73 protein-coding genes and 1 other annotated feature (2 of these 74 cut by a window edge) are annotated in these 56,672 nt (G+C 35.7%); of the genes, 72 read left to right on the top strand and 1 reads right to left on the bottom strand.

Features of this window, described 5'->3' with window-relative positions:
* The 64 genes from LJ207_RS07195 to amrS form a co-directional block, all read left to right on the top strand.
* Positions 1-402 carry the 3' portion of a CarD family transcriptional regulator gene (locus LJ207_RS07195; protein ID WP_229345602.1) on the top strand. 99 nt of this gene lie to the left of the window's left edge, so 402 of the gene's 501 nt are visible here — the last part of the coding sequence; the start codon falls outside the window, past its left edge; the stop codon is at positions 400-402.
* Between the two features lie 37 nt (positions 403-439).
* Positions 440-1,525, top strand: coding sequence for a PIN/TRAM domain-containing protein (locus tag LJ207_RS07190; protein ID WP_229345600.1), 1,086 nt, complete (start codon positions 440-442; stop codon positions 1,523-1,525).
* Positions 1,526-1,541: 16 nt separating this feature from the next.
* Positions 1,542-2,231: a 2-C-methyl-D-erythritol 4-phosphate cytidylyltransferase gene (gene ispD, locus LJ207_RS07185; RefSeq protein ID WP_229345598.1), complete on the top strand. Its 690-nt coding sequence runs from the start codon at positions 1,542-1,544 to the stop codon at positions 2,229-2,231.
* On the top strand, positions 2,232-2,747 hold the full coding sequence (gene ispF, locus LJ207_RS07180) for a 2-C-methyl-D-erythritol 2,4-cyclodiphosphate synthase (RefSeq protein WP_229345596.1): 516 nt from the start codon (positions 2,232-2,234) through the stop codon (positions 2,745-2,747).
* A gap of 4 nt (positions 2,748-2,751) precedes the next feature.
* Positions 2,752-3,543 carry a HutP family protein gene (locus LJ207_RS07175; RefSeq protein ID WP_229345594.1) on the top strand — a complete coding sequence of 264 codons (792 nt, stop codon included), beginning with the start codon at positions 2,752-2,754 and terminating at the stop codon, positions 3,541-3,543.
* A 26-nt stretch (positions 3,544-3,569) separates the two neighbouring features.
* Positions 3,570-5,036, top strand: a complete 1,467-nt coding sequence (gltX, locus tag LJ207_RS07170; protein WP_229345587.1) for a glutamate--tRNA ligase — start codon at positions 3,570-3,572, stop codon at positions 5,034-5,036.
* Between the two features lie 90 nt (positions 5,037-5,126).
* On the top strand, positions 5,127-6,581 hold the full coding sequence (cysS, locus tag LJ207_RS07165; protein WP_229345585.1) for a cysteine--tRNA ligase: 1,455 nt from the start codon (positions 5,127-5,129) through the stop codon (positions 6,579-6,581).
* 1 nt (position 6,582) lies between these two features.
* Entirely contained in the window at positions 6,583-7,278 is a 696-nt protein-coding gene (thyX, locus tag LJ207_RS07160) for an FAD-dependent thymidylate synthase (protein ID WP_229345584.1), read from the top strand.
* Positions 7,278-8,018 (top strand): 23S rRNA (guanosine(2251)-2'-O)-methyltransferase RlmB, encoded by a 741-nt coding sequence (rlmB, locus tag LJ207_RS07155; RefSeq protein WP_229345582.1) that lies wholly within the window; start codon positions 7,278-7,280, stop codon positions 8,016-8,018. Before thyX ends, rlmB begins: the two co-directional genes overlap by 1 nt.
* 57 nt (positions 8,019-8,075) lie before the next feature.
* Entirely contained in the window at positions 8,076-8,735 is a 660-nt protein-coding gene (gene sigH, locus LJ207_RS07150) for an RNA polymerase sporulation sigma factor SigH (protein WP_229345581.1), read from the top strand.
* Positions 8,736-8,877: 142 nt separating this feature from the next.
* Entirely contained in the window at positions 8,878-10,071 is a 1,194-nt protein-coding gene (gene tuf / locus LJ207_RS07145) for an elongation factor Tu (protein WP_229345560.1), read from the top strand.
* Positions 10,072-10,328: 257 nt separating this feature from the next.
* Positions 10,329-10,478 (top strand): 50S ribosomal protein L33, encoded by a 150-nt coding sequence (gene rpmG, locus LJ207_RS07140; protein WP_013406424.1) that lies wholly within the window; start codon positions 10,329-10,331, stop codon positions 10,476-10,478.
* Positions 10,479-10,515: 37 nt separating this feature from the next.
* Positions 10,516-10,719: a preprotein translocase subunit SecE gene (secE, locus tag LJ207_RS07135; RefSeq protein ID WP_229345579.1), complete on the top strand. Its 204-nt coding sequence runs from the start codon at positions 10,516-10,518 to the stop codon at positions 10,717-10,719.
* A gap of 36 nt (positions 10,720-10,755) precedes the next feature.
* Positions 10,756-11,286 carry a transcription termination/antitermination protein NusG gene (gene nusG / locus LJ207_RS07130; protein ID WP_229345577.1) on the top strand — a complete coding sequence of 177 codons (531 nt, stop codon included), beginning with the start codon at positions 10,756-10,758 and terminating at the stop codon, positions 11,284-11,286.
* A 49-nt stretch (positions 11,287-11,335) separates the two neighbouring features.
* The gene (gene rplK, locus LJ207_RS07125; protein ID WP_041595823.1) at positions 11,336-11,758 is read left to right on the top strand and encodes a 50S ribosomal protein L11; all 423 of its coding nucleotides are present in this window, start codon (positions 11,336-11,338) and stop codon (positions 11,756-11,758) included.
* A gap of 82 nt (positions 11,759-11,840) precedes the next feature.
* Positions 11,841-12,545 (top strand): 50S ribosomal protein L1, encoded by a 705-nt coding sequence (rplA, locus tag LJ207_RS07120; RefSeq protein ID WP_229345576.1) that lies wholly within the window; start codon positions 11,841-11,843, stop codon positions 12,543-12,545.
* Between the two features lie 41 nt (positions 12,546-12,586).
* Positions 12,587-12,717, top strand: a sequence feature (ribosomal protein L10 leader region).
* Between the two features lie 42 nt (positions 12,718-12,759).
* Complete coding sequence (gene rplJ / locus LJ207_RS07115) at positions 12,760-13,275, top strand: 50S ribosomal protein L10 (protein ID WP_229345574.1); 516 nt, start codon at positions 12,760-12,762, stop codon at positions 13,273-13,275.
* Positions 13,276-13,299: 24 nt separating this feature from the next.
* Positions 13,300-13,668, top strand: a complete 369-nt coding sequence (gene rplL / locus LJ207_RS07110) for a 50S ribosomal protein L7/L12 (protein WP_229345573.1) — start codon at positions 13,300-13,302, stop codon at positions 13,666-13,668.
* 208 nt (positions 13,669-13,876) lie between these two features.
* A complete protein-coding gene (gene rpoB, locus LJ207_RS07105) occupies positions 13,877-17,131 on the top strand; it encodes a DNA-directed RNA polymerase subunit beta (protein WP_229345571.1) in 3,255 nt (1,084 codons plus the stop codon).
* A 53-nt stretch (positions 17,132-17,184) separates the two neighbouring features.
* Positions 17,185-20,637 carry a DNA-directed RNA polymerase subunit beta' gene (gene rpoC, locus LJ207_RS07100; RefSeq protein ID WP_439649681.1) on the top strand — a complete coding sequence of 1,151 codons (3,453 nt, stop codon included), beginning with the start codon at positions 17,185-17,187 and terminating at the stop codon, positions 20,635-20,637.
* A gap of 166 nt (positions 20,638-20,803) precedes the next feature.
* Positions 20,804-21,046, top strand: a complete 243-nt coding sequence (locus tag LJ207_RS07095) for a ribosomal L7Ae/L30e/S12e/Gadd45 family protein (RefSeq protein WP_229345568.1) — start codon at positions 20,804-20,806, stop codon at positions 21,044-21,046.
* A gap of 20 nt (positions 21,047-21,066) precedes the next feature.
* On the top strand, positions 21,067-21,438 hold the full coding sequence (gene rpsL, locus LJ207_RS07090) for a 30S ribosomal protein S12 (protein ID WP_229345566.1): 372 nt from the start codon (positions 21,067-21,069) through the stop codon (positions 21,436-21,438).
* Positions 21,439-21,453: 15 nt separating this feature from the next.
* Complete coding sequence (rpsG, locus tag LJ207_RS07085) at positions 21,454-21,921, top strand: 30S ribosomal protein S7 (protein ID WP_229345564.1); 468 nt, start codon at positions 21,454-21,456, stop codon at positions 21,919-21,921.
* Between the two features lie 45 nt (positions 21,922-21,966).
* Positions 21,967-24,033 carry an elongation factor G gene (gene fusA / locus LJ207_RS07080; protein ID WP_229345562.1) on the top strand — a complete coding sequence of 689 codons (2,067 nt, stop codon included), beginning with the start codon at positions 21,967-21,969 and terminating at the stop codon, positions 24,031-24,033.
* 40 nt (positions 24,034-24,073) lie between these two features.
* Positions 24,074-25,267, top strand: coding sequence for an elongation factor Tu (gene tuf, locus LJ207_RS07075; protein ID WP_229345560.1), 1,194 nt, complete (start codon positions 24,074-24,076; stop codon positions 25,265-25,267).
* Positions 25,268-25,354: 87 nt separating this feature from the next.
* Positions 25,355-25,666: a 30S ribosomal protein S10 gene (gene rpsJ / locus LJ207_RS07070; protein WP_013406411.1), complete on the top strand. Its 312-nt coding sequence runs from the start codon at positions 25,355-25,357 to the stop codon at positions 25,664-25,666.
* 21 nt (positions 25,667-25,687) lie between these two features.
* Positions 25,688-26,308 (top strand): 50S ribosomal protein L3, encoded by a 621-nt coding sequence (gene rplC / locus LJ207_RS07065; RefSeq protein WP_229345558.1) that lies wholly within the window; start codon positions 25,688-25,690, stop codon positions 26,306-26,308.
* Positions 26,309-26,334: 26 nt separating this feature from the next.
* Positions 26,335-26,964: a 50S ribosomal protein L4 gene (gene rplD, locus LJ207_RS07060; protein WP_229345557.1), complete on the top strand. Its 630-nt coding sequence runs from the start codon at positions 26,335-26,337 to the stop codon at positions 26,962-26,964.
* On the top strand, positions 26,961-27,251 hold the full coding sequence (gene rplW, locus LJ207_RS07055) for a 50S ribosomal protein L23 (RefSeq protein WP_229345555.1): 291 nt from the start codon (positions 26,961-26,963) through the stop codon (positions 27,249-27,251). Before rplD ends, rplW begins: the two co-directional genes overlap by 4 nt.
* Before the next feature lie 28 nt (positions 27,252-27,279).
* Entirely contained in the window at positions 27,280-28,116 is an 837-nt protein-coding gene (rplB, locus tag LJ207_RS07050) for a 50S ribosomal protein L2 (RefSeq protein ID WP_229345553.1), read from the top strand.
* Positions 28,117-28,134: 18 nt separating this feature from the next.
* Complete coding sequence (gene rpsS, locus LJ207_RS07045) at positions 28,135-28,419, top strand: 30S ribosomal protein S19 (RefSeq protein ID WP_229345551.1); 285 nt, start codon at positions 28,135-28,137, stop codon at positions 28,417-28,419.
* A gap of 31 nt (positions 28,420-28,450) precedes the next feature.
* Entirely contained in the window at positions 28,451-28,792 is a 342-nt protein-coding gene (gene rplV / locus LJ207_RS07040) for a 50S ribosomal protein L22 (RefSeq protein WP_229345550.1), read from the top strand.
* A gap of 3 nt (positions 28,793-28,795) precedes the next feature.
* Positions 28,796-29,437 (top strand): 30S ribosomal protein S3, encoded by a 642-nt coding sequence (rpsC, locus tag LJ207_RS07035; protein WP_229345548.1) that lies wholly within the window; start codon positions 28,796-28,798, stop codon positions 29,435-29,437.
* Between the two features lie 29 nt (positions 29,438-29,466).
* The gene (rplP, locus tag LJ207_RS07030; RefSeq protein ID WP_229345546.1) at positions 29,467-29,901 is read left to right on the top strand and encodes a 50S ribosomal protein L16; all 435 of its coding nucleotides are present in this window, start codon (positions 29,467-29,469) and stop codon (positions 29,899-29,901) included.
* Complete coding sequence (gene rpmC, locus LJ207_RS07025; RefSeq protein ID WP_041595821.1) at positions 29,891-30,094, top strand: 50S ribosomal protein L29; 204 nt, start codon at positions 29,891-29,893, stop codon at positions 30,092-30,094. Before rplP ends, rpmC begins: the two co-directional genes overlap by 11 nt.
* Positions 30,095-30,118: 24 nt before the next feature.
* Positions 30,119-30,373: a 30S ribosomal protein S17 gene (rpsQ, locus tag LJ207_RS07020; protein ID WP_229345544.1), complete on the top strand. Its 255-nt coding sequence runs from the start codon at positions 30,119-30,121 to the stop codon at positions 30,371-30,373.
* Positions 30,374-30,402: 29 nt separating this feature from the next.
* Positions 30,403-30,771: a 50S ribosomal protein L14 gene (rplN, locus tag LJ207_RS07015; RefSeq protein WP_229345542.1), complete on the top strand. Its 369-nt coding sequence runs from the start codon at positions 30,403-30,405 to the stop codon at positions 30,769-30,771.
* A gap of 14 nt (positions 30,772-30,785) precedes the next feature.
* Positions 30,786-31,100 (top strand): 50S ribosomal protein L24, encoded by a 315-nt coding sequence (rplX, locus tag LJ207_RS07010; RefSeq protein ID WP_229345541.1) that lies wholly within the window; start codon positions 30,786-30,788, stop codon positions 31,098-31,100.
* Between the two features lie 21 nt (positions 31,101-31,121).
* Positions 31,122-31,661: a 50S ribosomal protein L5 gene (gene rplE / locus LJ207_RS07005; protein WP_229345539.1), complete on the top strand. Its 540-nt coding sequence runs from the start codon at positions 31,122-31,124 to the stop codon at positions 31,659-31,661.
* A 29-nt stretch (positions 31,662-31,690) separates the two neighbouring features.
* A complete protein-coding gene (locus tag LJ207_RS07000) occupies positions 31,691-31,876 on the top strand; it encodes a type Z 30S ribosomal protein S14 (RefSeq protein WP_229345537.1) in 186 nt (61 codons plus the stop codon).
* A gap of 20 nt (positions 31,877-31,896) precedes the next feature.
* Complete coding sequence (gene rpsH / locus LJ207_RS06995; RefSeq protein ID WP_229345535.1) at positions 31,897-32,295, top strand: 30S ribosomal protein S8; 399 nt, start codon at positions 31,897-31,899, stop codon at positions 32,293-32,295.
* 39 nt (positions 32,296-32,334) lie between these two features.
* Entirely contained in the window at positions 32,335-32,868 is a 534-nt protein-coding gene (gene rplF / locus LJ207_RS06990) for a 50S ribosomal protein L6 (protein WP_229345533.1), read from the top strand.
* Between the two features lie 18 nt (positions 32,869-32,886).
* Positions 32,887-33,243 (top strand): 50S ribosomal protein L18, encoded by a 357-nt coding sequence (rplR, locus tag LJ207_RS06985; RefSeq protein ID WP_229345531.1) that lies wholly within the window; start codon positions 32,887-32,889, stop codon positions 33,241-33,243.
* A gap of 16 nt (positions 33,244-33,259) precedes the next feature.
* Positions 33,260-33,760: a 30S ribosomal protein S5 gene (gene rpsE / locus LJ207_RS06980; RefSeq protein WP_013406393.1), complete on the top strand. Its 501-nt coding sequence runs from the start codon at positions 33,260-33,262 to the stop codon at positions 33,758-33,760.
* Positions 33,761-33,779: 19 nt separating this feature from the next.
* The gene (gene rplO, locus LJ207_RS06975; RefSeq protein ID WP_229345529.1) at positions 33,780-34,223 is read left to right on the top strand and encodes a 50S ribosomal protein L15; all 444 of its coding nucleotides are present in this window, start codon (positions 33,780-33,782) and stop codon (positions 34,221-34,223) included.
* Position 34,224: 1 nt separating this feature from the next.
* The gene (gene secY, locus LJ207_RS06970; protein ID WP_229345527.1) at positions 34,225-35,493 is read left to right on the top strand and encodes a preprotein translocase subunit SecY; all 1,269 of its coding nucleotides are present in this window, start codon (positions 34,225-34,227) and stop codon (positions 35,491-35,493) included.
* A 15-nt stretch (positions 35,494-35,508) separates the two neighbouring features.
* Entirely contained in the window at positions 35,509-36,159 is a 651-nt protein-coding gene (locus LJ207_RS06965) for an adenylate kinase (protein ID WP_229345525.1), read from the top strand.
* A complete protein-coding gene (map, locus tag LJ207_RS06960) occupies positions 36,159-36,908 on the top strand; it encodes a type I methionyl aminopeptidase (protein WP_229345523.1) in 750 nt (249 codons plus the stop codon). Before LJ207_RS06965 ends, map begins: the two co-directional genes overlap by 1 nt.
* A gap of 131 nt (positions 36,909-37,039) precedes the next feature.
* Entirely contained in the window at positions 37,040-37,264 is a 225-nt protein-coding gene (gene infA, locus LJ207_RS06955; protein ID WP_229345521.1) for a translation initiation factor IF-1, read from the top strand.
* Positions 37,265-37,287: 23 nt separating this feature from the next.
* On the top strand, positions 37,288-37,401 hold the full coding sequence (rpmJ, locus tag LJ207_RS06950) for a 50S ribosomal protein L36 (protein WP_229345519.1): 114 nt from the start codon (positions 37,288-37,290) through the stop codon (positions 37,399-37,401).
* Between the two features lie 18 nt (positions 37,402-37,419).
* The gene (gene rpsM / locus LJ207_RS06945; protein ID WP_229345517.1) at positions 37,420-37,806 is read left to right on the top strand and encodes a 30S ribosomal protein S13; all 387 of its coding nucleotides are present in this window, start codon (positions 37,420-37,422) and stop codon (positions 37,804-37,806) included.
* A gap of 23 nt (positions 37,807-37,829) precedes the next feature.
* Complete coding sequence (gene rpsK, locus LJ207_RS06940; protein ID WP_229345516.1) at positions 37,830-38,228, top strand: 30S ribosomal protein S11; 399 nt, start codon at positions 37,830-37,832, stop codon at positions 38,226-38,228.
* A gap of 27 nt (positions 38,229-38,255) precedes the next feature.
* Entirely contained in the window at positions 38,256-38,882 is a 627-nt protein-coding gene (rpsD, locus tag LJ207_RS06935; RefSeq protein WP_229345514.1) for a 30S ribosomal protein S4, read from the top strand.
* A gap of 52 nt (positions 38,883-38,934) precedes the next feature.
* Positions 38,935-39,879 (top strand): DNA-directed RNA polymerase subunit alpha, encoded by a 945-nt coding sequence (locus LJ207_RS06930; protein ID WP_229345506.1) that lies wholly within the window; start codon positions 38,935-38,937, stop codon positions 39,877-39,879.
* Positions 39,880-39,892: 13 nt separating this feature from the next.
* Positions 39,893-40,234 carry a 50S ribosomal protein L17 gene (rplQ, locus tag LJ207_RS06925; RefSeq protein ID WP_229345505.1) on the top strand — a complete coding sequence of 114 codons (342 nt, stop codon included), beginning with the start codon at positions 39,893-39,895 and terminating at the stop codon, positions 40,232-40,234.
* 20 nt (positions 40,235-40,254) lie between these two features.
* On the top strand, positions 40,255-41,076 hold the full coding sequence (locus tag LJ207_RS06920) for an energy-coupling factor transporter ATPase (protein ID WP_229345503.1): 822 nt from the start codon (positions 40,255-40,257) through the stop codon (positions 41,074-41,076).
* Positions 41,070-41,918 (top strand): energy-coupling factor transporter ATPase, encoded by an 849-nt coding sequence (locus LJ207_RS06915; protein WP_229345501.1) that lies wholly within the window; start codon positions 41,070-41,072, stop codon positions 41,916-41,918. Before LJ207_RS06920 ends, LJ207_RS06915 begins: the two co-directional genes overlap by 7 nt.
* A 1-nt stretch (position 41,919) precedes the next feature.
* Positions 41,920-42,711 carry an energy-coupling factor transporter transmembrane component T family protein gene (locus LJ207_RS06910; RefSeq protein ID WP_229345499.1) on the top strand — a complete coding sequence of 264 codons (792 nt, stop codon included), beginning with the start codon at positions 41,920-41,922 and terminating at the stop codon, positions 42,709-42,711.
* 9 nt (positions 42,712-42,720) lie between these two features.
* A complete protein-coding gene (gene truA, locus LJ207_RS06905) occupies positions 42,721-43,467 on the top strand; it encodes a tRNA pseudouridine(38-40) synthase TruA (RefSeq protein ID WP_229345497.1) in 747 nt (248 codons plus the stop codon).
* 139 nt (positions 43,468-43,606) lie between these two features.
* Positions 43,607-44,035 (top strand): 50S ribosomal protein L13, encoded by a 429-nt coding sequence (gene rplM / locus LJ207_RS06900; RefSeq protein ID WP_229345495.1) that lies wholly within the window; start codon positions 43,607-43,609, stop codon positions 44,033-44,035.
* A 34-nt stretch (positions 44,036-44,069) separates the two neighbouring features.
* Positions 44,070-44,465, top strand: a complete 396-nt coding sequence (gene rpsI, locus LJ207_RS06895) for a 30S ribosomal protein S9 (RefSeq protein WP_229345493.1) — start codon at positions 44,070-44,072, stop codon at positions 44,463-44,465.
* Positions 44,466-44,552: 87 nt separating this feature from the next.
* Positions 44,553-45,371, top strand: coding sequence for an AmmeMemoRadiSam system protein B (amrB, locus tag LJ207_RS06890; RefSeq protein ID WP_229345491.1), 819 nt, complete (start codon positions 44,553-44,555; stop codon positions 45,369-45,371).
* Positions 45,372-45,397: 26 nt separating this feature from the next.
* Positions 45,398-45,925 carry an AmmeMemoRadiSam system protein A gene (amrA, locus tag LJ207_RS06885; protein WP_229345489.1) on the top strand — a complete coding sequence of 176 codons (528 nt, stop codon included), beginning with the start codon at positions 45,398-45,400 and terminating at the stop codon, positions 45,923-45,925.
* Entirely contained in the window at positions 45,918-46,910 is a 993-nt protein-coding gene (amrS, locus tag LJ207_RS06880) for an AmmeMemoRadiSam system radical SAM enzyme (protein ID WP_229345487.1), read from the top strand. The genes amrA and amrS overlap by 8 nt, the downstream gene beginning before the upstream one ends.
* A gap of 103 nt (positions 46,911-47,013) precedes the next feature.
* Here amrS and LJ207_RS06875 read toward each other — a convergent pair whose 3' ends face one another.
* Positions 47,014-47,736, bottom strand: coding sequence for a hypothetical protein (locus tag LJ207_RS06875; RefSeq protein WP_229345485.1), 723 nt, complete (start codon positions 47,734-47,736; stop codon positions 47,014-47,016).
* A 138-nt stretch (positions 47,737-47,874) separates the two neighbouring features.
* Here LJ207_RS06875 and cdaA point away from each other — a divergent pair, with 138 nt between their 5' ends.
* The 8 genes from cdaA to LJ207_RS06835 form a co-directional block, all read left to right on the top strand.
* Positions 47,875-48,660, top strand: a complete 786-nt coding sequence (gene cdaA / locus LJ207_RS06870) for a diadenylate cyclase CdaA (RefSeq protein WP_439649680.1) — start codon at positions 47,875-47,877, stop codon at positions 48,658-48,660.
* Positions 48,661-49,053, top strand: coding sequence for a YbbR-like domain-containing protein (locus LJ207_RS06865; protein ID WP_229345482.1), 393 nt, complete (start codon positions 48,661-48,663; stop codon positions 49,051-49,053).
* Between the two features lie 38 nt (positions 49,054-49,091).
* Positions 49,092-50,444, top strand: a complete 1,353-nt coding sequence (gene glmM / locus LJ207_RS06860) for a phosphoglucosamine mutase (RefSeq protein ID WP_229345480.1) — start codon at positions 49,092-49,094, stop codon at positions 50,442-50,444.
* A gap of 388 nt (positions 50,445-50,832) precedes the next feature.
* Positions 50,833-52,662, top strand: coding sequence for a glutamine--fructose-6-phosphate transaminase (isomerizing) (gene glmS, locus LJ207_RS06855; protein ID WP_229345479.1), 1,830 nt, complete (start codon positions 50,833-50,835; stop codon positions 52,660-52,662).
* Positions 52,663-52,819: 157 nt separating this feature from the next.
* Positions 52,820-53,197, top strand: a complete 378-nt coding sequence (gene acpS, locus LJ207_RS06850; RefSeq protein WP_229345477.1) for a holo-ACP synthase — start codon at positions 52,820-52,822, stop codon at positions 53,195-53,197.
* Positions 53,198-53,199: 2 nt separating this feature from the next.
* On the top strand, positions 53,200-54,789 hold the full coding sequence (locus LJ207_RS06845) for an NAD(P)H-hydrate dehydratase (RefSeq protein WP_229345476.1): 1,590 nt from the start codon (positions 53,200-53,202) through the stop codon (positions 54,787-54,789).
* A gap of 24 nt (positions 54,790-54,813) precedes the next feature.
* Positions 54,814-55,356 carry a dCTP deaminase gene (dcd, locus tag LJ207_RS06840; protein WP_229345474.1) on the top strand — a complete coding sequence of 181 codons (543 nt, stop codon included), beginning with the start codon at positions 54,814-54,816 and terminating at the stop codon, positions 55,354-55,356.
* 15 nt (positions 55,357-55,371) lie between these two features.
* On the top strand, positions 55,372-56,672 hold the 5' portion of the coding sequence (locus LJ207_RS06835; RefSeq protein ID WP_229345472.1) for an IGHMBP2 family helicase. 949 nt of this gene lie beyond the right edge of the window; only the first 1,301 of its 2,250 coding nucleotides appear in the window; the start codon lies at positions 55,372-55,374; the stop codon falls past the right edge of the window.

Below are 56,672 nucleotides of genomic sequence, written 5' to 3'. Positions count from 1 at the left end.
TATATAATGAAATTACCTATAGGAGAAATGAAGGTAATGATTCCTGTCGATAAAATTGACAAAATAGGGATTAGGGATGTTATTTCTGAACAAAAGGCTGATGATGTATTTAAACTTTTAAATGGTGAGAAAAGCAAGATGTCACAAAACTGGAACAGACGTTATAGGGCTAATCAAGAAAAACTAAAGACTGGCGATATTTTTGAAGTTGCTGAAGTTGTAAGAAACCTAAGTATTAGAGATAGAGAAAAAGGTTTATCAACTGGTGAAAAAAAGATGCTCAGCAATGCAAGAAAAATATTGATTAGTGAATTAGTTCTGGCTAAAGATATGGATGAAGAAGAAATTGCTGAAAAAATGGATGATCTCTTTATTCTAGACGAAGAAGATCTTGAGTCATAAATCAAAAACACTCTTGTCTGGAAGGGGGTGAGAGATCATGTTGAAAAAGATAATGCGCTATATATTCGCTATTTTTGGAGGTATTATAGCTTATCATCTGGTTGATATTTTTGGCCTGGCCACAGAATATCAATTTAGCTGGCAGAATATAGGTGATTTTTTCTTAACAACGCAGTTTTTTGCTGTGTTGCTGGGTTTTTTGCTGGGTTATTTTATTATATTTTATGCTTTAAATCAACTGCTTAATTTTATTATGGATTTTGAAGTCAAAGTTAAAGATATAACCTGGAAAAAAATTGTTATTGCAATTATTGGACTAATTATTGGTCTTATTATTGGTGCTATTATAAATTTTGTATTTTCTATTCCTAATATTCCACGTATAGGTATGCCTTTACAGATACTAATTAACATCACCTTTACCTATATGGGTTTTGCTCTTGCAATTCATAAAGAAAAAGAAATAAGCTCTTTTCTATTTCAGAGTAATAAAGAAAATCTTGATTTTACTAAAGCTAAAAAAACTGGAAGTGACAAGATTCTAGATACAAGTGTAATTATAGATGGAAGAATTTTTGATATTTGTAAAACTGGTTTTATTGAAGGTAATTTTATTATTCCTGAATTTGTTTTAGAAGAGCTGCAGCATATTGCTGATTCTTCTGATGATTTAAAAAGAAATCGCGGCAGAAGAGGGCTTGATATTTTAAGACAAATGCAAAATGATGTTAAAATAAAGGTTAAAATTATTGATGCCGACTTTGATGAAATATCTGAAGTTGACAGTAAACTTGTTAGATTAGCTAAAAATTTGGATGCTAAAGTACTGACAAATGACTATAATTTAAATAAAGTTGCAGAACTGCAGGGAGTTAATGTGCTAAATATTAACGAGCTTGCCAATGCGGTTAAACCTGTTGTGCTGCCTGGAGAACAGATGGATGTAAAAGTTATCAAAGAAGGAAAAGAAAATGGTCAGGGAGTTGCTTATCTTGACGATGGAACAATGATTGTTATTGAAGATGGGGTTAAATATATCGGAGATGATGTTTCGGTTCTTGTAACCAGTATTCTCCAAACAGCAGCTGGACGAATGATTTTTGCTCGTCCAAAAACAAATTAAAGAGGATGGTCTTAATATGAACAAAGTAGGAGTTGTTATTGCTGCTGCTGGTCAGGGAAAAAGAATGGGTCATAATATAAACAAACAATTTTTACCTCTGCTTGGCAAACCCATTTTATATTATACTATTAAAGCTTTTGCAGATTGGGGTAAAGCAGCAGAAATTGTAATTGTGCTTAACAATAAAGAAATAGATTATTTTAAAAAGAAAATTAAAGCACTGTTTTCTTATTCTGCCCAAAAGAATTTGTCTTTAGTATCAGGAGGTAAGAGCAGAAAAGAATCGGTTTATAATGGTATTAGCTCTTTAAATGACAATATTTCTTATGTATTAATTCATGATGGGGCAAGACCTTTGATTAAAAAATTTTTAATTGAATCTACCTATCAGGCTGTAAAAAAGCATAAAGCAGTTAGCTGTGGGGTAAAAGTTAAAGACACAATTACACTTGTTGAAGACTCAATTTCTCAGCAAACTCTAAATCGAGATAAACTTCGTGCAATTCAGACCCCACAAGCATTTGAGCTGGATTTAATAAAAAAAGCACATCATAGTTATGATAAAGATAAAGCCCTTGATGATGCTTCTTTAGTAGAATTACTTGGGGAAAAAGTCTATATAGTTGATGGAGATTATAATAATCTCAAAATTACCACTGCAGAGGACTTAAAACCTGCCGAGGTAATTTTAAAGGAGAGAAGGTAATTGTTAAAAGTTGGATTTGGTTATGATAGTCATCGTTTGGTAAAGGGGAGAAAGCTGCTTTTAGGAGGGGTTGAAATCCCTTCTCAATTTGGCTTAAAAGGACACTCTGATGCAGATCTATTAATTCATGCATTAATTGATGCTCTGCTTGGAGCATTGGGTAAAGGAGATATTGGTACTCATTTTCCTGATGATGATCCTGAATATAAAGATATCAGCAGTTCAAAACTGCTTAAAAAGATTGTTTTAGAAGTTAAGGCTGAAAAATATTTGATAAATAATTGTGATCTACAAATTGTTGCAGAAAAACCTAAACTACAAAGTTATAGAGAAAAGATAGTAAATTCTCTGGCTGAAGATTTAGAGATTTCTAAAGCTAAAATTAACTTTAAGGCAACAACTAATGAAAAAATGGGTTTTGTTGGACGTGAAGAAGGAATGGCAGCTTATGCTGTTGTTAGTTTAATTGAGAAGAAATTATGGGATTTCTATAATTCCATAGAAGGAGGAGAGTAGACTGATGATGTTAGTTAAAGATATAATGACTGCTAATCCATTTACAATTAATCCAGATGCAACTATCATGGAAGCAGAGAAAATTTTATCAATAAATAAAATCGGAAGACTTTTAGTAGTAGATAATGGGGATTTAGTGGGTATGCTTACAGATGGTGATATAATTTCTGAAAAAGATCTTCAAGCACCAGTTGAAGATTTTATGTCCGAAGATTTAATTATTATCAATGAAAAAAAGACCGTTCAGGATGCAGCTAAAAAAATCTCTGATAATCATATAGGAGGTCTGCCTGTTTTTAATGATAAACAGGAGCTGGTTGGAATTGTAACCTCTGAAGATATTGTTTATGGATACTTAAAAGATGAGGAAGCAGAGATGGAGATAGAAAAGAAAACTATTACTCCAGAAAGTTCTGCGATTTATCTATCTATGACTAGAAGCAGAGATTATGAAGAATATTGGTTAAAAAAAATCCAGGGTTATGGATACAGGGGTGCAATAACCCAAACAGGAGCAAGTGCAGAAAAGCTGCCTATAAAACTGCGTGAAAGCACAACTGTTGCTGCAATTGCCAGAGGAGTTATTAATGAAAATGCCAGAGAAAAAATGGCTATTTCTAATGCAGTTAAAGATGCCTACAGTCAGTTAGCACTTGTCAATCCGGGCCTTGGTGGTGGTTTTAAAATTGCCGTTGTAAGAGGTGAAGGCCATGTTTCTGTAGCTATTTTTGGCAAATTTGGCCATGCTCTGGTTGATGGACCTGAACATCTGACTGTTGGAACAAGTGTTATTTAATATTTCTTAGGGAGGAATTTATTATAATGGATAATATAAGGTTGCGTTTTCCACCCAGTCCAACTGGGAAAATACATATTGGAAATATGAGGACTGCTCTGTTTAATTGGTTGGTTGCAGAGCAAAAAGGTGGAGAATTAGTTTTAAGAATAGAAGATACTGATCAAGCTAGATCTAGCAAAGAATTTGAAGAAATAATAATCCGTGAAATGCAGTGGTTAGGTCTTGATGCTGATGAAGGGGTTGGACTTGGTGGTGAATATGGTCCCTATCGTCAGACCGAAAGACTTGATATCTATCAAAAATACGGAGAAAAATTGTTAGAATCTGGTAGTGCATATAAATGCTACTGCACTCAAGCTGAACTAGAGGAAATGCGAAAAAAAGCAGCGGAAAATGATAAAATGCCACGCTATGATGGCAGCTGCCGCAATCTTAGCCAAAAAGAAAAAGAAGCGTATGAAGCTGAAGGTAGAGATTATGTATTAAGATTTAAGATGCCTGAAGAAGAAAGAACTATTGTTGTTGATGATATTATTCGAGGTAAAGTTGAATTTAAAAGTTCAGTTTTAGATGATTTTATAATTTTTAAATCAGATGGGATGGCAACTTATAATTTTGCAGTAGTTATTGATGATGCTTTAATGAAGATCTCCCATGTGATTAGAGGAGAAGATCATTTATCTAATACTCCTAAACAAATCATGCTTTATGAGGCGCTTAGTTTTGAGCTGCCTGAATTTGCACATTTACCATTAATTTTAGATGAGAATAAAGCAAAGCTTAAAAAGCGAAGTAAAGACTCTGTTTATGTAGGTGAGTTTAGAGAACAGGGGTATTTACCAGAAGCTTTATTTAACTTTATGGCCCTTTTAGGTTGGTCAAGTGGTGATGAAGAAGAAATTTTATCAAAAGAAGAAATTGTTGCTCGCTTTGCACTTGAAGATGTAAATAAAAGTGGAGCGGTTTTTGATAGAGAAAAATTAAATTGGATGAATGCTAAATATATTAGAGCTGCAGAGCTGCCGAGAATAGTTGAGCTTTCAATACCCTTTTTGATTGAAAGTGATTTGATTGATAAAGATTATGCTGAAGAAAATAGAGATTGGTTAGCTAAAGTAATTGATGAAGCAAGAACAGGTGTTGATTATCTTGCTCAAATACCAACCGAAGCAGAACTATTTTTAACAGATATTCAATTCGAAGATCAAGCAGCAGCAGCAGAAGAATTTAGTGGTGAAGATGTTAAATTGGTTTTTGAGTCTTTAAAAGAAAAATTATATGCAAAAAAAGAATTAACTCCTGAGAGGGTAGCAGAGATTTTCAAAGAACTAAAAAATGAATTAGATGTAGGTGGTCGAACAATTTATCATCCAACTAGACTAGCAATTACCGGTAAAGGATCTGGCCCAGAAATGACAAGTGTAATTTCAATTTTTGGAGCAGATGAAGTTGCCAAGCGGCTTGATAGTGCTCTTCAATTGGCCGAATAAAAGAATAATTAAAGAGTCTTTTCTTGAAAATAGAGAAGGCTCTTTTTAGAATATTGAGAAGAATATTTTAGCCAGAAAGGAGTGAAGTAAATGTTAAAGGTTTATAATACCTTAAATAATAAAAAAGAAAAATTTGAAACAGTAGAACCTGGTCTGGTGAGGATGTATGTCTGTGGTTTAACAGTACAAAATTACTCACACATAGGCCACATTAGAAGTGCAATCAATTATGATGTCATTCGCCGTTATTTAGAATATCAAGGTTATGAAGTAGAATACATTTCTAATTTTACTGATATTAACGAAAAAATTGTTAAAAGAGCCGAAGAAGAGGGGATGACTGCAGCAGAGCTTGCAGATAAATATGCCAATGCTTTTTTAGAAGATATTAGATCTTTTAATATTAAAGCAGCAGATCAGTATTTGCGGGTGAGCGAAAATATTGATGAAATCATAGAGATGGTATCTACCCTAATCGAAAAAAATTATGCTTATGCAATTAATGGAGATGTTTACTTTAGTGTAGATAGCTTTGAAGATTATGGTAAACTTTCCGGTAGGTCACTTGAGGATATGCAGGCAGGGGCCAGGATTGCAGTTAACGAAGATAAGAGAAATCCCTTAGATTTTGCTCTCTGGAAAAAGGTAGAGGAAGGAGAAGGTTGGGATAGCCCTTGGGGTGAAGGTTGGCCGGGCTGGCATATTGAATGCTCAGCAATGTCTATGAAAAGATTAGGGGCAACTTTTGATATTCATGGTGGAGGAGTAGATCTAATCTTCCCTCATCATGAAAATGAAATAGCTCAATCTGAAGCTTACAGCGGTCAGAAATTTGTTAAATATTGGCTGCATAATGGAACTGTTAATCTGAGTGGAGAAAAAATGTCTAAATCACAGGGCAACTTTTTTACCAGTCGAGAAGTTTTAAAAGAATTTCCAGCTCAGGTAATTAGATATTTCTTATTAACAAGACATTACAGAAGTCCTATCGATTTTTCATATGAGAAATTAGAAGAAGCAGAAACTTCACTGAATAGATTAGCAAATACCCGCCAGGAGCTTGCCAAAGTTTTAAGTGGTGATATAGAATCATCTTCTGGTGATCAGTTAGACAAAGAATTTTTAGAAAAAACTAAAGAAAAAAGAAGTGAATTCAAAAAAGCACTTGATGATGATTTTAATACTGCAGAAGCAATAGGTGTTTTACATGATTTTGTGGGAGAAATTAATTCTTATATAAATCGTTCTGATTTCAGCCTCAATGAGAAAAACTTTTCTATTTTAGAAGAAAGTGAAGAATTGTTTTTAGAATTAGCTGCTGTTTTAGGTCTTAAATTTTCAGTAGAAAAGGGCAAAACTAAAGATGATGGTTTAGTTGAACCTTTAATTGAACTATTACTTGAGTTAAGGCAAAAAGCTAGAGATAACAATAACTGGGAAGAGGCCGACTTAATCAGAGATCAACTTAAAGAAATCGGGATTGAGGTAACTGATACTCAAAGAGGAACCGAATGGGAAATTGTTCAAACAGAAGAGGAGAATTAAGATGCAGGTAAAGCCAAAGGCTAAACTGATCGATTATAGTGAAAATCCGGAAAGAAATGTAGCAATTGCTGCTAGACTATGTTATTCCAAAGCTGGGGCAGAAGAACTGGAAGAGAAGATGTCACAGGAAGAAATGAACAATCTGGTTAGAAAAGTCGTTTCACTGGGTCATCATTCCACTTTAGAACATAGCTACTTTTATTTTCATATTGTCTGCAGTCGGGTGGCAAGTCATCAGCTTGTCAGACAGAGAGTAGGAACATCATACAGTCAGCGCTCTCAACGTTATGTTAAAGAAGATGATTTTGATTATATTACACCTCCCAAAATAGCTAAAAACGAAAAAGCAGCTGCAGAATATGAAGAGTGGATGGAAAAAGGCCGCAAAATCTATAATAAAATGCTGGAGCAAGATATTCCAGCTGAAGATGCCCGCTTTGTTTTGCCAACAGTTAAAACAAATCTGATGGTATCATATAATGCCCGCTCTCTTTATCATTTTTTTAGTTTGCGCTGCTGTACCAGAGCTCAATGGGAAATTAGAACTCTGGCCAATCAAATGTTAAAACAGGTTAAAGAAGTATCACCTGTTCTTTTTGAAAAAGCAGGAGCTCCCTGTATTGCAGAAGCTTATTGCCCAGAAGGGGAAATGTCCTGTGGGCGGATTGAAAGAATAAAAAAAAGGAATGATAATTAATGCCAAGAATTGAAGGAAGAAATGCTGTTTATGAAGCACTTCGGGCCGGCAGGAAAATACACCGGATTTATATTAAAGAAAAGAGTTCTGCTGAGATCATAGATGAAATTTTAGAAATGGCTCAAAAAAACAATATACCAATTACCAGAATTTCGAATAAAAAATTATCTGAAACTGCTCGTTCACATGCTCATCAGGGTATAATTGCAGAAGCCGATCATTTAAAAGAATATGATATCAATGATATAATAAAGATCAAAGCAGAAAAAGATGGTGATTCCCTGATTATCATCTTGGATGAAATAAAAGATCCTCATAACTTTGGAGCCATAATTAGAACTGCTTATGCTGCTGGAGCAGATGCAGTTGTTTATCAGGATAGAAGGGCAGTTGATATTACTCCGGTTGTTTTAAAAGCTGCGGCAGGTGCAGCAGAACATTTACCACTGGTCAAAGTTTCTAATATCAATTATGCTATTAAAGCACTTAAAGATGCCCATTATTGGGTTGTAGGTGCAGATGCAGCAGCAGAAAAAAGTCATTTTGCTGCAGATTTTTCTGGCTCAACAGCACTTGTGATTGGTAGTGAAGGTAGTGGCTTAAGAAGACTTGTTAGAGAGAATTGTGATTTTTTAGTTAAGATTCCAATGAAGGGTCAGCTAGGCTCTCTAAATGCTTCAGTTGCAGCTGCAGTTATAATTTATGAAATTTTCCGTCAGGAAGAAAAAGATAATTCTTGACGAAAGTTTTTTAAACAAGTATAATAGATTATGTAATGGATAAGGGAGGGATTCTGCTTGAAAATGAATGCTCATGAACTTAACTTTGATGATATTACTATGGAAGAGTATAAACAGATGAGCGATGATGAGCTTGTCGAACTGGTTCACCAGGGAGATATGGAAGCTCAAGAAACCCTAATTAGAAGATATAAAAACTTTGTCTTAGCTAAATCAAGATCATATTTCTTAGTTGGGGCAGATAGGGAAGACATTGTTCAGGAAGGTATGATTGGTCTTTACAAAGCTGTGCGAGATTATAAGATTGAAAGACTTGCTTCATTTAGAGCTTTTGCTGAACTCTGTATTACAAGGCAGATAATTACTGCTATTAAGGCTGCAACTCGCCAAAAACATCAGCCGCTTAATACCTATATATCTTTAAACAAACCTATTTATGATGAAGAATCTGATAGAACCCTGCTTGATGTACTTAAAGGGGGTAAACTTTCAAATCCAGAATCACTATTTATCAGCAATGAAACATATGACTTAATAGAATCAGAAATATCATCTATGTTAAGTGATTTAGAGTTCGATGTATTACAGGAATACTTAGATGGTAAATCTTATCAAAAAATTGCGGATACCCTTGACAAACATGTTAAATCAGTTGATAATGCTTTACAGAGAGTAAAAAGAAAATTAGAAGTCTTTCTAGAAAAAAATGATATCTAGAAAATACTTCTGATTTTAATAAATATAAACTGTTATTTTTTAAATGACAGTAAACGGCCTGCAGCCGACAGGCCTTTTTTATGGATTTTTATTCGGAAAGTTAAAAAAGGAAAAGTTAAATTTTTAAGGGGGAAGAAAACCAATGGCAAAAGAGAAATTTGAAAGAACCAAACCACATGTTAACATAGGAACAATAGGCCATGTTGACCATGGGAAGACAACACTGACAGCGGCAATCACAACAGTGCTGGCAAACTACGGTGGAGCAGAAGTAAGGGCATTTGATACAATTGATAATGCACCAGAAGAAAAAGAAAGAGGAATCACAATAGCAACAGCTCACGTAGAGTATCAGACAGAAAACAGACACTATGCTCACGTAGATTGTCCAGGTCACGCAGATTATGTAAAGAACATGATCACAGGAGCAGCTCAGATGGATGGAGCGATCCTGGTAGTAAGTGCAGCCGATGGACCTATGCCTCAGACAAGAGAGCATATCCTGCTGGCAAGACAGGTAGGGGTACCAAGTATTGTAGTATTCCTAAACAAAGCAGATATGGTAGATGATGAGGAATTAATAGAGTTAGTAGAGATGGAAGTAAGAGAATTATTAGACGAATATGACTTCCCAGGAGACGATATTCCAGTGATAGTAGGTTCAGCTTTAAAAGCACTGGAAAATGGAGATCCACAAGGAGAATGGGGAAGCAAGATTATAGAATTAATGGAAGCAGTAGACAGCTACATTCCAGAACCACAAAGAGAAACAGACAAGCCATTTTTGATGCCTGTAGAAGATGTATTTTCAATTACAGGACGTGGAACAGTGGCGACAGGTCGTGTGGAAAGAGGAACCTTACATCCACAGGATGAGGTAGAAATAGTAGGAATCAAAGAAACAGAAACTACAGTAGTAACAGGAGTAGAGATGTTCCGTAAGTTACTGGATGAAGCGGTAGCAGGAGATAATATTGGAGCATTATTAAGAGGAGTAAAGAGAGAAGATATAGAAAGAGGACAGGTATTAGCAGAGCCTGGAAGTATAACACCTCATACAAAGTTTCATGCAGAGGTATATGTACTAAGTAAAGATGAGGGTGGAAGACACACACCATTTTTTGATGGATATAGACCTCAGTTTTACTTTAGAACAACAGATGTAACAGGAGATATTCATTTACCAGAAGGAGTAGACATGGTAATGCCGGGAGATAATATTGAGATGACAGGAGAGCTAATTACTCCAATAGCTATGGAAGAAGGACTACGTTTTGCAATTCGTGAAGGTGGTCATACAGTTGGAGCTGGAGTTGTGACCGAAATTATTGAGTAACTTAAAACTGCAGAGTTATTCTTAATTCAATTTACTTTAATTAAGTATAAAAACTTAAATTTAACTCAATAGACATGTGCAGGCCTTCTGCACATGTTTTTTTTCTAAATAATATTGACAATTGCCTTAAGATATGTTAAATTTATTAAGGCTATGAATAATTAAAATAATTATTAAAAACAAAGCAGAGCATGTTTAATCTAACTTTATTATATAGATTTAAAGAGGACTTGTTTGGCCGAGGAGGTGGATTTACGGTGAGAGAAATAATCACACTGGAATGTAATGAATGTAAGAATCGCAATTATTCTACCAAGAAAAACAAGAAAAACACAAAAGATAGACTGGAACTGAAAAAATATTGTAAGTTTTGCAAGGAGCATACCCTCCATCGTGAAACAAAGTAGATATACTTAATATTTTAAGTTGAGGAAGTGATTTAAAATGGCAAAAGAACTAGGGTTTTTTGGCAAAATAACTAAGTTTATTAAGCAGGTTAGAGGAGAGCTTAAAAAGGTTAATTGGCCAAACAAAAAAGAACTTACTTCAAATACTCTAGTAGTTATTTTAACGGTAATTGCTTTAATAATTTTTATTGGTATTATTGATTTAACACTGGCTAATATAATAACTCCACTTATTACTTGATTGAGGAGGTGAGGATTCTTAGCCGAATCCTTAAATATGACTGAAGAAAGCAAATGGTATGTTGTCCACACTTATTCTGGACATGAGAAAAAAGTTAAGGCAAATCTTGAAAAAAGAATAGCCAGTACCGGTATGGAAGATAATATTTTTCGTATTCTTGTTCCAACAGAAGAAAAAATCGAAAAGAAAAAGGGTAAAGACGAGGTTGTAAAAAAACGAATCTTTCCCGGCTATATTCTCCTGCAGATGGACTTAAATGATAAATCATGGTATGTTGTAAAAAACACACCAGGAGTTATCGGCTTTGTAAGTGGTGGTAATAAACCATTACCTGTAGAAAAAGACGAAATAGATAATATATTGCGGAGTATGGGAGAAAAAGCTAAAAAGGTAACAGTTGAATTTGAAGTTGGAGATCAAATTGTTGTAACTAGTGGACCTTTTGAAGATTTTGAAGGTATAGTAAAAGAAATTCATCCTGAACAGGGTAAGGTAAAGGTTTTAGTTTCAATGTTTGGCCGAGAAACACCTGTTGAGCTTGAATTTTCTCAAATTAAAACTACTTAAATAGATTGATAAATTTAGATATTATTATGGATGAAAGGGGTGTTTTAAGATGGCTAAGAGTGTTATGACTGTAATTAAATTACAAATACCTGGCGGACAGGCTAATCCTGCACCACCAGTTGGACCTGCTCTAGGACAGCATGGAGTAAATATCATGGAATTCTGTAAAGCATTTAATGCTAAAACACAGGAAAATCAGGGTACATTGATTCCGGTAGAAATTACCGTTTATCAAGATCGCAGCTTTGATTTTATTACTAAAACTCCACCAGCTGCAGTATTATTAAAACAGGCAGCAGGTATTGATACCGCTTCTGGAGAACCTAATGTAAATAAGGTTGCTACAGTAAGCAAAGATGCGGTTCAAAAGATTGCTGAAACAAAAATGCAGGATTTAAATGCAGGTAGTTTAGAAGCAGCAATGAGTATGATCGAAGGTACAGCAAGAAGTATGGGTATTTTGGTTGAATAATTATAATCAATTTATAGATTAAAACGTTTAAAATATGTGGGAGGTTATTAAAAACCGTTAATACCACAAAGGAGGAAGTATAATGGCAAAAAGCAGACGTTATCAAGAAACAGCAAAAAAAGTTGATAAAGAAAAACTCTATGCACCAGAAGCAGCATTTGAACTTGTAAAAGAACTGGCAACTGCTAATTTTGACGAAACAATCGAACTTTCAGCAAAACTAGGGGTTAATCCTAAACATGCTGATCAGAATATTAGAGGTACTGTAGTTTTACCAGAAGGTACTGGTCAGGAGATTACCTTAGTTGTTTTTGCAAAAGGTGAAAAAGCCAAAGAGGCTGAAGAAGCCGGAGCAGACTTTGTTGGCGGAGAAGAATTAGCCGAAAAAATTGAAGGTGGCTGGTTAGATTTTGATCTAGCTGTTGCTACACCTGATATGATGAGTGTTGTTGGTCGTTTAGGTAGAATTTTAGGACCAAAAGGTTTAATGCCTAATCCAAAAGCAGGAACAGTTACTTTTGAATTAGAAAAAGCTGTGGCAGAATTTAAAGCTGGTAAGATTGAATATAGGGTAGATAAAACCGGTATTGTTCATATTCCGCTTGGAAAAGCTTCTTTTAGTGAAGAACAATTACTGAATAACTATCACAAAATAATGGATACTCTGGCTAAAGAGCGTCCTGCAGCTGCAAAGGGAAAATTCTTTAGAACTCTAGCGGTTTCCCCAACAATGGGACCTGCGGTAAAAATTGATCCAGCTGCAACAATGACATTTATTGGCCGCTAAATAAACTTGACCTAAATTTATTTTTGTGTTATAGTTACTTAGAAATGAATATAGCTTATCCGAAGACAGCAGGGGCGTAATGCTTAAACTTCCTGCCGAGGTGAAGACTTCTGCAAATTATTTTTGCACTTATACCTCCTGCCTGTCGACAGGAGGTTTTTTTAATTACTTGGAAAATTATATCTAATGTTTTTATTTTGAGGGGGGTGAAAATGTGGCAAGACCAGAAAAAGAAGCCGTTGTTAACGAATTAACAGATAAATTTAGTAGTGCTAAATCTATAGTAATAACTGATTATCTTGGCTTAAATGTTGCTGAAATGACTGAATTAAGAAAGCAGTTAAGAGAAGCAGGAGTAGAGTTTAAAGTTGTAAAAAATACTCTGGCTACTATCGCTGCTAATGAAGTTGAAATGGAAGCTATGACAGAATTTTTCTCAGGCCCAACAGCAATTGCCTTTGGAGAAGATGATGCAGTGTCACCAGCTAAAATTTTAGTAGAATTTGCTAAAGACCATGATGTTATCGAGATAAAGGCTGGTCTTTTAAATGGAGAAATTATAAGTAAAGAAAAAGTACAGTCCCTGGCTGAAATACCTTCCAGAGAAGAATTACTTGCACAAGCTTTTGCAAATATGAAAGCACCCCTTACTGGATTGGTTAATGTATTACAGGGTAATATTCGCGGTTTAGTTCAGGTGTTAGGGCAAATTAAAGATCAAAAAGCTTAAAAAACATAAGGAGGATTTATTATAATGAATAAAGAAGAAATTATTAAAGCAATTGAAGAGATGAGTGTTTTAGAACTTTCAGAACTGGTAGAAGAATTAGAAGACAAATTTGGTGTTAGTGCTGCTGCTCCTGTTGCAGTTGCTGGTGGAGCTGCTGGTGGAGACGCTGCTGCAGAAGAACAAACAGAATTTGATGTTTTCTTAGCTGAAATTGGCAGCAAGAAAATTAAAGTAATCAAAGCTGTACGTGAATTAACAGGTCTTGGTCTTAAAGAAGCTAAAGGTGTTGTTGATGATGCACCAGGAAATATCAAAGAAGGACTAAGCAAAGAAGACGCTGAAGAAATGAAAGAAAAGCTTGAAGAAGCTGGTGCAACTGTAGAACTTAAATAAGAAATATATAAATAATAATTTTAAGATAGTCCTGCTGTTTAAATACAGTAGGGCTATTTTTCATCATATATATAATAAATATTCGCTTAAAAGTTCTTGACAAGTCATGACAGCTGTGCTATCATTATTAGATGTCTATAGGGTTAATGATTTGATTATACAATGGGATAGTTTCGGCTAATTAAAAGTATTTCCTGGGGGTGCAATGATGTCAACGGTAAGGGAAAGACGTAGTTTTAGCAAGATTGAAGACGCGATGGATTTGCCAGACCTGATTTATACACAGTTAAACTCTTACCAGTGGTTTCTGGAAGAAGGTTTAAAAGAAGTTTTTGCAGAAATTTCTCCGATAGAAGATTTTTCTGAGAATCTGGTATTAGAATTTGTTGATTATTATTTAGAAGATCCCGAGTACACGGTACAGGAATGTCGGGATAGAGATGATACTTACTCTGCTTCTTTGCAGGTTAAAGTTAGATTGATCAATAAAGAAACAGGGGAAGTAAAAGAACAAGAAGTTTTTATGGGAGATTTCCCATTAATGACTGACAAGGCAACATTTATCATAAATGGAGCTGAAAGAGTTGCAGTAAATCAGTTAGTTAGATCATCTGGTGTTTATTTTAGTGATGAAAGAACCAAAGATGGACGTCGTTTAATAACAGGTAGTATTATACCTAATCGAGGTGCCTGGATAGAGTTTGAATATGATAAAAAAAGGATCATCTCTGTACGGGTTGATAGAACAAGAAAACTTCCATCAACTGTATTACTAAGAGCACTTGGTTTTGGAACTGATTCTGAAATCATTGATGAATTTGGTGATTCTGAAGTAATTCATGATACTTTAGAAAGAGATAGTACAGAGTCGAAGGAAGAAGCATTGATAGAATTATATAAACGCCTTCGTCCGGGAGAACCACCAACAGTTGAAAGTGCAACTAATCTTTTGGATTCACTATTTTTTGATCACAAAAGATATGATATGGCCGCTGTAGGTCGTTATAAATTAAATAAAAAATTAGAGTTAGATGTTGATAAAGATAGAAAATATTTGCATATAGATGATATTGTAGAAACTGTTAGATATATGGTTAATTTAATTTATCATCAAAATGATGCTTATATAGATGATATTGATCATTTAGGTAATAGACGTTTAAAAACAGTAGGAGAATTACTGCAAAATCAGTTTAGAATTGGACTTTCCAGGATGGAAAGAGTAGTACGGGAGAGAATGACTATTCAGGATGTGGATGTTGTAACACCACAGGCCCTGATTAATACTCGTCCTGTAGTTGCTTCTATTCAGGAATTTTTTGGCAGCAGTCAGCTTTCACAATTTATGGATCAGACCAATCCGATGTCTGAGTTAACCCATAAAAGAAGGTTAAGTGCTTTAGGACCTGGTGGTTTAAGTAGAGAACGAGCTGGTTTTGATGTACGTGATGTTCACCATTCTCATTATGGAAGGATTTGTCCTATTGAAACACCAGAGGGGCCAAATATTGGCCTGATTGGTACTATGGGAACCTATGCTAAAACAAATGAGTTTGGATTTTTAATGACTCCTTATCGAAGAGTAGTAGATAATCAGGTTACAGAACAAATTGATTACTTAACAGCTGATGAAGAAGATAAATATATCATTGCTCAGGCAAACTCTGAACTTGATGAAGATAATAAATTTGTCAGTGAATTTGTTGTAGCTCGTAAAAGAGGAGACATTTTAGAAGTTCATCCTGATGATATTGATTATATGGATGTTTCAACCAAGCAGCTGGTAGGAGTTTCTGCTGCTATGATTCCATTTTTAGAAAATGATGATGCAAACAGAGCTCTTATGGGAGCTAATATGCAGCGTCAGGCAGTACCACTGATGATTACTGATGCTCCAATTGTTGCAACCGGTATGGAATATAAGGCAGCAAAGGATTCAGGAGCAGTAGTAATTGCTGAAAAAGGTGGAGAGGTTGTTAATGTAACCTCTAATAAAATAATGATTAAAAACGAAGAAGGTTTAATCGACAGTTATAAATTAATGAAATATAAGCGTTCCAATCAGGGTAGCTGTATGAATCAAAAACCTATAGTTGAAAAAGGCGATATTGTTGAAGCAAATGATATTATTGCTGATGGTCCTTCAACCGAAAAAGGTGAGATGGCATTGGGTAGAAATACTTTGATCGCTTTTATGCCCTGGGAAGGCTATAATTATGAGGATGCTATTTTAATAAGTGAAAACTTAGTTAAAGAGGATTCGTTTACTACTATCCATATAGAAGAACATGAAGCAGAAGCCAGAGATACAAAACTTGGGCCTGAAGAAATTACCCGTGATATTCCTAATGTCGGTGAAAGTGCTCTTAAAAATCTTGACGAAAGAGGAATAATTAGGGTTGGGGCTGAAGTTGAAGAAGGTGACATTTTAGTTGGTAAAGTAACTCCAAAAGGAGAAACCGAATTATCAGCTGAAGAAAGGCTTTTAAGAGCTATTTTTGGTGAAAAAGCTAGAGAGGTAAGAGACACATCTCTTAAAGTTCCCCATGGAGAAGAGGGTAAAGTTGTAGATGTAAAAGTCTTTTCTCGGGAGCAGGGAGATGATTTAAAACCTGGTGTTAATAGATTGGTAAGGGTTTATGTTGCCACCAAGCGTAAAATATCTGTTGGTGATAAACTTGCCGGACGCCATGGTAACAAGGGTGTTATTTCCAGAATACTACCTGAAGAAGATATGCCCTTCCTACCAAACGGTGAACCTGTAGAAATAGTCTTAAATCCATTAGGTGTACCTTCCAGGATGAATATTGGTCAGGTGCTTGAAACTCATCTTGGTATGGCAGCTAAAGAACTTGGGATTTATACTGAAACACCTGTCTTTAATGGTGCTACAGAGATTGAAGTGGAAGATGTTTTAGAAGAGGCCGGTTTAGCCAGAGATGGAAAAACAGTCCTTTATGATGGTAGGACCGGGGAAAGATTTGAAGGTAGAGTAACAGTAGGTCTGATGTATATACTTAAATTACATCACCTGGTAGATGATAAGCTTCATGCACGTTCTACAGGCCCTTATTCTCTTGTTACACAGCAGCCTTTAGGAGGTAAAGCTCAATTTGGTGGTCAGCGTTTTGGTGAGATGGAAGTTTGGGCACTTGAAGCATATGGTGCTGCTTACACCCTCCAGGAAATGTTGACTGTTAAATCTGATGATGTTGTGGGAAGGGTAAAAGCCTATGAAGCAATAGTCAAAGGAGAAAATGTACCTGAACCAGGTATCCCGGAATCATTTAAGGTTCTGATCAAAGAGATGCAGAGTTTAGGTTTAGATGCCAGGATATTTACTTCTGATGAAGAAGAACTACAGGTTGCAGAAAATGAAGACGAAATGATGGAAACCGCACAAAAACTTGGTCTTGATACTGATTTAAAACTTAGTCGTGATAATGATGATAATGACGAATAATTACACTATAGAAAGGGGAGAGACCCTTGTTAAATGTGAATAATTTCGATTCAATGAGGATCGGAGTTGCTTCTGCAGAACAGATACGTGACTGGTCCCGAGGCGAGGTCAAAAAACCTGAAACTATTAATTATAGAACATTAAAGCCGGAAAAAGATGGGCTTTTCTGTGAGAAAATTTTTGGTCCAACCAAAGACTACGAATGTCACTGTGGAAAATACAAGCGGGTTCGCTATAAAGGTGTGGTGTGTGACCGCTGTGGAGTAGAGGTAACTAGATCTAAAGTGAGAAGAGAAAGAATGGGGCATATTGAATTAGCTGCACCATGCACACACATTTGGTATTTCAAAGGCATCCCCAGTCGTCTGGGTTTAATTATGGATATGTCACCACGGGCTCTAGAAAAAGTAATCTATTTTGTTCATTATATAGTAACAGATCCCGGTGATACTCCATTAAGCGAAAAACAGCTGCTGCCTGAAAGTGAATATCGTGAAGCAAAAATGAAATACGGTAATAGTTTCAAAGCTGAAATGGGAGCTGAAGCTGTTAAAGAACTACTGGGTAGAATAGATGTAGACAAAGAGGTAAGAGAATTAAAAAAAGAAGTAAAAGAAGCAACCGGACAGCGCCGCAAAAGAGCTGTACGCAGGCTTGAAGTTATGGATGGGCTTTTAGAATCTAAACTTAATCCTGCTAACTTGGTTCTTGATGCGATTCCTGTAATTCCACCTGATTTAAGACCTATGGTTCAGCTTGATGGTGGTCGCTTTGCTACTTCTGACTTAAATGATTTATATAGAAGAGTAATAAATCGTAATAATAGATTGAAAAGACTGCTAGATCTTGGAGCTCCTGAGATTATCATCCGCAATGAAAAAAGGATGCTGCAGGAATCAGTAGATGCCTTAATCGATAATGGTAGAAGAGGAAGACCAGTCACTGGAGCTGGAAATAGACCCCTTAAATCTTTAAGTGATATGCTTAAAGGTAAACAGGGACGTTTCCGTCAGAATCTACTTGGTAAAAGGGTAGATTATTCAGGACGTTCTGTTATAGTTGTTGGTCCTGATCTGAAAATGCATCAGTGTGGTTTACCTAAAAAAATGGCTTTAGAATTATTTAAACCTTTTGTAATGAAAGGCTTAGTTGAAGAAGGTCATGCTCATAACATTAAAAATGCTAAAAGAATGGTTGAAGATGTAGATGAAGCAGTTTGGGGTATTTTAGAAGAATGTATCAAAGATCATCCTGTACTTTTAAACAGGGCACCAACACTGCATAGATTAGGTATTCAGTCTTTTGAGCCTGTTTTGGTTGAAGGAAAGGCTATTAAATTACATCCACTGGTTTGTCCAGCTTATAATGCTGACTTTGATGGTGACCAGATGGCTGTTCACCTTCCTTTATCAGCTGAGGCTCAAACAGAATCCAGACTTTTAATGTTATCAACCACTAATTTATTAAACCCTTCAGATGGGAGTCCAATTACCATTCCAACTCAGGATATGGTTTTAGGAATCTTTTACTTAACTACTCTTAAAGAAGGTCAAGCCGGTGAGGGTAAAATATTTGCAAATAGTGATGAAGCTGTCAGAGCACATCAAACTGACAAAGTTCATCTGCAGTCACCAGTTAAAGTTAGAATTAATGGAGAATTGATAGAAACAACAATTGGTAGAGTTATTTTTAATGAAGCACTACCAAATACAATGCCTTATCAAAATAAAAGAATTGCTAAAAGTGATCTTGGAGATTTAATTACCGATCTTTATGATGAGGTTGGTAATGATATAACTGCTGAAACACTGGATAAGATCAAAGAAATGGGTTATGATTATGCAACAAGATCTGGTATTTCCATTGCAGTTAGTGATGCAGAAATCCCACCTGCAAAAGAAGAAATTGTATCAAATGCAGAGGATAAAGTACATCAAATCGAAAATCATTACCGCAGAGGTGCAATTACAGAAAACGAACGTTATCAAAAGGTTGTTGATATCTGGAACAAAGCCAAAGATGATGTCACAGATGAACTGCTTGATAACTTAGATGAAAGCAATAACATTTTTATAATGGCAATTTCAGGTGCTCGTGGTAATACCTCTCAGATTTCTCAGTTGGCAGGTATGCGGGGTCTGATGGCTGATCCATCAGGAAGAATCATCGATGTTCCAATCCGTTCAAGTTTCCGTGAAGGTCTTGATGTTTTAGAATATTTCTTATCAACTCACGGGGCACGTAAAGGATTAGCAGATACAGCTTTAAGAACAGCTGACTCAGGTTATTTAACCAGAAGGTTGGTTGATGTATCTCAGGATGTTATCGTTAGAGAAGAAGATTGTGGAACAGAGCAGGGAATAACAGTTGAAGCAATTGGTGCTAAAGGTAAAACAGCTGTTGAGCCATTATCAGAAAGATGTGTGGGTCGTTTTGCTGCTGAAGATATTCACTCTCCTGAAAGTGGAGATATTATTATAGAAGCTAATACAATGATCGATAAGAAAACCATGAATAAAATAGAAGCAGCAGGTATAGAAGAAGTCAAAATAAGATCAGTTCTTACCTGTGAATCACAACACGGTGTCTGCCGTAAATGTTATGGTAAAAACCTTGCAACAGGTAAATTGGTAGATATCGGAGAATCAATTGGTATTGTTGCAGCCCAATCAATTGGTGAGCCTGGAACCCAGCTGACAATGCGTACCTTCCATACAGGTGGTGTTGCTGGAGATGATATTACTCAGGGTCTGCCTAGAGTAGAGGAGCTTTTTGAAGGTAGAACTCCAAAAGGTCAGGCTATAATGACCGAAAGAGAAGGTTATGTAACTGTAGTAGAAAAGAAAAATTCCAAAAGAGTTGTTGTCGAAAATGATGAAGGTAAAAAGAAAACCTATAAAATACCTTATGGTTCCAAGATGATTGTAAAAGACGGTGATCATGTAACCGAAGGAGATAAGTTGACTGAAGGACCATTAGATCCTAATGTTTTACTTAAAGTAAAAGGTGAAAAAGCAGTTCAAAATTATCTTCTAGAAGAGGTACAAAATGTTTATCGTTCCCAAGGGGTAGAAATTAATGATAAACATATCGAGGTTATTATCCGTCAGATGATGAAGAAACTAAAGATCATCAAACCTGGTGATACAGAATTACTGCCTGGTGGACTTGTAAACCGTTATGATTACCGTAAGGCAAATAAAGAAGCAGCTGCTAATAATAAAGAAACAGCTGTGGCAAAACCAGAACTACTTGGTATTACCAAAGCTTCACTTGCTACAGATTCATTCTTATCTGCAGCTTCATTCCAGGAAACAACCAGAGTACTTACCGAAGCTTCTTTAGAAGGTAAGGTTGATCCTCTGATGGGACTAAAAGAAAATGTAATTATTGGTCAGTTAATCCCAGCTGGTACCGGAATGAGCTATTACAGAGATATAGATGTAGTAAAAGAAGATGGCACACTTTTTGAAGATCTTAAAGAAACTTTAACAGATGTAGAATAGTAATTTAAGAGCAATTCTCCCATTATAATATTAAGATCATTTGGCTTATATTTTCTTATAATTTTGATGGGAGAATCTCTTTTGATTTTATTCTTGACAAGGCGCCCTAAAGCTGTTAAACTATTTAAGTGTGCTTAGGAAAGAAGGATTTTGGAGGTTAGTTAGATTGATAGAAGATAATAATGATATTAAAATGCTTGTTGGAAGCAAACAAACTTTAAAAGCTATTCAAAATGATGAAGTTAAAAAGATTTTTTTGGCCGAAGATATTGACCAGCCTCTTAAATTAAAAATTTTACAGGCTGTTAAAGATAATAATATTCCTATCGAAATATTTGCAAGTAAAAGTGAACTGGGCAGAGTATGTGGAATCGATGTTTCTGCAGCTACTGCAGCTTTATTGAAATAATTGGAAGGAGGTGGGATTGCATGCCGACAATTAGTCAGTTGATCCGTAAAGGTCGTGACCAGACTAAAAAGAAGACTTCCGCTCCTGCTTTGGAGGGTTCTCCACAGAAAAGGGGTGTCTGTACAAGAGTATATACCGCTACTCCTAAAAAGCCTAACTCTGCTTTAAGAAAAGTAGCTCGTGTACGTTTAACTAATGGAAAAGAGGTTACAGCCTATATTCCTGGTATTGGACATAATTTACAGGAACACTCTGTTGTTTTAGTTAGAGGTGGAAGAGTTAAAGACTTACCAGGTGTTAGATATCATATTGTTAGAGGAGCACTTGATACAGCTGGAGTTGAAGACAGGAAACAAGGACGCTCCAAGTATGGTGTTAAAAAACCGAAATAAAAAGGGGGGATTTTAGTGCGCAAAAATAGAGCTGAAAAAAGAGACGTTACGCCAGATCCGGTATATGATGATGTTATTGTAAGTAGAATTATTAATAAATTAATGTTAGATGGTAAAAAAGGGCTGGCCGAAAAAGCATTTTACAGTGCCCTTGATATAATTTCTGAACAAACTGGTGAAGATGCATTAACAGTAGTTAATGAAGCACTGGAAAATATAAAACCTGCACTTGAGGTTAAATCAAGACGTGTTGGTGGTTCAAATTATCAGGTACCTGTAGAAGTTGATGAAAATCGTAAAATTACTTTAAGTCTGCGCTGGTTAGTTACATCTGCCAGAGCACGCAACGAAAGAACCATGAGGGAAAGAATTGCTGGAGAATTAATGGATGCATATAATAATACAGGCGGCGCAGTTAGAAAGAAAGAAGAAGTCCATCGTATGGCTGAAGCAAACAGAGCTTTTGCTCATTATAGGTGGTAATTTAGTTGCGTGATGGATGTATAATATATATAAGGGGGGAGAATAGTGGCCCGACAATTTCCACTAGAAAAAACACGTAACATTGGAATAATGGCACATATTGATGCTGGAAAAACGACTACAACCGAAAGAATTCTTTATTATACAGGTCGAGTTCATAAAATGGGAGAAACACATGATGGTGCATCTGTAATGGATTGGATGGAACAGGAGCAGGAAAGAGGTATTACAATTACTTCTGCTGCAACTACCTGTCAATGGGATAACAATCGAATTAACATTATAGATACGCCCGGACACGTGGACTTCACTGTAGAGGTAGAGAGATCACTTAGAGTTCTGGATGGTGCAATTGCACTTTTCTGTTCTGTAGGTGGTGTAGAACCACAATCCGAAACTGTCTGGAGACAGGCTGATAAATATAAAGTTCCCAGAATAGCCTTTGTAAATAAAATGGATAGAATGGGAGCAGATTTTTTCAGAGCTGTTGAGATGATGAAAGATAGACTTGGTGCTAATGCAGTACCAATTCAACTTCCAATTGGAAGTGAGGATAGTTTTGATGGTGTTGTAGACTTAGTTGAGATGGATGCTATTGTTTATGAAGATGAACTTGGTGTTAATTTTGATAGAGTTGAAATACCTGAAGAGATGCAAGAAAAAGCTGAGGAGTACCGTGAAATATTAATGGAAGTCCTGGCTGAAGAAGATGACGAATTTATGATGAAATATTTAGAAGGTGAAGTTACTACTGATGAAATTAAAGAATTACTTCGTCAGGCAGTATTAAATGTAAATGTGGTTCCAGTTCTCTGTGGATCAGCATTTAAAAACAAAGGTGTACAGATGCTGCTGGATGCAGTTATCGATTATATGCCTTCACCTGTTGATGTACCTGCAATTGAAGGAATTAATCCTGAAACTGAAGAAACTGAAACAAGAGCAGCAGATGATGATGCTCCATTTTCTGCCCTGGCTTTTAAAATTATGGCAGATCCATATGTTGGTAAACTTGCTTTCTTTAGATCGTATTCTGGAACCTTAGAAGCAGGGTCATATATATATAATTCAACCACTGATAAAAGAGAAAGGGTTGGACGTATACTTCAGATGCATGCTAATCGCCGTGAAGAACGCGATGAAATATATGCAGGAGACCTTGGTGCTGCAGTTGGTCTAAAAAATACAAGTACAGGAGATACACTTTGTGATAAAGATCATCCGATTGTATTAGAATCAATGGAGTTTCCGGAACCTGTTATTGATGTTGCAATTGAGCCCAAAAGTAAAGCAGACCAGGATAAATTAGGAGAAGCTTTACAGAGGCTGGCAGAAGAAGACCCAACATTTAGGGTTCGCAGTGATGAAGAAACAGGTCAGACTATAATTCAGGGTATGGGTGAATTACATCTTGAAGTAATAGTAGATCGTCTTTTAAGAGAATTTAAAGTTGATGCAAATATTGGTAAGCCTAAGGTTGCTTATCGTGAAACTGTAACCAAAAAGGTTAGCGGTATTGAAGGTAAATTCATTCGTCAGTCCGGTGGACGTGGACAATATGGTCATGTTGTAATGGACATTGAGCCCCAAAAACAGGGTGAAGGATTTGAATTTGAAGACAACATTACCGGTGGAGCAATACCTAAAGAATATATTCCTTCTGTAGAAGATGGAATAAAAGAAGCTATGGAAAATGGAATCATGGCCGGATATCCGGTTGTTGATATCAAAGTTTCTTTAAATGATGGTAGTTACCATGAAGTTGACTCTTCTGAAATGGCTTTTAAAATTGCCGGTTCAATGGGCTTTAGACAGGGAGCTAAAAAAGCAAACCCAGCTATTTTAGAACCAGTAATGAGTGTTGAAGTTGTAGTACCAGAGGAATATATGGGTGATGTTATTGGTGATTTAAACGGACGTCGGGGAAGAGTAGAAGGAATGGATTCCAGAGCTAATGCTCAGGTTATAAATGCTTATGTACCTCTTTCTGAGATGTTTGGTTATGCAACCGATTTAAGATCAAAAACTCAAGGTAGAGCGACATATACTATGCAGTTCTCTCATTATGAGAAAGCACCTAAAAATATTGCAAAAGAAATTATTGGAGAATAACAAAAAGGAAAAGTTAAATTTTTAAGGGGGAAGAAAACCAATGGCAAAAGAGAAATTTGAAAGAACCAAACCACATGTTAACATAGGAACAATAGGCCATGTTGACCATGGGAAGACAACACTGACAGCGGCAATCACAACAGTGCTGGCAAACTACGGTGGAGCAGAAGTAAGGGCATTTGATACAATTGATAATGCACCAGAAGAAAAAGAAAGAGGAATCACAATAGCAACAGCTCACGTAGAGTATCAGACAGAAAACAGACACTATGCTCACGTAGATTGTCCAGGTCACGCAGATTATGTAAAGAACATGATCACAGGAGCAGCTCAGATGGATGGAGCGATCCTGGTAGTAAGTGCAGCCGATGGACCTATGCCTCAGACAAGAGAGCATATCCTGCTGGCAAGACAGGTAGGGGTACCAAGTATTGTAGTATTCCTAAACAAAGCAGATATGGTAGATGATGAGGAATTAATAGAGTTAGTAGAGATGGAAGTAAGAGAATTATTAGACGAATATGACTTCCCAGGAGACGATATTCCAGTGATAGTAGGTTCAGCTTTAAAAGCACTGGAAAATGGAGATCCACAAGGAGAATGGGGAAGCAAGATTATAGAATTAATGGAAGCAGTAGACAGCTACATTCCAGAACCACAAAGAGAAACAGACAAGCCATTTTTGATGCCTGTAGAAGATGTATTTTCAATTACAGGACGTGGAACAGTGGCGACAGGTCGTGTGGAAAGAGGAACCTTACATCCACAGGATGAGGTAGAAATAGTAGGAATCAAAGAAACAGAAACTACAGTAGTAACAGGAGTAGAGATGTTCCGTAAGTTACTGGATGAAGCGGTAGCAGGAGATAATATTGGAGCATTATTAAGAGGAGTAAAGAGAGAAGATATAGAAAGAGGACAGGTATTAGCAGAGCCTGGAAGTATAACACCTCATACAAAGTTTCATGCAGAGGTATATGTACTAAGTAAAGATGAGGGTGGAAGACACACACCATTTTTTGATGGATATAGACCTCAGTTTTACTTTAGAACAACAGATGTAACAGGAGATATTCATTTACCAGAAGGAGTAGACATGGTAATGCCGGGAGATAATATTGAGATGACAGGAGAGCTAATTACTCCAATAGCTATGGAAGAAGGACTACGTTTTGCAATTCGTGAAGGTGGTCATACAGTTGGAGCTGGAGTTGTGACCGAAATTATTGAGTAGGCATTAAAAAAAGCAGAGGAGAAAGTCTCCTCGCTTTTTCTATGCCTCCAACTGAGCTTAAATCGTAAAGATTAAGGAGGTAAGCAAATGGCAAAACATGAAAAAATAAGGATTCGCCTTAAAGCTTATGAACATGAGCTCCTCGATCAGTCAGCAGAAAAAATTGTTGAAACTGCTGAAAGAACAGGTGCAGATGTATCTGGTCCGGTACCTCTTCCAACTGAGAAAGAGGTATTTACAGTACTTCGCTCACCTCATGTTCATAAAGATGCAAGAGAACAATTTGAAATGAGAACACACAAACGTTTGATCGATATACTCGATCCTACATCTAAAACTGTAGACTCTCTGATGAGGCTTGATTTGCCCGCAGGAGTAAATATAGAAATTAAACTTTAATGTCAGGAGGTGTATTAGGCCATGGCGAAAGCTATTTTAGGAAAAAAACTGGGGATGACTCAGTATTTTAAAGATAATGGAGATGTTGTACCGGTAACTGTAGTTGAGGCCGGCCCCTGTGTTGTTACACAGATTAAAACTACAGAAAAAGATGGTTATGATGCCGTACAATTAGGTTTTGGTGAAGTTAAAAAGCACAGATTAAACAAACCAGAACTTGGCCAATTTGAAAGCCGTAACCTTGAACCTAAAAAATACTTAAGAGAATTTAAAGGTATAGACCTTGAATTAAGTGAAGGTAGTGAGGTTAATGCAGATATATTTGAAGCAGGAGATATCGTAAATGTAAGCGGTGTTTCTAAAGGTAAAGGATTCCAGGGTAATATTAAAAGATGGAATCATCATACTGGGCCGATGACTCACGGATCACACTTTCACCGTGCACCAGGTTCGATTGGATCTGTTGATGCAAGAAGAGTATTTAAAGGTAAAAAGATGCCCGGTAGAATGGGACACACTAGAGTTACAGAAGAAAACTTAGAAATAGTAAAAGTTGATTTAGAGCGTAATGTTTTATTAATTTCTGGTTCAGTACCGGGAAGCAAAAAAACAATACTTGAAATTAAATCAGCTAAAAATTAAATAAGTTAAAGAAAGGAGGATTTTAGATGCCGCAGGTTGCAAAATTTGATCAGAGTGGAAATGAGTTAGATATGGTTGAATTAAATGACTCTGTTTTTAATAATAAAATTAATGAACATGTTGTACACCAGGTAGTAAATGCTCAGCTAGCTGCTCGTAGAAATGGAACTGCTTCTACTAAAAACAGATCTGCTGTTCGTGGTGGTGGGAGAAAACCCTGGCGCCAAAAAGGGACCGGTCGTGCCCGTCATGGTAGTATCCGTTCTCCACTATGGGTTGGAGGAGGAGTAACATTTGGTCCATCTCCCCGTAGTTATGACAAAAAACTGACTAAAAAAATGAAAAGGTTAGCTTTAAAATCTGTTTTAACTGATAAAGTAAACAGAGATGAGGTAGTTCTGCTAGATAAAATAGCACTGGACAAACCTAAAACTAAAGCAGTAGTACAGATACTGGCTGATTTAAAACTGGAAGATAAAAAGGTATTAATTGTAATGCCAGAAAAAGATGATAATCTTTATTTATCAGCTAGAAATATTCCTAATGTAAAAACACTGCTGGCCGGTTCTATTAATGCATATGATCTTTTAGATAATGAAATGATTATTTTTATAGAAGAAGCGGTCAAGATGATTGAGGAGGTGCTGGGAGAATGAAAGATGCAAGAGATATTATCATAGCACCTATAATTTCAGAAAATAGTATGGAACAGATGGAAGAAGCAAATACCTATACTTTTAAAGTAGCAAAAAATTCTAATAAAGTTGAAATTAGAAATGCAGTTGAAGAGATATTCAAAGTAAAAGTTATAAATGTTAATACAATGAATGTTAGAGGTAAAAAAAGAAGACTCGGCTTCCATGAAGGGAAAAAGCCTGACTGGAAAAAAGCTTTAGTAACATTAGCTGAGGACGATGAAATAGAAATATATGAAGGCCTCTAAAAATTAATTAATAAAGGAGGGAATTAAGATGGCGATTAAAAGTTTCAAACCAACCACACCTTCTCGGCGCTATATGACAGTTGCATCTTTTGATGAAATTACAACTGATGAGCCGGAAAAGAGCCTATTGGCTCCTATTAAAAGACAGGGTGGACGTAATGTAAATGGTAGAATTACCAGCCGTCATCAAGGTGGTGGCCACAAACGCCGCTATCGTATTATAGATTTTAAGCGGGATAAAGACGGAATTCCTGCAAAAGTAAAAACTATAGAATATGATCCAAATCGTTCTGCAAGAATTGCTTTACTGCAGTATGTAGATGGAGAAAAAAGATATATACTTGCCCCAAATAAAGTTGAGGTAGGAGATACCTTAGAAACTGGAGCTGAGGCAGATATTACTCCTGGTAATGCTCTGCAGCTAAAAGATATTCCAGTTGGTACAATAGTTCATAATGTAGAACTTCAAGCCAAAAAAGGTGGGCAAATTGCTCGTTCTGCTGGAACTATGGCTCAAATTCTTGCTAAAGAAGGCAAATTTATTCACTTAAAAATGCCTTCTGGTGAAGTTAGATTAATTCATCAAGAATGTAAGGCAACAATTGGGCAGGTTGGAAATATCGATCATGAAAATATAACAGTTGGTAAAGCCGGACGCAGCCGCTGGAAAGGTAAAAGACCTCACGTGCGCGGTGTAGTAATGAATCCTCATGACCACCCACACGGTGGTGGAGAAGGTAAGTCACCTGCTGGTAGACATCCTGTGACACCTTGGGGTAAACCTACTATGGGTAAAAAGACACGGAAACCAAAACGTTCAGATAAGTATATTATCCGTTCCCGTCATGCTAAGAAACGTAAATAGTAGAAAGGAGGATTTTAGATGGCTAGATCTGTTAAAAAGGGACCTTTTGTCTCAGATAAATTAATCGCTGAAATCAGAGAAATGAATGAGAGTGGAAAAAAACAGGTTATTAAAACCTGGTCTAGAAGCTCAACCATTTTCCCTGAAATGGTTGGACATACAATTGCTGTCCACGATGGCCGCAAACATGTACCTGTATATATAACTGAAGAAATGGTAGGGCATAAGTTGGGAGAATTTGCTCCAACAAGACTCTTCAGAGGTCACGGCCGCCATACAGAACGCTCAACAGCACTTAAATAAAGAATGAATTATGTATTAAGGGGGTTTTAAAATGGAAGCTAAAGCAGTTGCAAAACATCTGCGTATTACATCACGTAAAGCAAGATTGGTTACGGATTTAATTAAAGGTAAAGATGTAAATACAGCAGTTGCTATATTGAAGAATACACCGAAAAAAGCTGCTAAAATGGTAGAAAAAGTATTAAATTCAGCTGTTGCAAATGCTGAAAATAATCATGATATGTTCATAGATGACCTGATTGTAAAAGAAGCTTTTGTTAATGAAGGTCCTACTATGAAAAGATGGAAACCACGTGCACAGGGTCAGGCTAGCCCTATTAAGAAAAGAACTAGTCATATCACAGTCGTTTTAAGCGATCAAAAGGAGGGATAGAACTTGGGTCAAAAAGTAAATCCACATGGTCTCCGAGTCGGAGTAATTAAAGATTGGGATGCAAAATGGTATGCAGACAAGCAAGATTATTCCAAACTTTTAAAAGAAGATCAGGAGATCCGCAATCATGTTAAGGAGAAGATGTATGAAGCCGGAATTTCTAAAATTGTTATAGAAAGAGCTGCTAACAGACTTAAGCTTGATGTCCATACTGCTAGACCTGGTATGGTTATCGGTCGCGGCGGTTCTGAAGTAGAAGCTTTAAGAAATGAAGTAGAAGCTTTAACAGGTAGAACTGTTCAGATAAATGTTGTAGAAGTAGAAGATCCAGAAATGAATGCTCAATTAGTCGCTGAAAATATTGCTGCCCAGCTTGTAAGAAGGATTTCCTTCCGTAGAGCTATGAAACAGGCATTAAACCGTGCAATGCGCATGGGTGCTGAAGGTTTTAAGGTGCAGAGCAGTGGCCGTTTAGGTGGAGCTGAAATGGCTAGACGTGAAGGTTATAGCCAGGGTAGTGTTCCCCTACACACTTTAAGAGCAGATATAGATTATGGTTTTGCTGAAGCTGATACAACATATGGTACAATCGGAGTTAAAGTATGGATTAATAAGGGAGAAATACTTCCAGAGATAGATGAATAGATAGATTATGTAGGAAAGGAGGCTCTTAGATGTTAGTACCAAAAAGAGTTAAACATCGTAAGCAAATGAGAGGAAGAATGAAAGGTAAAGCTGTACGGGGTAATAAAATCACCTTTGGTGAATATGGCCTACAGGCTTTAGAACCCGTATGGATAACCAATAGACAGATAGAAGCTGCTCGTGTTGCCCTTACTAGAAGCATTAAGCGTGGAGGTAAGGTATGGATTAAGATTTTTCCAGATAAGCCGGTAACAGCTAAACCAGCCGAAACTAGAATGGGTAGTGGTAAAGGTGCACCAGAAAAATGGGTAGCAGTAGTTAAGCCTGGTAGAATTATGTTCGAACTGGCTGGTGTTCCAGAAGAGGTTGCCAGAGAAGCAATGCGGCTTGCATCTCACAAACTGCCAATTAAAACTAAATTTGTAGCAAGAGAGGGAATGGATGGTGAGGCCGATGAGAGCTGATGAATTAAGAAATTTAACTGAAGCAGAGTTAGAACAAAAAGCCCGCGAATTTAAAGAAGAATTATTTAACCTTCGTTTTCAGCATGCAACAGCACAGCTGGATAATCCTATGCGGATCAAAGAGGTTAAGAGGATTATTGCCCGGATTAAAACAATTTTGCGGGAAAGAGAACTTAACCTAGAAAGGGCATAATTCTTTTTTGAAAGGAGGTTTCTCATGGAAAGAAATAATCGTAAAGAAAGAGTAGGGATTGTTGTCAGTGACAAGAGAGATAAAACAATAACTGTTGCTGTTGAAAGAAGAACTCAGCATCCTGAATATAAAAGAGTAATTAAGAAAACAAAAAAATATACAGCACATGATGAAGAAAATGCATGTAATGAAGGTGACAAAGTTAAGATCATGGAAACACGCCCCTTAAGTAAAACAAAAAGATGGCGTTTAATTGAAATACTTGAAAAAGCAAAATAAGTCTTGTTAGGAGAAAGGAGGGCCTGAAAATGATTCAATCTGAAAGCCGTTTGAAAGTCGCGGATAATTCAGGTGCCCGTGAACTATTATGTGTTAAGGTACTTGGCGGCTCCAAAAAGAAATATGCTAAAATTGGAGATGAAATTATTGTCAGTGTCAAAGAGGCTATTCCAGATGGAATGGTAAAAAAAGGTGAGTTAGCAAGAGCAGTTATTGTAAGAACCAAAAAACCTTTAAAACGCAGAGACGGCACCTATATCAAATTTGATGAAAATGCAGCAGTTATTATAGATGATAATAATAATCCTAAGGGTACACGTATTTTTGGTCCTGTGACCCGTGAATTGAGGGAAAAGAATTTTATGAAGATTATCTCCCTTGCACCGGAGGTATTATAAAGGAGGGGATTAGATTGAGAATAAAAAAAGGTGATACTGTGGAAGTTATCACAGGTAAGGATAAAGGAAAACGCGGTGAAGTATTAAGTGTAATACCAAAAAAAGACCGTGTAATTGTTGAGGGTGTTAATATTGTTCACCGTCACATGAGTCCTACCCAGGATATGCCACAGGGTGGAATTATTGAAAATGAAGCACCAATACATGCTTCAAATGTTCAACTCGTCTGCCCCCGTTGTGACGAAAGAAGCAGGGTTGGCGCAGAATATTTAGATGATGGAACAAAGGTTAGAAAATGCAAAAAATGTGATGAAATAGTTGATAAATAATAATTGGAAGGAGGTCCAGAAATGTCAGTATTAGCTAAAGAATATAGAGAAGAAATTCTACCCCAATTAGTTGAAAAGTTTTCATATGATAATGTTATGGAAGCTCCAAGATTAGAAAAAATTGTTGTTAATGTTGGGTTAGGAGATGCTAAAGAAGATACTAAACTTCTGGATACTGTTGTTGATGAAGTTGCCAGAATAACCGGTCAAAATCCTACTGTTACAAGGGCAAAAAAGTCCATTGCTAATTTTAAAATTAGAGAGGGAATGCCTGTAGGAGTTAAGGTTACTCTGCGTGGTGAGTATATGTATGAGTTTTTATATAAACTTATAAATATCACTATGCCTCGTATTCGTGACTTTAGAGGAGTATCTCCAAAATCATTTGATGGAAGAGGTAATTACAGCCTCGGAATAAGTGAACACACTGTTTTTCCAGAAATTAATATTGATGATGTAGATAATGTCCATGGAATGGAAATTACTATAGTTACTTCTGCTGAAACAGATGAAGAAGCATTCGAATTATTATCAATAATGGGAATGCCTTTTAAGAAGTAAAGACCTATAAACTGAAGGAGGTTTTAGTTTTGGCACGTAAAGCTTTAATTGAAAAGGCCAACAAAGAGCCTAAATATGAAACACGTAAAGTGAATCGCTGTAATAGATGTGGTCGTTCACGTGGATATATGAGAAAGTTTGATCTTTGTAGAATTTGTTTCCGCGAATTAGCCCATAAAGGCGAAATTCCTGGAGTTAAAAAAGCAAGCTGGTAAAACTGGAAGGAGGTTTGTAAATGAATATAACAGATCCAATAGCAGACATGCTGACCCGGATACGCAATGCAAATAGTGTGGGTAAAAGCAGAGTAGATATACCTGCTTCAAATATTAAAAACAATATCGGTGAACTGCTTAAAAAAGAAGGTTTTATTTCTGATGTAAAATTAGTAGAAAGAAAACCACAAAATATGATTCGTGTATATTTAAAATATGGAGAAAATGACGAAAAAGTAATTACTGGATTAAAAAGAATTTCAAAACCAGGTTTAAGAGTATATGTAGCTAAAGATGAAGTTCCTAGAGTACTCGGTGGTCTTGGTATAGCCGTAATTTCTACTTCTCAAGGTGTTATGAGTGATAAAGAAGCCAGAGAAAAAGGAATCGGTGGAGAAGTTCTCTGTTACGTATGGTAAGAGAGCAGCTTTAAGATAAAATCTACGGAGGTGAAATTTATGTCACGTATTGGTATACTGCCTATAGAAATACCAGAAAAAGTTGAGGTTAGTGTTGATGGCCAAAAGGTAAAAGTTAAAGGACCTAAAGGTGAATTAGAAAGAGAATTCAAGCCTGGTATTGATATTAAAGTTGAAGCTAATGAAATCATAGTTGAACGTAATGGTGAGGATATCGAATCCCGCTCAATGCACGGACTTGTTAGAAGTCTGATTGAAAGTATGGTTAATGGTGTAACAAAAGGTTTTGAGAAAAAGCTTGAGATGGTAGGTGTAGGATACAGTGCTCAGGTTCAGGGTAATAAATTGAAACTTGAGGTTGGTTACTCCCATCCGGTAATTATTGAAGCTGAAGGTGAAATAGAGTTTGAAGTTGAGAAAAACACTAATATTACCGTAAAAGGTATTGATAAACAGCTTGTTGGAGATACAGCAGCTAAAATTCGTGAAGTAAGAAAACCAGAACCTTACAAAGGTAAAGGAATCAAATATGTTGGAGAACATATTAGACGTAAGGTAGGTAAAACTGGTTAATAGAAAGGAGTGAGTCTGATGGGTAAAAGAGAAGCAAGAATAAAACGCCATCAAAGAATTAGAAATAAAGTTGTGGGAACACCAGATCGGCCAAGAATGAATGTAACCCGCAGTTTAAAGCATATATATGTGCAGATTATAGATGATCTTTCCGGACAAACAATTGCTTCTGCATCTACTCTTGATCCAGTTTTACGTGATGAAGTTGATGTAGCAAGTAATAAAGAAGCGGCTGCAAAAGTTGGTAAACTTGTAGCACAAAGAGCTCTGGAAAAAGAAATCGATACAGTTGTATTTGATAGAAGTGGCTATAAATATCACGGTCGAGTTAAAGCTCTGGCTGATTCTGCCCGTGAAGAAGGGCTAAAGTTTTAAATAAGGAGGTAAATTAATGAAAAAAATAGATGCTAGTAAACTCAACCTTGATGAACGAGTAGTGAATATTAATCGTGTTTCCAAGGTTGTAAAAGGTGGCCGTAGATTTAGCTTCAGTGCTTTAGTTGTTGTAGGCGATGAAGACGGCCATGTTGGAGCAGGTATTGGTAAAGCAAACGAAGTACCTGAAGCCATCAGAAAAGGTATTGATGCAGCGAAAAAAGAGATTATCAAAGTACCTATAGTAGATACCACTATTCCACATGAAATTACCGGAGTATTTGGAGCCGGAAGAGTTCTCTTAAAACCAGCAGCTCCTGGTACTGGTGTAATTGCAGGAGGTCCTGTAAGAGCGGTAATCGAACTTGCCGGTATTAGTGATATTTTAACGAAATCTCTGGGTACATCAAATCCGATTAATATGATCAATGCTACAATGACTGGTCTTAAAGAATTAAAAAGTGCAGAAGAAGTTGCCAAATTAAGAGGCAAATCTGTAGAAGAATTAATTGGATAATTAACAAGGAGGTGTAAGGATGAAACTTAACAATCTAAAACCTGCAGCTGGATATAAAAAAGACCGCAAAAGAGTTGGTAGAGGTATTGGCTCCGGTCGTGGTTATACATCTGGTAGGGGTGCCAATGGACAGAATTCTCGTTCCGGTGGTAGTGTTCGTCTAACTTTTGAAGGTGGTCAGACTCCTCTTTTTAGACGTTTTCCTAAAAGAGGTTTTAATAATCAATTCAAAAAAGAATTTAATGAAGTTAATGTTTATCAATTAAATAGATTTTCAGCTGATGATACTATAAGTCCAGAAGTATTAATTGAAGCTGGTTTAATCGATAAAGTGGCAAAAAATGGTGTTAAAATATTGGGAAAAGGTGAAATAACCGTTGCCCTTAAGGTTAAAGCACATGCATTTTCAGCTTCTGCAAAAGAAAAAATTGAAGCTGCTGGCGGAAAGCCAGAGGTGATTTAAATTGCTAAAAGCTCTCAGTAATGTATTTAAAATTGAAGAACTAAGAAATAAAGTTTTATTTGTGCTTGCTATGATGGCTGTTTATCGTCTGGGAGCACATATACCTGTTCCAGGTGTAGATGTTGCATTACTTCAAGAGCAACTTTTTGCAGGCCAATTCGGTGGAGCTCTTGATTTTCTAGATCTTTTTGCCGGTGGTGCTCTAAGTAACTTTACAATTTTTGCGATGAGTATTACACCTTATATTACCGCATCGATTATTCTGCAGTTATTGACTGTGGTAATTCCTAAATTAGAAGAGTTATCAAGACAGGGTAATGAAGGAAGAAAAAAGATTGCCCAATACACAAGATATGGAACTATTGTATTAGCTGTCATTCAGGCATTTGGTATTACTCTTTATATTCAACGATTTGGAGCAGTTCCAGATCCAAGTTTATTTGATATAGTTTTGATTATAACTAGTTTAACAGCAGGTACTGCGTTTTTAATGTGGTTGGGAGAACAGATTACAGATAAGGGAATAGGTAATGGTATTTCTATTATCATATTCACATCTATTATTTCCCGTTTCCCGGCTGATATGTATAATACCTATGAACTGTTTCAGGCTGGAACAATTTCGGTTTTTAACTTATTACTTTTTGCTGTATTAGCAGTAATTATAGTTGCTGGTATTGTATTTGTTCAGCAGGGTGAGAGAAGGGTTCCAGTTCAGTATTCTAAAAGAATTGTAGGCCGTAAAGTTTATGGTGGTAGAAGCACACACATACCTATGAAGGTAAACCAAGCTGGTGTTATTCCGGTCATCTTTGCTTCATCAGTATTGCTTTTCCCGGGTATAATTGCTCAGGTACTACCTTATGACTGGGCAGCTTCAATTTCAAATATGCTTAGTCCTGGCTCTACACTCTATTTAGTCTTATATGGTCTAATGATCTTATTTTTCACCTATTTTTATACTGCTATTACTTTTAATCCAGAAGAAGTTGCAGATAACATGAAAAAATATGGTGGATTTATTCCTGGTATTAGACCTGGTCGTTCTACTGTAAGGTATCTTGATAAAGTCTTAATGCGGGTTACATTAGCAGGAGCAATCTTCTTAACCGTAGTTGCATTACTTCCGTTTGCCATGAGACCATTAACCGGAGTAGCAATTAGTTTTGGTGGTACATCACTACTAATTATGACAGGTGTTGCTTTACAGACAATGCAGCAAATTGAATCTCAACTCCTGATGAGACATTATGAAGGTTTTATGGAATAAAAAGGAGGATAAAGAATGGATATTGTTTTACTTGGACTGCCAGGTGTTGGTAAAGGAACTCAAGCAAAAAGATTAGAAAAAACACTTGGTATTCCTCATATTGCTACAGGTGATATTTTTAGAAAAGCAATTAAAAATGAAACAGTACTTGGTAAAAAAGCCAAGTCATTTATAGATGCTGGTGAACTAGTACCAGATGAGATTACAATTGGAATAGTAAAAGAGAGGCTATCTGAGCCAGATTGTGAAGAAGGCCTGATTCTAGATGGTTTTCCAAGGACAATAAAACAGGCTGAAGCTCTTGATACTATTTTAGCTGAACAAAATAGGGAGCTTGATATCGCAATTTATTTAACTGCTGATAAAGAGGTTTTAATTAAAAGATTATCAGGCAGAAGAGTTTGTGTTGATTGTGGGGCAACCTATCATATAGAAAACATGCCACCTAAAAAAGATAATATCTGTGATGAGTGTGGTGGAGATGTTATTCAGCGAAGTGATGATGAGGAAGAAACTGTTAAAAACAGAATAGAGGTTAATAAAGAAAAAACTTTGAAACTTGCAGAATATTATAGGGATCAGGGAATTTTAGAAGAAGTTCAGAGCACAGGTGGAATAGAAAATGTACAAAACAAATTGCTTAAGGTAATTGAGGCGAATAAATAATGATTATCTTGAAATCAAAGCGCGAGATTGATATAATGCGTAAAGCAAATAAAATTGTTGCAAATACTCATGCTTATCTGGCAGATAAAATTAAAGCTGGAATTTCTACTGCAGAGATAGATAAATTAGCAGATGAATATATACGCAGTAGAGGTGCTTTGCCTTCATTTAAGGGCTATCAGGGTTTTCCTGCCTCGGTTTGTATCTCAATTAATGAAGAAGTAGTACATGGAATTCCCAGCAATAATCGTCTTCTAAAAGATGGTGATATAGTTAGTATTGATATTGGAAGCTTTTATGAAGGTTTTAATGGAGATGCTGCCAGAACCTATGCAGTTGGTGAAGTTTCTGAAACTGCCAGAAAACTATTAGATGTTACAGAAAAATCTCTTCATAAAGGTATAGAAAAAGCGGTTATTGGCAACAGATTATTTGATATTTCACATGCAGTTCAAAAATATGTTGAAAGTAATGGATTTTCAGTAGTTCGTGATTATGTAGGCCATGGTATTGGTAGAGATATGCACGAAGATCCTCAGGTTCCTAATTTTGGTCCTCCAGGTAAAGGGCCAAAATTAAAAGAAGGGATGACTCTTGCAATTGAACCGATGGTTAATGTGGGTAGTTATGAGGTTGAAACTCTTGATGATGACTGGACGGTTGTTACAAAAGACAGAAGCTTATCTGCTCATTTTGAACACACAATAGTTATTACTGAAAATGGCTTTGAAATTTTAAGTCTGCAATAACTTTTATTGCAGAAATCAATGAATATATGGTATAATGTGCTGTGCGTGTCCAAAGAAATATCAAATTGAAAATATATAAATCAAAGTTGTCAAATTCAAGTATTATTTAATAAGAGGAGGCTAAATAGTTTATGGGAAAAGAAGATCCTATTGAAGTCCAAGGTACGGTTGTTGAACCCCTACCAAATGCAATGTTTAGAGTGGAATTGGAAAATGGACATAAAGTTCTGGCACATGTTTCAGGCAAAATGAGAATGAATTTTATAAGAATCTTACCTGGTGACAAGGTTACTGTTGAACTTTCTCCCTATGACTTGACTCGGGGCCGGATTACTTATCGACATAAAGCGAAATAAATTACCGCAAGGGGTGATTGTGAATGAAAGTGAGACCATCAGTTAAGCCGATCTGTGATAAATGCAAAGTAATCAGACGCAAAGGTAAAGTAATGGTCATTTGTGATAATCCAAAGCATAAACAGAGACAGGGATAAAAATACGGAGGTGAAATAATGGCTAGAATAGAAGGTGTTGATCTACCTAGAAATAAGCGGGTAGAGATTGGATTGACATATATTTATGGTATTGGAAGAACAACTTCTCAGAATATACTTGATAATACTGGCATTAATCCAGATACAAGAGTCAAAGATTTAACAGAAGCCGAAATTTCTTCATTAAGAAAAGAAATTGACAATAATTATATTGTTGAAGGTGAACTGAGAAGAGAAAAAAGAGCTGATATTAAGCGGTTAAAAGATATAGGTTGTTATAGAGGTCTTCGTCATCGTAGAGGTTTACCTGTACGTGGTCAGAGAACTAAAACAAATGCTCGGACCCGTAAAGGACCTAAGAAGACTGTTGGTATCAAAACAAGAGCAGCAAAAAAGCCGGAGTAAAGTAAGGAGGGAATTTATTTAATATGGCTAAATCTAAAAAGAAAAAAACACGAAGAAGAAAAAAAGTTAAGCGTAATATAGAAAAAGGTCAGGCTCATATCAAATCTACTTTTAATAATACAATAATTTCTATTACCGATACTGAAGGTAAAGTAGTTGCCTGGTCAAGTGCTGGTAAAGTTGGTTATAAAGGATCAAGAAAAAGCACTCCTTTTGCAGCTCAGCTTGCAGCAGAAAATGTAGCTGAAGAAGCTAAAGATATGGGACTTAAAGAAATAGAGATCTTTGTTAAAGGGCCTGGTTCAGGTAGAGAATCTGCAATTAGAACCCTTCAGGCAGCAGGTTTAAATGTAACCTTAATCAAAGATATAACTCCTATTCCCCACAATGGATGTAGACCACCAAAAAGAAGACGTATATAATTATAAAAGGAAAGTTGAGGTGTAAAAATGGCAAGATATACAGGATCAGTTTGTAAATTATGCAGGCGTGAAGGTGAAAAATTATACCTTAAAGGCGCCCGTTGTTATAGTGAAAAATGTTCTTTTGACCGCAGACCTTATGTTCCTGGTGAACATGGTCAGGGTCGGCAAAAAGTATCAGAATATGGTTTGCAATTAAGAGAAAAACAAAAAGTAAGAAGGATTTATGGAATTATGGAGAAACAATTCAGTAATTACTTTAAAGCCGCTGAAAACACTCCTGGTGTAACAGGTGAAAACTTCTTAACACTTTTAGAAAGAAGACTTGATAATGTTGTGTACAGAATGGGTTTTGCTAGTTCAAGAAATGAAGCAAGACAGTTTGTATTACACGGCCATATCAAAGTAAATGGTCGCAAAGTAGATATTCCTTCATATCAGGTTGATGTAGATGATGTTGTAAGTGTTAAAGATTCAAGCCGTAAATCTAAGCGCTTTAAAGAGGTTTTTGAATATAACTCAGATTTTGCAACTCAGGAATGGATAAGTTCTGATTTAGAAAAAGCAGAAGGAACAGTTGTAGCATTACCAGAGAGGGAAGATATCGATTATCCGGTCGAAGAGCACCTGATTGTCGAGTATTATTCACGGTAAATGAATACCCTCAGTCATAAAATTGTCCATATAAGGAGGGTAAACTGATAATATGATAGAAATTGAAAAACCACGTGTGGAAAGACTTGAAAGTGATGAGAATTACGGACGTTATGAAATTTCTCCTTTAGAAAGAGGCTATGGTACTACCCTAGGAAATTCTCTGCGCAGAATTTTATTGTCTTCTTTACCGGGCTCTGCTTTAACATCAGTTAAGGTAGAAGGGGTAAAACATGAATTTTCAGCTATTTCTGGGGTTGTAGAGGATATGACAGATTTAATCTTAAATCTCAAAGAAGTAGTTGTTAAATTTTCTGGTGAAGAACAGTCAACTATCAGGATCGAAGCAGAGGGTGAAGGTGAAGTAACAGCTGGTGATTTTATTAGCTCAGGTGATGTAGAGGTAATAAATACAGATCATCATATTGCAACTCTGGCTGAAGATGGCAGATTACTTTTGGAAGCAACTGTTGAAAAAGGTAGAGGTTATCATACTGCAGAAGAAAATAAGGCTCATTTTGATAAGATTATAGGTTTAATCCCTATTGACTCTTCATTTAGTCCGATTGAAAGAGCTAATTTTAATATCGAAAATACTAGAGTAGGCCAGGTTACTGACTATGATAGATTAATTTTAGAAGTAAAAACAAATGGTAGTATTCATCCTGATGATGCTATTAGTCTTGCAGCTAAAATCATGGTAGAGCATCTAGAATTATTTATTAATTTAACAGATGAAATCGAAGATGTTGAAATCATGGTTGAAGTTGAAGAAGAAGAAAAAGATAAAATTCTTGACACTACTATAGAAGAATTAGAATTATCAGTCCGTTCTTCAAATTGCTTGAAAAGAGCAGGGATTAACACAGTTGAAGAACTTGTTGATAAAACAGAAGATGATCTAATGAAAGTTCGTAATTTAGGTAAGAAGTCTTTACAGGAAATCAAAGACAAGCTTGATGAACTTGAATTAGAACTAAAAGATAATGAAATATAAGGAGGGAGTTTAGATGGCTAAGCGTAAACTTCAAAAAACATCTTCACATCGTAAAGCTATGTTTCAAAACATGGCAACCTCATTATTCCGTCATGGGCGGATAGAAACAACTCTGCCTAAAGCCAAGGAATTGAGATCTTATGCTGAGAAGATTATTACCACTGCCAAAAAGAATGATTTAAGTTCAAGGCGGAAGGTAATGGATAAAATAAAAGACAAAGAAGTTGTAACAAAACTATTTGATGAAATTGGACCTAAGTATTCTGATAGACCTGGTGGATATACCAGAATTTTAAAGATGTATCCCCGCAGAGGAGATGCAGCTAAAAAGGCAATAATTGAACTGGTTGACTAATTCGAAATGTAGGTGTTATTATGAGCCTGATAAAAATTGATGGGGTAGATTTTAGTTATCAAACTGACAGCAGTGAGAGACCGGCCCTGCAGAATATTAACCTGCAGATAGAAGCCGGTGATTTTGCTGTTATAATTGGTGGAAATGGTTCAGGTAAGTCTACCCTTGCCAAATTATTAAATGTGCTTTTAGTACCCACAAATGGGGATATTATTGTTGATGGCTTAAACACTAAAAACCCTGATAATACCTGGAAAGTTAGGCAGAAAGTAGGAATGGTTTTTCAAAACCCGGATAATCAATTAGTAGCTTCTATAGTTGAAGATGATGTAGCATTTGGCCCGGAAAACCTTGGCATACCCAGTGATCAAATCCGGCAGAGGGTTGATAATTCTCTGGAAATGGTTGGGATGGCTGGTTTTCAAAAATTTGCTCCTCATAAACTTTCAGGTGGGCAAAAACAGAGGGTTGCTATTGCCGGAGTTATTGCTATGGAGCCTGATTGTATAGTTTTAGATGAACCGACTGCAATGCTTGACCCGCAGGGCAGAAAAGAGGTTATGGAAACCATAGAATATCTAAACAAAGAAAAAGGTATTACTATTGTGCATATCACCCACTTTATGGAAGAAGCAGTTGCTGCTGATAAAGTTATTGTTATGAATCAGGGTGAGATTATTCAACAGGGAAAACCAAGATCTATCTTCAGACTTGTCGACAAATTAAAAGAGGTAAACTTAGATATTCCTGTTGCTGTAGAAGTAGCAGAATATTTAAGAAAAAACGATATTGCTGTAGACGATATTCTGACTATAGATGAGTTGGTGAATTCAATATGCTAATTGAAGTGGATAATGTAACTCATATTTATAATGATGAAAATAATGTTACTGCTCTTAAAGATATCAACTTAGATATTGATAAAGGAGAATTTATTGGGATAGTTGGCCATACAGGTTCTGGTAAATCGACCCTGGTCCAGCTTTTTAATGGTTTAATAATTCCTTCAAGTGGAACTGTAAAAGTTAATTCTAAAAATATAAGCAGTGAAAAAAGAAATTTAAAAGAAACCCGCCGCCATGTTGGCCTGGTTTTTCAATATCCTGAACATCAACTCTTTGAAGAAAGCGTATATAAAGATATTGCATTCGGGCCCAAAAACCTTGGTTTAGATGAAGCTGAAATTGAAAACAGGGTAAAAGAGGTTATGGAATTAGTAGGGTTAGGTTACTCTGAATTCAAAGATAGATCTCCCTTTAATTTAAGTGGTGGCCAGCAGAGAAGAGTTGCTATTGCAGGTGTATTAGCTTTAAAACCAGAAGTTTTAGTACTTGATGAACCAAGTGCAGGTCTGGATCCTCAGGGAAGAAAAAGGCTGGCAGATTTATTAAAATATTTATATGAAAAATTAGATATGACTATTATTTTAATATCTCACAGGATGGAAGAGATTGCAGAGCTTGCCAGTAGAGTTATAGTTATGCACCAGGGAAAAATTGTTTTGGATGGTAGTCCCAAAGAAGTTTTTGCTAATGAAAAAAAGCTGCATAAATTAGCACTTGATCTGCCTCAGATAACAGAAATACTGCACAGGTTAAAAGAAAAAGGCTTAAATTTAGAAACAGAAATATTTTCTATATCTAAAGCTTCAGATGAGATAATTAAAGCTTTAAGGAGCCATTAAAATGTTAAAAGATATAACGATTGGACAATATATAGCTAGAGAATCTATTATTCATTCCCTTGATGCAAGAATGAAGATTATTCTCACCACAATATTAATAATCGCACTTTTTACCATCAATACTTTTAATGGTTTTGGCATATTTTCAATCTTTATTTTAATAGTTATCTTATTATCTAAAATACCTTTTGTGAAGGTAATTAAAGGTTTAAAACCAATTTTATTTTTAATACTTTTAACCCTTTTAATCCATGTTTTTTTAACAAAAGGTGGGACCGTATTATGGTCCTGGAGGTTTCTTTCAATCGAATCAGAAGGGGTTTATACCGGTTTTTTTATGGTAAGTAGAATTTTTATTTTAATTTTATTTACCTCACTATTAACTTTAACAACCTCACCCCTCCAGCTGACAGATGGTATAGAATATGTTTTAAGTCCTTTAAAAAGATTTGGGGTTCCTGCAGCTGAACTTTCGATGATGATGACCATCGCTTTGCGTTTTATTCCTACCCTGCTGGAAGAAGCAGAAAAAATCATGAAAGCTCAGCAGGCTAGAGGTGCCGATTTTGAATCAGGCAATATAATTAACAGGGCAAAAAGTTTAATTCCTTTATTGGTGCCTTTGTTTATTAGTGCCTTTAGAAGAGCAGATGATCTGGCTCTAGCAATGGAATCAAGATGTTATAGAGGTGGGGAAGGTAGAACAAGGCTGCATCAGTTAGAATACAGATATTATGATTTTATCGCATTATCAATAGTTTTAGTCTTAGCAGTGACAGTATATTTCTTTTAGGTGATTTTGGTGGCTAATAATTATAAAATAACTTTAGAATATGATGGCAGCAATTACAGTGGCTGGCAGAAACAAAAAAATACCAAAGCAACTATTCAAGAAAAACTTGAAAATGCTTTAAGCAAAGTAAATAAAAGTAAAGTTGCAGTAATAGGTTCAGGAAGAACTGATGCCGGGGTTCATGCGGCTGGTCAGACGGCTAATTTCTTTTTGGATATTGAAATACCAACTTATAAAATCCCTATTGCTATTAATACTCATCTACCAGATGATATAATTTGCTATAAAGCAGAAAAAGTGGCTATAGATTTTCATGCTCGTTATGATGCACGGGGCAAAAAATATCGCTATAGAATATTAAACAGTAATTTTAATTCAGTTTTTGTCCGTAATTTTGTTTATAAAGTTCATCAGAGATTAGATGTTGATTTAATGCGAAAAGGAGCAGAAGTATTTTTAGGCACTCATGATTTTGCTGCTTTTTGTTCAGCTGGATCTTCAGTTGATTCAACTATAAGAGAAATTTATTCTTTGGCTATTAATGTAAAGCCAAATGGAGAAATCCAGATAGATATTTCTGGAAATGGATTTTTATATAATATGGTTAGAATATTAGTTGGAACTTTAATTGAACTTGCTAAAGGGAAAAGGAATCCGGCTGATTTAAAAGAAATTTTGGCTGGTTGTCAGAGAAGTAAAGCTGGTTTTACAGCTCCAGCTAAAGGTTTGACATTATTAGAGGTTTTTTATGACTAAATTAAAAACAATAATTTTGTTTTAACTTGACAAAAGAAGAAGATTGTATTAAAATTACTATGAATTATTCTGTCCAACACAGCCCCGTTGAGAATATATTCATGTAATTAGAGAATATTTTTTACTAAGGAGGTATAGTATGTCAACATATATGGCTAAAAACGAAGAAGTTGAGCGCAACTGGTATGTAGTTGATGCTGAAGATAAAACATTAGGTAGAATTTCCTCAAAAATTGCTCAGTATTTACGCGGCAAACATAAGCCAACCTTTACACCTCATGTAGATATGGGAGATTTTGTAATTGTAGTTAATGCTGAAAAAATAAAATTAACAGGAAATAAATGGGATCAGAAAAAATATTACCGCCATTCTAATTATATTGGTGGAATTAAAGAAATGACCTATAAAGAATTACTAGAAAAAGACCCAGAATTTATTATCGAAAAAGCTGTCAAAGGTATGCTACCAGGTAATAAACTGGGCAGAAAAATGATTAAAAAATTAAAAGTATATAGTGGAGATAGTCATCCACATCAGGCCCAAAAACCCGAAAAATTAGAGCTATAATCTAAGTTTAAAAACAGGAAGGAGGATTTTATAGATGGCTTCTGAAGTACAATATAGAGGTACAGGACGGAGAAAGACTTCTACTGCTAGAGTTCGCCTGCTGCCTGGAGATGGAAATTTTTTAGTTAATGATGTTGAAATCAGCGACTATTTTAATAGAAAATCTCTAATTAAAGATATAATGTCACCTTTAGAATTGACAAACACAGATAACACTTTTGATATTTATGTAAATGTTAATGGAGGTGGACTTTCAGGTCAGGCTGGTGCGGTTCGGCATGGAATTGCAAGAGCTTTACTGGAAGTAGACCAAGATTATCGTGGTCCTTTAAAAAAGGCCGGTTATTTAACCAGAGATTCTCGTATGGTAGAAAGAAAAAAATATGGTCGCAAAAAAGCAAGAAAGAAACCACAATTCTCAAAAAGATAAAGTTTTTTATGCAGCAGGGAGATATCTATCTCTCTGTTTTTGTCTTTTAAAAAAATGTATATTATGTAATTATTTGGAGGTGGAAAAATGACAGTAAAATGTGCTGCTTTATTACCTCATCCCCCAATAGTGGTTGAGGAAATTGGGGGAAGAGAGTTAAAAAAGGCTGAAAAAACGGTAAAGGGTATGGAAAAAACAGCTCAGAGTATTGCAAAATTTGATGATCTTGATCTAATGCTGCTAATAACTCCACATGGACCTGCTTTTCGCTCGACAGCATCAGTTATTGTAAAAGAAGAATTAAGCGGTAGTTTCAGTGATTTTTCCCATCCACAGCTTAAATTTAATCAAAAGTCTGATCCACAATTTGCCCAAAAATTGATTGAAAATTGTCAGAGAGAAAACTTATCTTTACAGGGCTTAAAAGCAAAAGATCTGCTCAATTATGGTATTAAGGAAGAATTAGATCATGGAGTATTGGTACCACTAAATTACCTTAAAAATGCAGGTGTCGATCTACCTATAGTGACACTTTCAATTGGCTTTATTTCCTATCAAGAACTTTATGAGATCGGCAAAAAAATTTCACAAACTGCATCTGAACTTGACTATAATATTGCTGTGATTGCAAGTGGAGATCTTTCGCACCGTTTAAAAAAAGGTGCACCTGCTGGTTATGATCCTGAAGCCCATTTATTTGATGAAAAGTTGATCGAGCTCTTAAAGAAAAAGGATTTCAAATCTATTTTAAATATGGATTCTCAGTTGATTGACAAAGCTGGTGAGTGTGGTTTAAGACCTATTGCAGTAATGCTTGGTAGTGTAGCTGACCAGGAAGTAGAACTTCAACTCAACTCTTATGAAGGACCCTTTGGGGTTGGTTATGCGTCTGTTTATCTAGAATAAAATTTATTTATGAGAGGTGTTTAAGCATGGATACTGAAAAATATATTACTGATTTGGCCAGAAAAGCAGTCAAAGAATATATAGTAAATGGTAATGAGGTAGAAGTTAATTATGATGAGCTACCTGAAATCCTAAAAAAGCCGGCTGGGGTTTTTGTAACCCTAAAGAAAAATGGTAATTTAAGAGGTTGTATGGGCACCTTTCAGGCCGTTCAGGATAATGCAGCCCAGGAAATTATTAATAATGCTATGACTGCTGCTGAAAGTGATCCCCGTTTTCCTGAAGTGCATAAGTCAGAATTAGACGAATTAACAATCTCGGTTGATATTTTAACTGAAGCTGAAAGAGTAAATGATAAATCAGAACTAGATCCAAAAAAATATGGTATTTTGGTCAAGGGAGGTCATCAAACAGGTCTGCTGCTTCCTGATCTAGAAGGTATAGATACGGTGGATAAACAGCTCAGCATTGCCAAGAAAAAGGCTGGTCTGAAGGCAGATTCACAAATAGACATTTTCCGCTTTAAGGTTAAAAGGTTTAAAGAAAATGACTGAATATCAGGAAGCTAAATATTATAGTGTTGACCAGGATAAGCAGCTTAAATGTGAACTCTGTCCCCACCACTGTATAATTAAGGAAGATAAAACAGGGATCTGTAAGGTCAGAAAAAATATTAAGGGTGAACTTAAAAGTTTAAATTATGGGAAGGTTTCTGCCTTAGGGGTAGATCCAATTGAAAAAAAACCCCTTTATCATTTTCATCCTGCTAAAAAGGTGCTTTCAATTGGAAGTTATGGCTGTAATATGAGCTGTAGTTATTGTCAGAACTGGCAGATAAGCCAACAAAAACCTCCGCTGAAAGATTATAGTCCTCAAGCTATTATTAATACCGCTCAAAAAAAAGAGCTTGATTTGATTGCTTATACTTATTCAGAACCTACAGTCTTTTATGAGTTTATGCTGGATACAGCAAAATTAGCCTCAAAAAAGGGAATCAAAAATATTTTGGTTAGTAATGGCTTTATTGAAGAGGAGCCTTTAAAAGAATTAACTCCATATTTGGCTGCTGCCAATATCGATTTAAAATCTTTTCAGGACCACTTTTATAAAAAGCACTGCCAGGGAGGTTTAGATACTGTTAAAAAGACCATCAGGTATTTAGCTGATAAGATACACCTTGAAGTGACAACCCTTGTTATAAGCGATTTAAATGATGATTTAGATGAACTGCAGAAGATCTTTAACTTTCTAGCTGAGATTGATCAGGATATTCCGCTTCATTTAAGCAGATATTATCCAGCTTATAAACTGGATAATCCAGCAACTGATTTAAATTTAATGGAAAAAGCATATCAGCTGGCCAAAAAAGATCTAAATAATGTTTATTTAGGAAATGTAAATCTAGAAAATAGCAGGGATAGTTTTTGTTCTAATTGTGGAGATAAAGTTATTAAACGGAGTGGTTATGGGGTAATTAAAAATTATGAAGCTGGTTTTTGTAAAAATTGTGGCAGCAAAATATATGGAGAATTCGAGTAAAAGATTGGCTTAATAATATTTGAGTTAAGTATAGGGTTAAATTTAGGGTTAAAATAAATTTTTGAACTGATAAGCCGGCCAAAAACTGGTCGGCTTTTATGAATTAAAAAATCAAAAAGTTAAAACCATAGATAAAGCTGATATAAAGAGTTAAAAATGAAGCATAAAATACTACCGCTCCCAGAAGGTTATAATCACTTTCTTGGTAAAAATAATTGCTGATAATTACAGAGATAAAAACTATTAGTATAAATCCAGGCTCAAACTGCAGTACTAATATCGGGGCAAACAGGCCCGTAAATAATGATGCTATAATGCTGGGAAGATAGAGATCAAATAGCGAAAAAACAATTTTATTAAATAAAAACTGCAGAGCAGCAGCCTGAAAAAATGCAGCCAAAAACACAGCTGCTAAAACAGGTAATGCTCTAATAATTAGTCTAAGGTCATTGATTATGTAGAGAGGCTTAAAGTTTTGAGTAGTAATTTGAGCAGCATTGATATTGATCAATATTACTCCAACTGTGAGCAGTATTAAGCCTGCTAAAAGAGCTTTTAAATTTAGTTTTTTGAAATTGAATTTAAAACCTAAATCTTTTAAAGAAAAATCATAGAGTATTTGGAAATATAAATAGGCTAAAAACAAAAATAACATATAACCTAAGGTAGTTAAGATAAAGCTAAAAAACTCACCAATATATAAAAGAGCTGCAAATTCTCTTTCTTTTAAAAAGTAATTACTAAAAAGAATAAAGTACCAGCTGCTGAGAATGAGCAAAAAGTCTTTATAATTAATCCTTTTATCTTTAAAGAAGTTATTGAGCAAAATAGATCACCTCATAGTTTAATTTCTATTTCAAAAATAAATATCCTTTAAAAATAAGGATAATTCCTGTGATAAAAAAATAAATCTTGCTTATCAAGCAGGTTAATAGCCCCTTTTTGACGAATATTTAATTTAGAGGTGATAAAATTGACCTGGAGAGTTTTAACAAGTTTATTAGATATATTTATTATTGCATTTATCATATATTATTTATTAAATATTATATCTGGAACAAGGGCAGTTCAGCTAATCAAAGGTTTGATTTTGATTTTTGCTGTTGCCTTGTTATCTCAACTTTTAGAACTAAATACGGTTAACTGGTTTTTAGATAGTTTTTTAACAATTATTCTTGTAGCCCTGCCGATAGTTTTTCAGCCTGAATTGAGAAGGGCATTAGAACAAATCGGTAGAGGTGGGTTTTTAAAAGAACAATTCTGGCAGAACTGGGGCCCAAAAGAGATCAATGATATCATATCTGCAGTTACAGATCTGGCCAAAGATAAAACAGGTGCTTTAATTGTAATTTCACGTCGGGTAGGCTTAAAAAATTACATAGAGACCGGGATTGAGCTTAATTCTAAGATCAGTAAGCAGTTAATAATCAGTATTTTCCAACATGCTTCTCCCCTGCATGATGGAGCATTAATCATTGAAAATGGGAGGATTCAGGCTGCCAGCTGTTTTCTTAATCTCTCTACCCGTTCTGATATAAATCCTCGCTTGGGAACCAGACACAGAGCAGCGATTGGAATTACCGAAGAATCAGATTCCATTGCTCTAGTGGTTTCAGAAGAAAGTGGTGTTATTTCTATGGCAGAAGATGGGAAGTTGAGCCGTAATTTAGATGAGGGTGAGCTAAGAGAAAATTTAGCTGCCAGTTTTGAGAAATCAAAAGAAAAATCTTTCATGAGGAGGCATATCTAAATGTTTTCTCTAAGTGAAAACCACAAAAAATTAATCTTAGCTTTTTTCATTGCAGTTTTGTTGTGGACTTATGCAAGTGATCAAACAAGTAATATTTTTAATTTGGGAGAAGAACAGGCTGCTTCATTTTTAGTCAATATTGAAACAAGAAATCTTGCTTCAGAATATGAAGTAGAATCTTTATCGACCAGTCGAGCGGTAGTCAGGGTTGATTATATATCATATTTTACAACTATCGACAAAGAAGATGTTAGAGCTTATGTAGATTTGACTGATGTTGATCCCGGAGATAATTTAAAGATTATTGAGGTTGATCTACCATCAGGAACAAGGCTGATGGGAACCGATCCGGGCTATATTATTGTTAAGATTAGAGAAGCAAATGATGATTAAGTTAATTTAAATATATTATTAATATTGGGGTGAAAAGTTTGAAAAAGAAGTTATTTGGCACTGATGGATTAAGAGGAGTTGCAAATCATGAATTAAAGGGTGATCTGGCCTATGAAATTGCCAGAATAGGTGGTTATTATCTCACCAAAGATAGTAAAGGGGAAAAACCAACCATCATTATTGGTAAGGATACTAGATTATCAGGTGATATGTTAGAGGCTGCTTTAATGGCAGGTTTAACCTCGGTTGGAATAGATGTTTATAGATTGGGGATCATCCCAACTCCAGGAGTTTGTTATTTAAGTCGAGAGATGGATGTAGATGGAGGGATAATGATATCTGCTTCCCATAATCCTACAGCTGATAATGGAATTAAATTTTTTGATGAAAATGGAATTAAATTATCAGATGAAGATGAGTTGGCAATAGAAAAATTATATTTTAATGACTATTCTCAGCAATTACCTTATCCAATCGATAATAAAATTGGTTTAATTGAAGAAAAATATGAGTGGATTGATAAATATATTGATTTTTTGATCGATCTTTCTGAAGAGGATTTTTCTTCTCTAAAAGTGGTTATAGATTGTGCTAATGGGGCGGCATATAAAGCTTCTCCAGAGGTTTTTAAAGCTTTAGGTGCAGAGGTAATTGTAATCAATAACCATCCTGATGGAGAGGTTATCAATGTTAACTGTGGTTCAACAAAACCAGAACTAATTGCAGATGAAGTTCTTGCTCAAGCTGCTGATCTGGGTATAGCCCATGATGGAGATGCAGATCGAGTTATTTTAGTTGATGAGAAAGGTGAGATTGTTGAGGGAGATAATATAATGGCAATAGCTGCTCATCATATGATTTCTGAGAAGAATTTAAATAAAAATACCATAGTTACAACTAGATATAGTAATTTAGCTTTAAAAGAAAGCCTTAGAGAATTAGAGGGCAAAGTAAAAATTGTTAAAAATGGAGACCGCTATGTTTTGGCAGAAATGCTAAAAAATAATTATCAGCTTGGTGGAGAAAAATCTGGTCATATTATATTTGCCGACTATAATACTACAGGTGATGGGATTTTAACAGCTATCAAAATAGCAGAAATTATGCTTAAAGAAAACAAAAGTTTGAGTGAACTAAAATCAATTATGAATTACTGGCCCCAAATTTTGGCCAATATAGAGGTAAAAGCCAAGGAAAAGTGGCAGCAAAATCAAGTTATTCAGCAGAAAATCGAGGAGGCCCAAGCAAAAATAGCTGGAAACGGCCGGGTTTTTGTTAGAGCATCTGGAACTGAGCCCCTGATTAGAGTAATGCTGGAAGGTAAAGATGAAGCATTATTGAGAAAATGGGAAAAAATACTAAGTGATATTATCTCTGAAGAGTTAAATTAAAATAATAATCTGAGCTAGAATTTGCTTTTTCTCTAATTTTAGCTTATTATTATATTTGGAAATTGTTGTTATTGTCTAGTCGTGATTTATTTACTAAAAATTATCTTATTTAAAGGAGGTGAGAATATTTAGCTGTAGTTAAAAGCGCCAGAACCTGATCTCAAGAGATTAAATCAGGTTGACGAGGGAGAGAGTTATCGAGTTTTCGGCGGATGCTCTCAGGTAGCAGCCTTTCTACCTTAATATTATCTTTTAAAATTGGTGGGTAACTGCTGAGACAAAGAAGATAATAAAAAGCTGATACTTTAAAAACTAAATAGAAATCTTTAATATTCTAAGAAATCTTTAATATTGTAAAAAAGCGCAAAATAAATGGAGGTCAATATATATGTGTGGAATTGTTGGTTATATAGGAGATAAAGAAGCTGCTCCAATACTTCTTTCTGGTTTAAAAAAGTTGGAATACCGAGGTTATGATTCAGCTGGAATAGCTGTTCAGGAAGAAGAAGGGATAAAGCTTGTTAAAAAACAGGGGAAATTAAATAAACTCAATACAGCTGCAGAAAATGAGATTTTTAATGGAGTGACCGGGATAGGTCATACCAGATGGGCAACTCATGGTAAGCCTTCTGATAGAAACTCCCATCCTCATACAGATTCTGTAGATGAAATCGTTGTTGTCCATAATGGGATCATTGAAAACTTTAGTGCTTTAAAAGAAGCTCTGCTTGCTGAAGGAAAAGAATTCACATCTGAAACAGATACAGAAGTAGCAGCCCATCTGATTGCTAAGTATTATGATGGTGATTTAAGAGCTGCTGTAAACAAGGCAATTACTCAACTTGAAGGTTCATTTGCCATGGCTGTGATGTCTAAAGCTGAAAAGGATAGAATAATTGCAGTCCGTAAAGATAGTCCATTGATCGTAGGCCTGGGGAAAAACGAAAACTTTTTAGCTTCTGATATTCCTGCTTATCTTGATTATACAGACGATTTTTATATTCTGGAAAATGAAGAGATGGCTGATATTAGACAGGATAAAGTAGAAATCTACTCTTTTAGTGGCAGTTTAATTGCTGACAAAAATAGTACTAAGATCAATTGGAGTTCAGAAATGGCCGAAAAACAGGGCTATGAACATTTTATGTTAAAAGAAATCAATGAACAGCCAGAATCTTTAAAATGGCTGCTGCAGGATCGTCTGCAGGCTGGTAAATTGGATTTAAGTGAAAGTGGTTTAAAATCAGATTGGCTTAGTGATTATGATAAAATTCATGTTGTGGCCTGTGGAACTGCCTATCACTCTGGTTATTTAGCTAAATATCTACTTGAAGATATGCTGAAACTGCCGGTAGAAGTAGAAGTTGCCAGTGAATATCGTTATCGTAACCCTTTAGTCAATGATAAGACATTGATGATAGTTGTCAGTCAGTCGGGAGAAACTGCAGATACACTAGCAGCCTTGCGCTTGGCCAAATCTAAAGGGGCAGATGTCTTAGCCCTAGTAAACGGCAGAGACAGCAGTATTGCCAGGGAGTCGGATATGGTGCTTTATTTAAATGCTGGTCTAGAAATCGCCGTGGCATCAACCAAAGCTTATACTAATATGGTTGCAGCTTTTTACATGCTTGCTGTAGATGGTATGAGGCAGAGAGCTGATATTGATGCTGAGACAGTAAAAAAATACACCAATGACTTGATTAGATTACCTGAGCTGAGCAGACAGATGATCAAGCAAAGTGAAGAGAAAATCAAAGAAATTGCTCGCTCATATGCTGAACAAAAACATATCTTTTTTATAGGTAGAAATACAGATTATACTTTAGCACTGGAGGGAGCCTTAAAGTTAAAGGAGATTTCATATATTCACGCTGAAGCATATCCAGCAGGTGAACTAAAACATGGTACTCTGGCCCTGGTTGAGGAAGGGGTTCCTGTTGTTGCATTAGGCAGTAGAACAGATATTTTCAATAAACTCTTCAGTAATTTAAAAGAGGTTAAAGCTAGGGGTGCAGATACATTTTTGATCACAATGGAAGGTCAAAATTATGAAAAAGAAAGTGTAGATCATGTATTTGAATTACCTCAATTAAATCAATATTTTGCTGGTTTATTGGCTATAATACCTCTGCAGTTATTGGCTTATTATACTGCTTTGGTCTGTGGTAAAGATATAGATCAGCCCAGAAATCTTGCCAAAAGTGTTACTGTTGAGTAAGCAAAAGTGAAAATATTGACTTAATAAAAGCTCACCGGGTCAGTTTTCTCTGGCCCGGTTTTTGCATTTATAGCTTAATTTTAATATAATTATAAAGAGTAAGTATTATTAATTTGCTTAAACAATTGTAGTTCAGTCAAGAAAGAAGGTTTAGTTGATGATAATTGGAACAGGAATTGATATTGTAAAAAAACAGCGTATTGAGAGGCTGATTAAGAAATATGGAGAGAGATTTTTGCAGAAGATTTATTTAGCTTCTGAAATCGAATACTGCAGTAAACAGACCAACTATGCTGCCTCTTATGCAGCGCGTTTTGCTGCTAAGGAAGCGCTTTTAAAGGCCTTAGGAACTGGAATGCGTAATAACAGCTGGCAGGATATAGAAATTTTAAATAATGATTTAGGTAAACCAGAAGTTAAATTATATAATAAAACTGCTGAACAGGCAGCAGAGATGAATGTTGAAAAAATATTTTTAACTATCTCACATGAAAAAGATTTTAGTATTGCTCAAATTATTCTGGAAGGAGCTTAAAAATGTATGTCCTAAGACCAAAATCAATGGCTAAATCAGATCAAGAAACTATAGATGCTGGCTTTCCAGAAATTTTACTGATGGAAGCAGCAGCCAGGGGAACAGCAGAATTGGCCGATAAAATTATTAAGCATAACTTTTTCTATCAGGCTAATTATTATAAAAATTCAGCAGAACTGGATAAAGAAGATATCAATATTTTAATCTTTGTTGGTAAAGGTAATAATGGTGGTGATGGTTTGGCTGCAGCCAGATTTTTAGCAAACTGGGGTTATAAACCGGAGATCATCTTAAGTTCAAGCGAATCTGAGCTTAGAGATATCAACCAAAAAAATTATGAATTAGCTTTATATAACAAAATAAAATGCAGCAGCTATGATAATTTAACTAAAAAAGAGCTGGAAGCAAAACTAAAAAAAGCCGAGCTCATAATTGATGCATTATTAGGTACGGGAATCAAAGGTGAGGTTAGGGGAAATGCAGGAGAAATTATTGCTTTGATCAATGATTTAAAACAAAAAAAGGCAGTGGTCTTAGCTGTTGATATCCCTTCAGGTATTAATGGTTTAAACGGTTCAGTTCTAGGTAGGGCGATTAAAGCTGATCATACTGCAGTAATGGCTGCCTATAAAAGGGGTTTACTGCTTTTTCCCGGTGCTGATTATGCCGGTAAAGTTAAGATTATTGATATTGGTATCAAAGAGTCTGTACTGGCAAAAAATTCTGAAGGTGTGCAGTTGATGACCCAGAACAAGGCCAAAAAATTTCTACCGCAGAGAAAAAGAGATGGCCATAAGGGAACATTTGGCAGAGCTGCATTTTTGGCAGGATCACGTGGTATGGATGGTGCTCCACTGCTCAGTGCTGATGCTGCTTTAAGGAGTGGTTCAGGTCTTGTTTATCTGCTTTTAGCTGAAGAAATAGAAAGAGCTGCTTTTGAGTTAAGAGAAGTTTTAACTAAAAGTCTGCCTTCTAAAAATGGAATTATTTCTGAAAAGGCGGTTGAAAGCATTCTTGACTTCGCTCAAAAGCTAGATGTTTTAGCAGTTGGCCCAGGATTAGGTTTAAATAAAGCTAGTAAAAAGGTGATAAAAGAAATATTAGAAAATTTAGCAGTACCTCTGGTTATGGATGCTGATGCTCTTAATTCGATTTCTGATTTAGAACTTTTAAAAAAATATCAGGGAGAGATATTATTGACCCCTCATCCCGGTGAGATGGCAAGATTAATAGATCTTTCTCCAGCTCAAATAAATCAGAATAAGATTGAGATAGCCCAGGAGTTTGCAGTTAAATATCAGCTTAATTTAATACTTAAAGGAGCTTTAACAGTAATAGCGGCAGCAGATGGAAGGATTTATCTTAATAATACTGGTACAAATGGAATGGCCACAGCTGGTAGTGGTGATGTCTTAACTGGTATTGTTTCAGCCCTGATTGGGCAGGGAATGGCTCCATTTGAAGCAGCAGCTTTAGCAGTTTATGTACATGGCAGAGCCGGTGAAAAGGCTTCTTTAGCTAAAAGTGATTTTGGACTTAAATCAGGAGATTTAATCGAATATTTAACAGAGGTATGGAAGACTTTAACTTAAAAATAAAATACAAGGAGAGAGAAGATGATTTTATCAGATAAGACAATTAAAAAGATGCTTAAAGAAAAAACTTTAATTATAGATCCGGTAGATAATATACAAATTCAACCTGCCTCTGTAGATATGAGGCTGGGTAACGATTTTTTAAAAGTGAATGAAAACAGTCTACCCTTGATGACTTTAACTGAACAGGTTAGTTATGAGGAAGTAATAGGAACAGAAATTATTATTCCTCCCCACTCTTTTTTATTGGCTACTACCAAAGAATATATCAAACTACCTGACAATGTAACAGCCTTTGTTGAGGGAAGAAGTTCTATCGGTAGAATGGGTCTTTTTATTCAAAATGCCGGCTGGGTCGATCCAGGTTTTGAAGGTCAAATTACCCTTGAATTATTTAATGCAAATCGTTTACCTATCAAATTAGAAGCAGAAAGAAGAATCTGTCAGTTGGTTTTTGCACAGATGGATAATTCCGCTCAAAACCCATATCGAGGTAAATATCAGGGACAGAAAAATACTGTGGGCACAAAAGTTTTTGAAGATATAGAGAACAAAAACAGTTAAGTTGGAGGTATTATGATGGTTACTTTAGTTATTTCGGAGATAGATAAAAGTATTGGACCAGGTGATATTGTAGGAGCTTTTATAAATGAAGTTGGTACTGACAGCAATAACATTGGTAAAATTAGAATAGATAAAAATTCCAAAAAAGCAGAGGTAGAAGTTGAACTTGCTTCTGCAGCAAAGATTATTGAAACCATGGATGGCAACCAAATTGGTGGAGTAAAGGTTAATATCAAGGCCAAAAATCCTGATGATTTAGTAGATAAAGAAATTATGGATTATTATAATAAATTTTCGCAATTGCTGCAATTAGAAAGAGAAGAAGAAATAGATAGACACAAATTAGAAATTAAGTATTTAAGCCCTAGTGAAAGACAGGCTAAGGGTAGAGCTATGCTTGATTTACGGGGCAAAGATGCCGGCACGGCTTTTGGGCATAAACCTCTGGTAAAATTCAGCTCAAAATATTCCGGAAAAAAATTACCTGAAACAGAGATAACAACAGGTGATCTGGTAATGATAAGTTTAGATAAACCATTACATCCCAATAATCCAACCGGAACAGTAGCTGAAAAAACAAGTTATTCTATCACAGTCGCTTTTGAAAAACACCCCCCGGAATTTATTTATAGTAAAGGGGTAAGATTAGATTTGTTTGTCAATGAAACCAGCTTTGATAGAATGTTTTCTGCCTTAGAAAAAGTAAAAAAACCTCAAAATAAAGTTGAAGAAAGAAAGCGAGATATTCTTTTAGCAAAAAAAGGCTTTAAAAATGCAGCCAAATCAAAATTCCAATCCAACTTTCTTAATCAAAGCCAGATAAAAGCTGTAGAACATTCTCTAGCAGCAGAAGACTTTTATTTAATTCAGGGACCACCAGGTACGGGCAAAACAGTTACTGCGGTTGAACTTATCTGTGAAGCCGTCAAAAATGGAGCTGAGGTTCTGGCAGCAGCCCAATCCAATACCGCTGTAGATAACTTATTGGAATTGTTAGTTGAAAAAGAGCTTAATGTTATACGGGTTGGTCATCCGATTAGAGTTAACAAAAAATTGAGAAAACATACCCTTGATGATAGGGTTTTAAAACATCATTCTTATATGGAAGCTGAAAAATTGAGAGATGAAGTCTCTGATTTGATTAACAAACAGGATTCCTATATTTATCCAGGTGGAAAATACAGGCGAGGTCTTTCAGACCAGGAAATCAAAGAATATGCAGAAAGAGATATAGAACATCATGTGCGGGGAATTAGCCCCAGGGTAATTGATGAAATGGCAAGCTGGCTTGAACTGCAGTCAAAAATAGATAAATA

It is taken from the genome of Halanaerobium polyolivorans (genome assembly GCF_020711195.1).
Classification (GTDB): domain Bacteria; phylum Bacillota; class Halanaerobiia; order Halanaerobiales; family Halanaerobiaceae; genus Halanaerobium; species Halanaerobium polyolivorans.
Note: the sequence above shows the minus strand (reverse complement) of the source record. Positions and strands in the feature narration are given on the sequence as shown.

Bases quoted from the DNA above. Each gene is read 5' to 3' on its own strand.
- LJ207_RS07190 (WP_229345600.1), top strand. From the start codon at position 440: ATGTTGAAAAAGATAATGCGCTATATATTCGCTATTTTTGGAGGTATT.
- rpsH (WP_229345535.1), top strand. From the start codon at position 31,897: ATGAATATAACAGATCCAATAGCAGACATGCTGACCCGGATACGCAAT.
- rplB (WP_229345553.1), top strand. From the start codon at position 27,280: ATGGCGATTAAAAGTTTCAAACCAACCACACCTTCTCGGCGCTATATG.
- rplO (WP_229345529.1), top strand. From the start codon at position 33,780: ATGAAACTTAACAATCTAAAACCTGCAGCTGGATATAAAAAAGACCGC.
- rplV (WP_229345550.1), top strand. From the start codon at position 28,451: ATGGAAGCTAAAGCAGTTGCAAAACATCTGCGTATTACATCACGTAAA.
- rpsL (WP_229345566.1), top strand. From the start codon at position 21,067: ATGCCGACAATTAGTCAGTTGATCCGTAAAGGTCGTGACCAGACTAAA.
- ispD (WP_229345598.1), top strand. From the start codon at position 1,542: ATGAACAAAGTAGGAGTTGTTATTGCTGCTGCTGGTCAGGGAAAAAGA.
- map (WP_229345523.1), top strand. From the start codon at position 36,159: ATGATTATCTTGAAATCAAAGCGCGAGATTGATATAATGCGTAAAGCA.
- rpsS (WP_229345551.1), top strand. From the start codon at position 28,135: ATGGCTAGATCTGTTAAAAAGGGACCTTTTGTCTCAGATAAATTAATC.
- rplN (WP_229345542.1), top strand. From the start codon at position 30,403: ATGATTCAATCTGAAAGCCGTTTGAAAGTCGCGGATAATTCAGGTGCC.
- rpsD (WP_229345514.1), top strand. From the start codon at position 38,256: ATGGCAAGATATACAGGATCAGTTTGTAAATTATGCAGGCGTGAAGGT.
- LJ207_RS07175 (WP_229345594.1), top strand. From the start codon at position 2,752: ATGATGTTAGTTAAAGATATAATGACTGCTAATCCATTTACAATTAAT.
- rplP (WP_229345546.1), top strand. From the start codon at position 29,467: ATGTTAGTACCAAAAAGAGTTAAACATCGTAAGCAAATGAGAGGAAGA.
- rpoB (WP_229345571.1), top strand. From the start codon at position 13,877: ATGTCAACGGTAAGGGAAAGACGTAGTTTTAGCAAGATTGAAGACGCG.
- rplC (WP_229345558.1), top strand. From the start codon at position 25,688: ATGGCGAAAGCTATTTTAGGAAAAAAACTGGGGATGACTCAGTATTTT.
- infA (WP_229345521.1), top strand. From the start codon at position 37,040: ATGGGAAAAGAAGATCCTATTGAAGTCCAAGGTACGGTTGTTGAACCC.
- rplE (WP_229345539.1), top strand. From the start codon at position 31,122: ATGTCAGTATTAGCTAAAGAATATAGAGAAGAAATTCTACCCCAATTA.
- rpsK (WP_229345516.1), top strand. From the start codon at position 37,830: ATGGCTAAATCTAAAAAGAAAAAAACACGAAGAAGAAAAAAAGTTAAG.
- rplK (WP_041595823.1), top strand. From the start codon at position 11,336: ATGGCTAAGAGTGTTATGACTGTAATTAAATTACAAATACCTGGCGGA.
- rplM (WP_229345495.1), top strand. From the start codon at position 43,607: ATGTCAACATATATGGCTAAAAACGAAGAAGTTGAGCGCAACTGGTAT.
- rpsM (WP_229345517.1), top strand. From the start codon at position 37,420: ATGGCTAGAATAGAAGGTGTTGATCTACCTAGAAATAAGCGGGTAGAG.
- thyX (WP_229345584.1), top strand. From the start codon at position 6,583: ATGCAGGTAAAGCCAAAGGCTAAACTGATCGATTATAGTGAAAATCCG.
- LJ207_RS06845 (WP_229345476.1), top strand. From the start codon at position 53,200: ATGTATGTCCTAAGACCAAAATCAATGGCTAAATCAGATCAAGAAACT.
- rlmB (WP_229345582.1), top strand. From the start codon at position 7,278: ATGCCAAGAATTGAAGGAAGAAATGCTGTTTATGAAGCACTTCGGGCC.
- tuf (WP_229345560.1), top strand. From the start codon at position 24,074: ATGGCAAAAGAGAAATTTGAAAGAACCAAACCACATGTTAACATAGGA.
- rplQ (WP_229345505.1), top strand. From the start codon at position 39,893: ATGGCTAAGCGTAAACTTCAAAAAACATCTTCACATCGTAAAGCTATG.
- rplF (WP_229345533.1), top strand. From the start codon at position 32,335: ATGTCACGTATTGGTATACTGCCTATAGAAATACCAGAAAAAGTTGAG.
- acpS (WP_229345477.1), top strand. From the start codon at position 52,820: ATGATAATTGGAACAGGAATTGATATTGTAAAAAAACAGCGTATTGAG.
- rpmJ (WP_229345519.1), top strand. From the start codon at position 37,288: ATGAAAGTGAGACCATCAGTTAAGCCGATCTGTGATAAATGCAAAGTA.
- tuf (WP_229345560.1), top strand. From the start codon at position 8,878: ATGGCAAAAGAGAAATTTGAAAGAACCAAACCACATGTTAACATAGGA.
- rpmC (WP_041595821.1), top strand. From the start codon at position 29,891: ATGAGAGCTGATGAATTAAGAAATTTAACTGAAGCAGAGTTAGAACAA.
- nusG (WP_229345577.1), top strand. From the start codon at position 10,756: ATGACTGAAGAAAGCAAATGGTATGTTGTCCACACTTATTCTGGACAT.
- cysS (WP_229345585.1), top strand. From the start codon at position 5,127: ATGTTAAAGGTTTATAATACCTTAAATAATAAAAAAGAAAAATTTGAA.
- LJ207_RS06915 (WP_229345501.1), top strand. From the start codon at position 41,070: ATGCTAATTGAAGTGGATAATGTAACTCATATTTATAATGATGAAAAT.
- LJ207_RS06930 (WP_229345506.1), top strand. From the start codon at position 38,935: ATGATAGAAATTGAAAAACCACGTGTGGAAAGACTTGAAAGTGATGAG.
- LJ207_RS06965 (WP_229345525.1), top strand. From the start codon at position 35,509: ATGGATATTGTTTTACTTGGACTGCCAGGTGTTGGTAAAGGAACTCAA.
- rpsJ (WP_013406411.1), top strand. From the start codon at position 25,355: ATGGCAAAACATGAAAAAATAAGGATTCGCCTTAAAGCTTATGAACAT.
- rplL (WP_229345573.1), top strand. From the start codon at position 13,300: ATGAATAAAGAAGAAATTATTAAAGCAATTGAAGAGATGAGTGTTTTA.
- rpsE (WP_013406393.1), top strand. From the start codon at position 33,260: ATGAAAAAAATAGATGCTAGTAAACTCAACCTTGATGAACGAGTAGTG.
- rplR (WP_229345531.1), top strand. From the start codon at position 32,887: ATGGGTAAAAGAGAAGCAAGAATAAAACGCCATCAAAGAATTAGAAAT.
- amrA (WP_229345489.1), top strand. From the start codon at position 45,398: ATGGATACTGAAAAATATATTACTGATTTGGCCAGAAAAGCAGTCAAA.
- secE (WP_229345579.1), top strand. From the start codon at position 10,516: ATGGCAAAAGAACTAGGGTTTTTTGGCAAAATAACTAAGTTTATTAAG.
- gltX (WP_229345587.1), top strand. From the start codon at position 3,570: ATGGATAATATAAGGTTGCGTTTTCCACCCAGTCCAACTGGGAAAATA.
- LJ207_RS06865 (WP_229345482.1), top strand. From the start codon at position 48,661: ATGTTTTCTCTAAGTGAAAACCACAAAAAATTAATCTTAGCTTTTTTC.
- glmS (WP_229345479.1), top strand. From the start codon at position 50,833: ATGTGTGGAATTGTTGGTTATATAGGAGATAAAGAAGCTGCTCCAATA.
- LJ207_RS06920 (WP_229345503.1), top strand. From the start codon at position 40,255: ATGAGCCTGATAAAAATTGATGGGGTAGATTTTAGTTATCAAACTGAC.
- dcd (WP_229345474.1), top strand. From the start codon at position 54,814: ATGATTTTATCAGATAAGACAATTAAAAAGATGCTTAAAGAAAAAACT.
- rplA (WP_229345576.1), top strand. From the start codon at position 11,841: ATGGCAAAAAGCAGACGTTATCAAGAAACAGCAAAAAAAGTTGATAAA.
- LJ207_RS06910 (WP_229345499.1), top strand. From the start codon at position 41,920: ATGTTAAAAGATATAACGATTGGACAATATATAGCTAGAGAATCTATT.
- rpsQ (WP_229345544.1), top strand. From the start codon at position 30,119: ATGGAAAGAAATAATCGTAAAGAAAGAGTAGGGATTGTTGTCAGTGAC.
- rpsI (WP_229345493.1), top strand. From the start codon at position 44,070: ATGGCTTCTGAAGTACAATATAGAGGTACAGGACGGAGAAAGACTTCT.
- amrB (WP_229345491.1), top strand. From the start codon at position 44,553: ATGACAGTAAAATGTGCTGCTTTATTACCTCATCCCCCAATAGTGGTT.
- rplD (WP_229345557.1), top strand. From the start codon at position 26,335: ATGCCGCAGGTTGCAAAATTTGATCAGAGTGGAAATGAGTTAGATATG.
- rplW (WP_229345555.1), top strand. From the start codon at position 26,961: ATGAAAGATGCAAGAGATATTATCATAGCACCTATAATTTCAGAAAAT.
- rpoC (WP_439649681.1), top strand. From the start codon at position 17,185: ATGAGGATCGGAGTTGCTTCTGCAGAACAGATACGTGACTGGTCCCGA.
- amrS (WP_229345487.1), top strand. From the start codon at position 45,918: ATGACTGAATATCAGGAAGCTAAATATTATAGTGTTGACCAGGATAAG.